The 57,671-nt window shown below is 42.3% G+C and carries 50 protein-coding genes (1 of these 50 running past the window's edge); 26 read left to right on the plus strand and 24 right to left on the minus strand.

The genetic code is table 11. From position 1 onward, the window contains the following. Positions 1-221 precede the first annotated feature (221 nt). Together HWQ42_RS23845 and HWQ42_RS23850 are read right to left on the minus strand one after the other, a co-directional pair. Complete coding sequence (locus HWQ42_RS23845; protein ID WP_292816662.1) at positions 222-575, minus strand: type II toxin-antitoxin system PemK/MazF family toxin; 354 nt, start codon at positions 573-575, stop codon at positions 222-224. Next, entirely contained in the window at positions 556-696 is a 141-nt protein-coding gene (locus HWQ42_RS23850) for a hypothetical protein (RefSeq protein ID WP_292816664.1), read from the minus strand. The genes HWQ42_RS23845 and HWQ42_RS23850 overlap by 20 nt, the downstream gene beginning before the upstream one ends. Here HWQ42_RS23850 and HWQ42_RS23855 point away from each other — a divergent pair. From HWQ42_RS23855 to HWQ42_RS23870, 4 genes are all read left to right on the plus strand, one after another. Further along, on the plus strand, positions 696-923 hold the full coding sequence (locus tag HWQ42_RS23855) for a hypothetical protein (RefSeq protein WP_292816666.1): 228 nt from the start codon (positions 696-698) through the stop codon (positions 921-923). The genes HWQ42_RS23850 and HWQ42_RS23855 overlap by 1 nt on opposite strands. A 437-nt stretch (positions 924-1,360) precedes the next feature. Continuing rightward, positions 1,361-2,290 carry a leucine-rich repeat domain-containing protein gene (locus HWQ42_RS23860; protein ID WP_292816668.1) on the plus strand — a complete coding sequence of 310 codons (930 nt, stop codon included), beginning with the start codon at positions 1,361-1,363 and terminating at the stop codon, positions 2,288-2,290. Positions 2,291-2,584: 294 nt separating this feature from the next. Continuing rightward, complete coding sequence (locus HWQ42_RS23865; RefSeq protein ID WP_292816670.1) at positions 2,585-3,463, plus strand: peptidoglycan recognition family protein; 879 nt, start codon at positions 2,585-2,587, stop codon at positions 3,461-3,463. A gap of 383 nt (positions 3,464-3,846) precedes the next feature. Next, the gene (locus tag HWQ42_RS23870; protein ID WP_292816672.1) at positions 3,847-5,103 is read left to right on the plus strand and encodes an FAD-dependent hydroxylase; all 1,257 of its coding nucleotides are present in this window, start codon (positions 3,847-3,849) and stop codon (positions 5,101-5,103) included. A 34-nt stretch (positions 5,104-5,137) separates the two neighbouring features. Here the strand turns inward: HWQ42_RS23870 and HWQ42_RS23875 are convergent, their stop codons facing one another. Further along, positions 5,138-6,667 carry a site-2 protease family protein gene (locus HWQ42_RS23875; RefSeq protein ID WP_292816866.1) on the minus strand — a complete coding sequence of 510 codons (1,530 nt, stop codon included), beginning with the start codon at positions 6,665-6,667 and terminating at the stop codon, positions 5,138-5,140. Positions 6,668-6,860: 193 nt separating this feature from the next. Between HWQ42_RS23875 and HWQ42_RS23880 the strand changes: the two genes are divergently transcribed. Next, positions 6,861-7,592 carry an MBL fold metallo-hydrolase gene (locus HWQ42_RS23880; RefSeq protein ID WP_292816673.1) on the plus strand — a complete coding sequence of 244 codons (732 nt, stop codon included), beginning with the start codon at positions 6,861-6,863 and terminating at the stop codon, positions 7,590-7,592. A 191-nt stretch (positions 7,593-7,783) separates the two neighbouring features. On the opposite strand, the gene dnaG is transcribed toward HWQ42_RS23880, so the two are convergent. Beyond that, positions 7,784-9,739 carry a DNA primase gene (dnaG, locus tag HWQ42_RS23885; protein ID WP_292816867.1) on the minus strand — a complete coding sequence of 652 codons (1,956 nt, stop codon included), beginning with the start codon at positions 9,737-9,739 and terminating at the stop codon, positions 7,784-7,786. Positions 9,740-9,904: 165 nt separating this feature from the next. On the opposite strand from dnaG, the gene HWQ42_RS23890 reads away from it, so the two are divergent. The 4 genes from HWQ42_RS23890 (at position 9,905) to HWQ42_RS23905 (ending at position 15,080) form a co-directional block, all read left to right on the plus strand. Beyond that, complete coding sequence (locus tag HWQ42_RS23890; RefSeq protein ID WP_292816675.1) at positions 9,905-11,257, plus strand: N-acetylmuramoyl-L-alanine amidase; 1,353 nt, start codon at positions 9,905-9,907, stop codon at positions 11,255-11,257. 241 nt (positions 11,258-11,498) lie between these two features. Next, positions 11,499-12,380 carry a TauD/TfdA family dioxygenase gene (locus HWQ42_RS23895; protein WP_292816677.1) on the plus strand — a complete coding sequence of 294 codons (882 nt, stop codon included), beginning with the start codon at positions 11,499-11,501 and terminating at the stop codon, positions 12,378-12,380. Between the two features lie 215 nt (positions 12,381-12,595). Next, positions 12,596-13,672, plus strand: coding sequence for an aliphatic sulfonate ABC transporter substrate-binding protein (locus HWQ42_RS23900; protein ID WP_292816679.1), 1,077 nt, complete (start codon positions 12,596-12,598; stop codon positions 13,670-13,672). 136 nt (positions 13,673-13,808) lie between these two features. Next, positions 13,809-15,080, plus strand: coding sequence for an MFS transporter (locus HWQ42_RS23905; RefSeq protein ID WP_292816681.1), 1,272 nt, complete (start codon positions 13,809-13,811; stop codon positions 15,078-15,080). Here HWQ42_RS23905 and HWQ42_RS23910 read toward each other — a convergent pair. The 6 genes from HWQ42_RS23910 to HWQ42_RS23935 form a co-directional block, all read right to left on the minus strand. Beyond that, on the minus strand, positions 15,077-16,177 hold the full coding sequence (locus HWQ42_RS23910; RefSeq protein WP_292816683.1) for an LLM class flavin-dependent oxidoreductase: 1,101 nt from the start codon (positions 16,175-16,177) through the stop codon (positions 15,077-15,079). The genes HWQ42_RS23905 and HWQ42_RS23910 overlap by 4 nt on opposite strands. A 127-nt stretch (positions 16,178-16,304) precedes the next feature. Beyond that, positions 16,305-17,084 (minus strand): class II aldolase/adducin family protein, encoded by a 780-nt coding sequence (locus tag HWQ42_RS23915; protein WP_292816684.1) that lies wholly within the window; start codon positions 17,082-17,084, stop codon positions 16,305-16,307. Positions 17,085-17,491: 407 nt separating this feature from the next. Next, positions 17,492-17,671 (minus strand): hypothetical protein, encoded by a 180-nt coding sequence (locus HWQ42_RS23920; protein WP_292816686.1) that lies wholly within the window; start codon positions 17,669-17,671, stop codon positions 17,492-17,494. Next, positions 17,668-19,512, minus strand: a complete 1,845-nt coding sequence (locus tag HWQ42_RS23925) for a tetratricopeptide repeat protein (protein WP_292816687.1) — start codon at positions 19,510-19,512, stop codon at positions 17,668-17,670. The genes HWQ42_RS23920 and HWQ42_RS23925 overlap by 4 nt, the downstream gene beginning before the upstream one ends. Before the next feature lie 124 nt (positions 19,513-19,636). Then, positions 19,637-20,407, minus strand: coding sequence for a WecB/TagA/CpsF family glycosyltransferase (locus tag HWQ42_RS23930; protein ID WP_292735618.1), 771 nt, complete (start codon positions 20,405-20,407; stop codon positions 19,637-19,639). A gap of 213 nt (positions 20,408-20,620) precedes the next feature. Next, positions 20,621-21,688: a glycosyltransferase family 4 protein gene (locus tag HWQ42_RS23935; RefSeq protein WP_292816689.1), complete on the minus strand. Its 1,068-nt coding sequence runs from the start codon at positions 21,686-21,688 to the stop codon at positions 20,621-20,623. A gap of 341 nt (positions 21,689-22,029) precedes the next feature. Here HWQ42_RS23935 and HWQ42_RS23940 point away from each other — a divergent pair, with 341 nt between their 5' ends. Genes HWQ42_RS23940 through HWQ42_RS23950 form a run of 3 tightly spaced genes read left to right on the plus strand, consistent with a single transcriptional unit; the run spans position 22,030 to position 24,150 of the window. Next, the gene (locus HWQ42_RS23940; RefSeq protein ID WP_292816691.1) at positions 22,030-23,532 is read left to right on the plus strand and encodes an acyl--CoA ligase; all 1,503 of its coding nucleotides are present in this window, start codon (positions 22,030-22,032) and stop codon (positions 23,530-23,532) included. A gap of 22 nt (positions 23,533-23,554) precedes the next feature. Next, positions 23,555-23,689, plus strand: a complete 135-nt coding sequence (locus HWQ42_RS23945) for a hypothetical protein (RefSeq protein WP_292816692.1) — start codon at positions 23,555-23,557, stop codon at positions 23,687-23,689. Then, a complete protein-coding gene (locus tag HWQ42_RS23950; RefSeq protein WP_292816694.1) occupies positions 23,656-24,150 on the plus strand; it encodes a hypothetical protein in 495 nt (164 codons plus the stop codon). The genes HWQ42_RS23945 and HWQ42_RS23950 overlap by 34 nt, the downstream gene beginning before the upstream one ends. On the opposite strand, the gene HWQ42_RS23955 is transcribed toward HWQ42_RS23950, so the two are convergent. Both HWQ42_RS23955 and HWQ42_RS23960 read right to left on the minus strand, forming a co-directional pair. Continuing rightward, complete coding sequence (locus HWQ42_RS23955; RefSeq protein ID WP_292816696.1) at positions 24,110-24,748, minus strand: ThiF family adenylyltransferase; 639 nt, start codon at positions 24,746-24,748, stop codon at positions 24,110-24,112. The two genes, HWQ42_RS23950 and HWQ42_RS23955, sit on opposite strands and share 41 nt — an antisense overlap. Before the next feature lie 25 nt (positions 24,749-24,773). Beyond that, on the minus strand, positions 24,774-25,607 hold the full coding sequence (locus HWQ42_RS23960) for a hypothetical protein (protein WP_292816698.1): 834 nt from the start codon (positions 25,605-25,607) through the stop codon (positions 24,774-24,776). A gap of 790 nt (positions 25,608-26,397) precedes the next feature. On the opposite strand from HWQ42_RS23960, the gene HWQ42_RS23965 reads away from it, so the two are divergent. Further along, a complete protein-coding gene (locus tag HWQ42_RS23965) occupies positions 26,398-27,474 on the plus strand; it encodes an alpha/beta hydrolase (protein ID WP_292816699.1) in 1,077 nt (358 codons plus the stop codon). Positions 27,475-27,690: 216 nt separating this feature from the next. Here the strand turns inward: HWQ42_RS23965 and HWQ42_RS23970 are convergent, their stop codons facing one another. From HWQ42_RS23970 to HWQ42_RS23985, 4 genes are all read right to left on the minus strand, one after another. Then, positions 27,691-29,124 carry a VWA domain-containing protein gene (locus HWQ42_RS23970; RefSeq protein ID WP_292816701.1) on the minus strand — a complete coding sequence of 478 codons (1,434 nt, stop codon included), beginning with the start codon at positions 29,122-29,124 and terminating at the stop codon, positions 27,691-27,693. A 477-nt stretch (positions 29,125-29,601) separates the two neighbouring features. Then, on the minus strand, positions 29,602-30,324 hold the full coding sequence (locus tag HWQ42_RS23975; RefSeq protein WP_292816703.1) for a hypothetical protein: 723 nt from the start codon (positions 30,322-30,324) through the stop codon (positions 29,602-29,604). 290 nt (positions 30,325-30,614) lie between these two features. Then, positions 30,615-30,815: a hypothetical protein gene (locus HWQ42_RS23980; RefSeq protein ID WP_292816704.1), complete on the minus strand. Its 201-nt coding sequence runs from the start codon at positions 30,813-30,815 to the stop codon at positions 30,615-30,617. 630 nt (positions 30,816-31,445) lie between these two features. Then, positions 31,446-36,140 (minus strand): GAF domain-containing protein, encoded by a 4,695-nt coding sequence (locus HWQ42_RS23985; protein ID WP_292816706.1) that lies wholly within the window; start codon positions 36,138-36,140, stop codon positions 31,446-31,448. 266 nt (positions 36,141-36,406) lie between these two features. On the opposite strand from HWQ42_RS23985, the gene HWQ42_RS23990 reads away from it, so the two are divergent. Both HWQ42_RS23990 and HWQ42_RS23995 read left to right on the plus strand, forming a co-directional pair. Further along, positions 36,407-36,730 carry a YnfA family protein gene (locus tag HWQ42_RS23990; protein ID WP_292816708.1) on the plus strand — a complete coding sequence of 108 codons (324 nt, stop codon included), beginning with the start codon at positions 36,407-36,409 and terminating at the stop codon, positions 36,728-36,730. A gap of 674 nt (positions 36,731-37,404) precedes the next feature. Beyond that, positions 37,405-38,820: an ammonium transporter gene (locus tag HWQ42_RS23995; RefSeq protein WP_292816709.1), complete on the plus strand. Its 1,416-nt coding sequence runs from the start codon at positions 37,405-37,407 to the stop codon at positions 38,818-38,820. Between the two features lie 42 nt (positions 38,821-38,862). Here HWQ42_RS23995 and HWQ42_RS24000 read toward each other — a convergent pair whose 3' ends face one another. Continuing rightward, positions 38,863-39,054, minus strand: a complete 192-nt coding sequence (locus HWQ42_RS24000; protein WP_292816869.1) for a hypothetical protein — start codon at positions 39,052-39,054, stop codon at positions 38,863-38,865. Between HWQ42_RS24000 and HWQ42_RS24005 the strand changes: the two genes are divergently transcribed. Beyond that, positions 38,975-39,841, plus strand: a complete 867-nt coding sequence (locus HWQ42_RS24005) for an SGNH/GDSL hydrolase family protein (protein ID WP_292816710.1) — start codon at positions 38,975-38,977, stop codon at positions 39,839-39,841. The two genes, HWQ42_RS24000 and HWQ42_RS24005, sit on opposite strands and share 80 nt — an antisense overlap. 117 nt (positions 39,842-39,958) lie before the next feature. Next, a complete protein-coding gene (locus HWQ42_RS24010) occupies positions 39,959-41,167 on the plus strand; it encodes a 4-hydroxy-3-methylbut-2-enyl diphosphate reductase (protein ID WP_292816711.1) in 1,209 nt (402 codons plus the stop codon). A 387-nt stretch (positions 41,168-41,554) separates the two neighbouring features. Here the strand turns inward: HWQ42_RS24010 and HWQ42_RS24015 are convergent, their stop codons facing one another. The 4 genes from HWQ42_RS24015 to HWQ42_RS24030 form a co-directional block, all read right to left on the minus strand. Beyond that, complete coding sequence (locus HWQ42_RS24015; RefSeq protein ID WP_292735705.1) at positions 41,555-41,707, minus strand: lmo0937 family membrane protein; 153 nt, start codon at positions 41,705-41,707, stop codon at positions 41,555-41,557. Positions 41,708-41,928: 221 nt separating this feature from the next. After that, the gene (locus HWQ42_RS24020) at positions 41,929-44,337 is read right to left on the minus strand and encodes a glycoside hydrolase family 15 protein (protein WP_292816712.1); all 2,409 of its coding nucleotides are present in this window, start codon (positions 44,335-44,337) and stop codon (positions 41,929-41,931) included. Positions 44,338-44,410: 73 nt separating this feature from the next. Continuing rightward, the gene (locus HWQ42_RS24025) at positions 44,411-44,782 is read right to left on the minus strand and encodes a hypothetical protein (RefSeq protein ID WP_292816713.1); all 372 of its coding nucleotides are present in this window, start codon (positions 44,780-44,782) and stop codon (positions 44,411-44,413) included. Positions 44,783-44,792: 10 nt separating this feature from the next. After that, positions 44,793-45,353 carry a cation diffusion facilitator family transporter gene (locus HWQ42_RS24030; RefSeq protein WP_292816714.1) on the minus strand — a complete coding sequence of 187 codons (561 nt, stop codon included), beginning with the start codon at positions 45,351-45,353 and terminating at the stop codon, positions 44,793-44,795. Positions 45,354-46,161: 808 nt separating this feature from the next. Here HWQ42_RS24030 and HWQ42_RS24035 point away from each other — a divergent pair. The 8 genes from HWQ42_RS24035 to HWQ42_RS24070 all read left to right on the plus strand — a co-directional run bounded on the left by HWQ42_RS24035 (position 46,162) and on the right by HWQ42_RS24070 (position 53,459). After that, a complete protein-coding gene (locus HWQ42_RS24035) occupies positions 46,162-46,656 on the plus strand; it encodes a DUF2231 domain-containing protein (RefSeq protein ID WP_292816715.1) in 495 nt (164 codons plus the stop codon). Next, positions 46,653-47,258: a DUF2231 domain-containing protein gene (locus HWQ42_RS24040; RefSeq protein WP_292816716.1), complete on the plus strand. Its 606-nt coding sequence runs from the start codon at positions 46,653-46,655 to the stop codon at positions 47,256-47,258. The genes HWQ42_RS24035 and HWQ42_RS24040 overlap by 4 nt, the downstream gene beginning before the upstream one ends. 32 nt (positions 47,259-47,290) lie before the next feature. Beyond that, positions 47,291-48,214, plus strand: a complete 924-nt coding sequence (locus tag HWQ42_RS24045; RefSeq protein WP_292816717.1) for a cytochrome c oxidase subunit II — start codon at positions 47,291-47,293, stop codon at positions 48,212-48,214. Beyond that, complete coding sequence (ctaD, locus tag HWQ42_RS24050) at positions 48,204-49,859, plus strand: cytochrome c oxidase subunit I (protein ID WP_292816718.1); 1,656 nt, start codon at positions 48,204-48,206, stop codon at positions 49,857-49,859. Before HWQ42_RS24045 ends, ctaD begins: the two co-directional genes overlap by 11 nt. Before the next feature lie 217 nt (positions 49,860-50,076). Continuing rightward, complete coding sequence (locus tag HWQ42_RS24055; protein WP_292816719.1) at positions 50,077-50,742, plus strand: heme-copper oxidase subunit III; 666 nt, start codon at positions 50,077-50,079, stop codon at positions 50,740-50,742. A 37-nt stretch (positions 50,743-50,779) separates the two neighbouring features. Then, the gene (locus tag HWQ42_RS24060; protein ID WP_292816720.1) at positions 50,780-51,025 is read left to right on the plus strand and encodes a hypothetical protein; all 246 of its coding nucleotides are present in this window, start codon (positions 50,780-50,782) and stop codon (positions 51,023-51,025) included. A 144-nt stretch (positions 51,026-51,169) separates the two neighbouring features. Further along, positions 51,170-52,537, plus strand: a complete 1,368-nt coding sequence (locus HWQ42_RS24065) for an NAD(P)/FAD-dependent oxidoreductase (RefSeq protein ID WP_292816722.1) — start codon at positions 51,170-51,172, stop codon at positions 52,535-52,537. Between the two features lie 511 nt (positions 52,538-53,048). Continuing rightward, positions 53,049-53,459, plus strand: a complete 411-nt coding sequence (locus tag HWQ42_RS24070) for a peptidoglycan-binding domain-containing protein (protein WP_292735732.1) — start codon at positions 53,049-53,051, stop codon at positions 53,457-53,459. Positions 53,460-53,621: 162 nt separating this feature from the next. On the opposite strand, the gene HWQ42_RS24075 is transcribed toward HWQ42_RS24070, so the two are convergent. From HWQ42_RS24075 to HWQ42_RS24085, 3 genes are all read right to left on the minus strand, one after another. Next, a complete protein-coding gene (locus HWQ42_RS24075; RefSeq protein ID WP_292816724.1) occupies positions 53,622-54,257 on the minus strand; it encodes a nucleotidyltransferase family protein in 636 nt (211 codons plus the stop codon). Positions 54,258-54,262: 5 nt separating this feature from the next. Next, complete coding sequence (locus tag HWQ42_RS24080) at positions 54,263-55,420, minus strand: XdhC/CoxI family protein (RefSeq protein WP_292816725.1); 1,158 nt, start codon at positions 55,418-55,420, stop codon at positions 54,263-54,265. A 504-nt stretch (positions 55,421-55,924) separates the two neighbouring features. Next, the gene (locus HWQ42_RS24085) at positions 55,925-56,281 is read right to left on the minus strand and encodes a YciI family protein (protein WP_292816727.1); all 357 of its coding nucleotides are present in this window, start codon (positions 56,279-56,281) and stop codon (positions 55,925-55,927) included. A gap of 163 nt (positions 56,282-56,444) precedes the next feature. On the opposite strand from HWQ42_RS24085, the gene ffh reads away from it, so the two are divergent. Further along, positions 56,445-57,671: the 5' portion of a signal recognition particle protein gene (gene ffh, locus HWQ42_RS24090; protein WP_292816729.1), read on the plus strand. Its footprint extends 237 nt past the window's final position; the window shows 1,227 of its 1,464 coding nt (coding positions 1-1,227); the start codon lies at positions 56,445-56,447; its stop codon lies beyond the right edge, outside the window.

Here is a 57,671-nt window from a genome sequence, read left to right on the forward strand (position 1 = left end):
TCATACGTATTTACTTATCTTTACATAGTTTGGTTTTTTCACCTCGTCTTACTTAGCTATTCAAAGAATTTGGAATTTCTTCTTGAGTAAACCATCTTCTCAAACTCACGAAACCGTTTCTCCATCAAGATAATTGGGATAAGTAGTTATGGATTGGTTTTATAACTGCGACACCGAATAGCCCGTCGTAGACATCGCAATTATAAAGCGATCGCAGTAATTTATAATTCCAAAGCCGCTATTAGACAAAAATTCACCTGATTAATTATCTCAGAGGAAAGAGAACCTAGCTTTCTGAGAATCATAGATTTATTTAATGTAAAAATTGATTCACAGCGAACTACAGACTCAACTCTAATACCTGCACTGGCAATTTCATCGCCCGTTATCAAGTATTGCGTCACAGTTAAAGGGCGATTAGTGTTAGAAGTACAAGGCACAACCATCAAATCATCAAGAATTTGATTCAATTGATTTGCCGAAATTACAACAGCAGGGCGAATTTTAAACTGTGCCAATCCGGTTGAAGGCATGGGGACTCGACACAAGACAACATCACCGCGCTGTAAGTTCATCAGCAAATACTTCGTCGTAAATATCATTTTCAGGGCTTACCCAATCCTGATAAGCCTGAGACTCAACAGCAGGGTTAACAGATTTTTCGCCATTCTTGAAAGAAAGAGCTAAATCAAGCAATGCTGATAACTGCTCATCATTCAGTTGTTCAATCAGACTTAGAAGTTCTTGACGAATATTCATGGAATTGCCGACTGCTAACTACATTCAATGTATGTCATAAAGCGATCGCCTGTAGCGTTGGTGATGCCGCAGCTACGCCCGTCGTAGATATCGCAATTATAAAGCGATCGCAATCCTGGGGTGTGTTAGCGCAAAAGCGTAACGCACCCTTTGAACTCCGTTAACGAGTCTTTTATACTCGCTGATGAGTCTTTGAACTCCGTTAACGAGTCTTTTATACTCGCCGACGAGTCTTTGAACTCCGTTAACGAGTCTTTTATACTCGCTGATGAGTCTTTGAACTCCGTTAACGAGTCTTTTATACTCGCCGACGAGTCTTTGAACTCCGTTAACGAGTCTTTTATACTCGCCGACGAGTCTTTGAACTCCGTTAACGAGTCTTTTATACTCGCCGACGAGTCTTTGAACTCCGTTAACGAGTGAATGTTATTGCTAGGTTAGCGATGTCTACAACGGGCTACACCTACGCATCCTGTTAATTTAAATATTACAGCCGTTTCTACGCAGATAGAACACATAAATTTAGCCCCACTCCCTACTCCCCATAACCTGCGATACACTATTTTTGTAAATATCGCTACAGAGTTGGTGAGGTTTGCTGATGACAAACGAAGAACTGTTGCAAATTATTGAAAAAGCTGCCAGAGAAAAGGAAACGGTGCTAAACATCAATCACACTCAACTCAGCAATCTGCCACCAGAAATCAGCCAACTCTCCAACTTGACTGAGCTATCCCTCTGTGGTAATGAACTCAGCAGTCTGCCACCAGAAATCAGCCAACTCTCCAACTTGACTCACCTATACCTCGATAAAAATCAACTCAGCAGCCTGCCGCCAGAAATCAGCCAACTCTCCAACTTGACTGAGCTATCCCTTGAGAACAATCAATTCAGCAGCCTGTCGCCAGAAATCAGCCAACTCTCCAACTTGACTGAGCTATCCCTCTCTGGTAATCAATTCAGCAGCCTGCCGCCAGGAATCAGCCAACTCTACAACTTGACATGGCTAAACCTCAATCAAAATCAACTCAGCAGCCTGTCGCCAGAAATCAGCCAACTTTCCAACTTGACTGAGCTATTCCTCAATGAAAATCAACTCAGCAACCTACCGCCAGAAATCAACCAACTTTCCAACTTAACTGAGCTATTTCTCTCTGGTAATCAATTCAGCAGCCTACCGCCAGAAATCTGCCAACTCTCAAACTTAATATGGCTAGACCTCTCTTGTAATCAACTTAGCATTCTACCACCAGAAATCAGCCAACTCTCAAACTTGGAATGGCTAGACCTCCCTGGCAATCAACTCAGCAACCTGCCGCCAGAAATCAGCCAACTCTCAAACTTAATATGGCTAGACCTCTCTTACAATCAACTCAGCAGCCTGCCGCCAGAAATCAGCCAACTCTCAAACTTGACAAGCCTATCCTTCAAGAACAATCCACAATTAAGCTCGCCACCGCCTGAAATTGTTGAGCAGGGAACGGAGGCAATTTTGACCTATCTTCGAGCCAGGTTAGAAGCTAAAGGATAATATCTTTCTAAGCTGCTAGTAGTTGGTGAAGAGGATGCGGGTAAAACATCATTAACAGCGCTACACGATGAAGACTTTCACACCCACAAATCCACTACCCACGGCATTGAAATTAAATAGCTTTTAACAGCACTATTGCAGGGATTATCAAGGTATATTTGACTAGAATTAAGGTATTATAGCGATTATTATTTGGATACCATAAGCGGTAGGGGTTTACAGAAGTGCGCCTCTACGACTGACACGCCAGTTTAGCTATAAATTAATATCTACCGTTTTACGGGTATTAGAAAAATGAAGTTTACAGACTGGGTGACTAGGGTGCTACTAATCTGGCTGATGTTCGCCACTTTAATTGTAGTGCTGCTAATTGGACGAGCAACAAAATTACACAACAATCCGACAATATCCCGTGCATCCAATCCACCGGTTACAGCTTTCAGTAAATATCCCCAGGCGCAATTTCAATCAGCGAAAGAGCCAGAGAAGAAATTTCAAAATGTTATCAAGTCCCCAGTCAAGACTAACCAGCCTGTAGCAAGGTATATAACCACTCAAGCTTTTGCCCAGTACAGACCTAATTATCAAGTTGTCTCAGTCGATCCAAGTAACTATGGTGAACGTTACACCCAAGATGTTAATGGCATTCCTCTCAGCAACCAACCAATTATCGTCATCCATGAAACTGGTTATTCAGCTTCTAGCGCCATCAATTTCTTTCAAGTAGCCCATAACGATGAAAGTGTGCAAGCAAGTTACCACGCTTTAATCAAGTTAGACGGAACGGTGGTTTATCTAGTACCGCCAGACAAGCGGGCTTTTGGTGCAGCTAACTCTGTGTTTGATGGTTCGCTGGGAGTGGAAACTGTGCAGACTAATCCGACTTTACCCGCGTCTGTGAATAATTTTGCTTATCACGTCTCTTTGGAAACACCGCCAGATAGTTATGACAGTGGCAGTCAACAAACCCATAGCGGCTACACGGAGGCTCAATATAATTCTCTTGCTTGGTTAATTGCTCAAAGTCAAGTTCCAGACGATCGCATCACTACGCACCATTTAGTAGACCGTTCTGGTAAAAAAGTTGACCCGATAAATTTTGATGGGAATAAATTTCTCAGCTTGCTTAATACTTATCGTCAGGTTAGACCAATTTATCGAGTCAGCAAATAAATTATTCAATCTTGTGGGGTGGGCTGCCATATTTTGCCCTCACCCCCAGCCCCTCTCCCAAGTGCTACGGTGTATACACAACTCGAATTACCCCCCTTAATCCCCCCTTATAAAGGGGGGAAACCGGAAATCCAGTTCCCTCCCCTTTATAAGGGGAGGGTTAGGGTGGGGTAAAACCCAGATTCATCAGGTATTTCAGACTTGTGTATACACCGTAGCTCCCAAGTGTGGGAGAGGGGAGCAAATTCTCTAGTTCCTCTTCTCCCACATTTGGGAGAAGGGGTTAGGGGATGAGGACCGTCTTTAATTTTGAAGTGTTAACTTGCTCAAGAAGGCGCGATCGCGTCAAAATAAGAGTTAAGACGCTGTAATCTAACTTAACAATGACCATAACGCAGCTTGAGCAAATTTCCCCTCAACTAACACCGCCAAATGAGCGGGGATATGAATATGATTTGGTAATTGTCGGCGGTGGGATTATTGGGTTAACTCTAGCCTCTGCTTTAAAAGATTCTGGTTTGAGTGTCTTGCTTATTGAGGCAAAAGTGGCATCAGCGGCGGTAGCAAAGGGACAAGCTTATGCAGTTCACAAACTTTCGTCGCTGATTTATGAAGGTATTGGTGTTTGGGACAAAATGTTGCCGCAAATCGCCAAGTATTGCCAAGTCCGTCTTTCGGATGCCGATCATCCCAATGTGGTGGAATTTAGTACAGACGATATAAATACCCCAGAGTTGGGTTATGTGGCGGAACACCAAGCCTTGTTGCAGCCGTTGCAAGATTTTGTCCAAGATTGCCCAAATGTGACTTATCTGTGTCCGGCGGAAGTGGTAAATACGCAATACCAGCAAAATATAGTCGCCATAGATATTAAAGTTGCCGATCAACTAAGAACAGTTCGCAGCAAATTAGTTGTAGCAGCAGATGGATCGCGATCGCCAATTCGGCAAGCTGCTGGAATCAAAACCTCTGGCTGGAAATATTGGCAATCTTGCATTGTGGCATTTGTCAAACCAGAAAAACCCCACAATAACACCGCTTACGAAAGATTTTGGTCTAGCGGCCCCTTTGCGATTTTACCTTTGCCGGGGAACCGTTGCCGCATCGTCTGGACAGCGCCCCATGAAGAAGCAAAAGCTTTATGTGCTTTAAATGATGAGCAATTTTTGGCAGAACTAACCCGCCGCTATGGCGATCAGATGGGGAAACTGGAATTACTAGGCGATCGCTTTGTTTTTCAGGTACAACTCATGCAAAGCGATCGCTACGTTCTCCCGCGACTAGCGTTAATTGGTGATGCGGCGCACAATTGCCATCCCGTCGGCGGACAAGGTTTAAATTTGGGTATTCGGGATGCAGCAGCTTTGGCGCAAGTAATTCAAGCAGCGCACAAGGCGGGTAAAGATATTGGTGACATTCAGATTCTCAAAAGTTATGAACGCTGGCGCAAGCTAGAGAATCTGACAATTTTAGGTTTCACCGATTTGTTAGATCGGATGTTCTCTAATAATTTCTTCCCTGTGGTGGTGGTTCGTCGCTTGGGTTTATGGTTCTTGCAGCGAGTACCTATATTAAAAGTATTTATGCTGAAATTAATGATTGGCTTAAAGGGGCGGACTCCAGAATTAGCAAAACGATAAAGCTTGAGAACGCGATCGCTGATATGTTTACTTTTTAAATTTGCAAAAAGTTAGCGATCGCCTGTGGTAATGGCAGAATAATTACAATCAACAAAGCCATTGCCAGTAACCCCCAAACGTCACGTTTGTTATCCAATTCAGTGACATCATTCAGTGCAGGTTCATCAATCAACGGCATAAATAATAAGATAATCGCCCACACCAAAAATTCTTCCCTAACTAAAGAAAGTAATAGCAACAACACGCGAGCAATTTGACCAATTACGATCGCAGTTCGTTGTCCAAACATCGCATGGACAATGTGACCTCCATCTAATTGTCCCACAGGCATTAAATTTAACGCTGTGACAATTAGTCCTAAGAAACCTGCTACTGCAACTGGATGCAAATCGAGGGCTGATTTTGCTGTTAACTGACTTCCTAAAGCTAACTTCGAGAGTATAGCCAGTAAAATTGAATACTTGGGATTGAGGGCATCAGGATTTAAAAGTCGGGTTTTTTCACTCAGGGAAACCACATCAGAATGAGCCAAACCCCATATTAGTAATGGCAAGGTAATAACAAAACCTGCAATTGGCCCAGCAATACTAATATCAAATAAAGCTTTGCGGTTAGGAATGGGACTACGCATCTGAATAAATGCGCCAAATGTTCCCAAAAAGAAAGGCACGGGAATAAAGTAAGGCAACGTCGAGCGAATCTTGTAAAATTTAGCTGTCAAATAATGCCCAAGTTCGTGAGTGCCCAAAATAGCCATCAGTCCTAAAGCATAAGGCAATCCCTTAAATAGGACATCTGGGTTAGATAAAAGCTTGAACAAAGATCCAATATCCCAGATAGGCGGCAGAGTAACACCAGCATTTTCCAGTCCCACCAAGGTAGTAGTGATCAAAGTAGCTACTAGCAGCATCAGCGCTAATCCTGGACGAGTTAATCGTTCCTGCTTACGTCGTGGTGTATCTGTCTGTTTAGCAGCAGCTTGAGTGTTGGGAACCAGGACAAAGAAAGGTTTGCCATTGAAGCCTTCTTGAAAAATCAGCAAGAAGCGATCGCCAAATTGTGCTTCAATATTAGTCTTAATCTGCTGGTAAGCGTTGCTGGCTTTAGTTCGCAACTGACCCCGGCAAATCACAGATTGTGGACGATACTCAATATTTTGAACGTAGTATACAGACCAAGGAAAACAATTTCGCAGTTGAGTTTCTTCGGCTAGTTCAATGGGACGCACTATTGGTTCTGGGGTAGGCTGGATAGTTGGTTGTGATTCTGAAGCTGGGGTTTGGGCTTCGTCTATCTGTGTTGTATCTCTTGGTAGTTGACGCCCCCATTGAAACAACATCCAGTACAAGACTGTGCAGACAAATACCGACCAGAGGATCAGCCCTGGTGGTGGAGGTTGTTTCGCCCCGTAGATTAGCGTCCATCCACTCAACAGAAATGCTGGTGTCATTAAAACCAGCCACAACAACCATACTGGTGTGCGGGTGATGTGAGCAACGCTGCGCTGCACCATTAGATAAGTAGCTAGCCCCAGCAGGAGGATAAACAGAAACCAAAATGCCATGTTCTCTTCAGTAATTTTGACAAAACGCCCCACCAGTAGCTTCAGCACCATAGCATTAACTACAAGGCAGACCTCAAATCCCAATTTTCTTCACAATGGTTAACAGTGCTGGTTAACGCTCAAGTTTCAATTCTTGAGAATTTCCGCACTGTAATCAAATTGTCCACAACTCCTCAGTTTCGGTTCTTTGATTATGTGTCCTTTACCTCAACAGCCAAGTCATACAACTAAGCCACCACGGGCTGTCTTCTCTGACGAAGTACTCAGCGGAGGTTCTCTGCAATCGGACTTCGCACAAGAGAGCATTTTTGCCTTTCCACCCAATCGGGACACATTAGGGGGAACCTCTTATTTTATTGTAAGAAATGAAGGCAATATCCTAATAGATTGCCCTGCACTAGAAAAAACAAATCAAGATTTTTTGCGATCGCATGGAGGCGTGCGTTGGTTATTTCTCACCCATCGCGGTGCTATTGGCAAGACTGCTGAATTTCAGCAAGCCTTTGGCTGCGAGGTGCTGATTCAAGAGCAAGAAGCGTATTTATTACCAGGCTTAACCGTAACTACCTTTAGACAAGAATTTACTCTTGATGCTGAAACACAAGTAATTTGGACATCAGGGCATTCTCCCGGCTCATCTTGTTTCTACTACAGTGAACTTGGAGGTATATTATTTTCTGGTCGCCATTTACTCCCTAACCAGTACGGTCAAGCAGTACCATTACGGACAGCTAAAACCTTTCACTGGCCAAGGCAAATTCAGAGCATTCGATTATTGTTAGAACGTTTTACACCAGAAACTCTTCAGTATATTTGTCCTGGAGCTAATACAGGCTTTCTTAGAGGTAGGCGGGTTATAAATCGAGCTTATCAACACCTCGCCTCTCTGGATTTACCAGATTTGCTGGGGATACAACCACTTTAGAAGTCGCATGGCTGTTGAAAACCGCAAGGATGAAATTTTTAGGACTTACGCAAAATATCTCTCAAACTCTGATTTCTCTGCGCCCTCTGTGCCTCTGCGGTTCGTTATTCCGTAACTCATGCGTAAGTCCTAATTTTGTCAAGACAGCAGTTTTCATGTATTTGAACCATATCTGTCGTAGGGGTGCAAGGCTACAATAACTCCGTGATGGAAAATAAGCGTTGTCGGTCTATTTGTTGAAGCTTGATTTTTTCAGTGTAGAAAGCCTGATAATAATATTGATACCGCTCTGGTTCAGCTTCTGGATCGGTTTGTTGCCATAGTTCCAAAAAGTGACGATAGCGTTTTTCAAGCATCACTAAATCCATACAAGCGATCGCAGCTTGAACTACTTGCGGAGTCCGCAGTATTTCTTTTTGGTTTTTTTCATCCACATGAAATAAATGGGAAATTAACCCGATCTCGCTGTCAAATTCTAAGAACCGATCTTGGAGACGGGAAATTAAATTTGGTAGAGATGCAAAGTTTTGCGTCTCTCCATCACCGGATGAAATTTCTAAAATCTGTTGCCATAAAAATCGATGGTGGGAAAGGCTAAATTGCAAATCTCGCTCCTCTAGTTCGTCAACAATCATTTGACGCTGTTCGGGACAATGCAAGTAAATTCGTAGTAATAATGCCTCTGCGTGTTCTAAAAGGCTGCGTTCCGTCGGGAGTGGGGAGTTGGAAATGGAGAGTGGGGATTTGCCACCTCCCCATGCTTTCTTCGCTGATACGGGCTTAGAATATGTAGCCGCAGCCGGAGCAATTTGAGTTAACAGATTTTCGACTCTTAGGGGTATAAGTCTGGTATCTCCTAAACTGAGTATTTCTGCACAGTAGGAAACGTAATAGTTGCGTGTATCGCTGTTAGCTATATTTTTAAGTAATTTGACTATTTGCTGAGTTACTTGTTGAAAATCAGTAGCCTGTTTCAAATCTCGGTCTTGAATAATTTGCTGAATCTGCCAGTCTAGCCAAAGTGGCGCATTTTTTAGCAGTTCTCCATAATCTTCTGGAGTGTGACTATGCAAGTATTCATCAGCATCTTTGCCATCAGGTAAATTGAGAATTTTTAGCTGAACTTCGCCCTTGTATGCTAATTCGGCAATTTCACCAATCGCCCGTTCGGTTGCATTGGTTCCAGCTTTATCAGCATCAAAGTTGAGTACTAATTGTTTCGATTCGGTGTAGCGTAATATTAACCGGACTTGTTCTAAGCTTAAGGCTGTACCAAGTGAGGCGACGGCGTTATTAATACCAGCAGCGTGGAGAGCGATCGCATCAAAATATCCCTCTACCACCACGGCTTGATTGAGTTGGGAAATCCCACCTTTGGCTTGATCGAGGGCAAATAAGGTTTTACCTTTACTAAAAAGTTCGGTTTCGGGTGAATTCAGATATTTAGGCTGTTCATCAGTCAGAGTTCTACCACCAAAGGCAATGACGCGTCCTTGGACATCGCGGATGGGAATCATCAAGCGATCGCGAAATACATCATAATACCCACCCCCTTCTCGGCGTGGCTTAATCAATCCCGCTTTTTCCAGTATTTGCACTGGGTAATGTTTATCTTCCACTAGATAACGATAGAGAGTTTCCCAACCTGCGGGAGCATAACCTAAACCAAATTGCTGTATAGTTTCTTCTTTAAGTTGACGGTTAGATTGCAAATATTGAAGTGCCTTTTGTCCTTGGGATTGTCTCAAGGCGTGTTGATAAAACTGTGCTGAAGAAGCCAGAACTTCATATAACTGCTCGCGCAAAGATAGCTGACGCTGTAATTCTTGGCGTTGTTCGGGTTCGAGAGTTTGCACAGGTACTTGGTAACGCCGTGCTAAATCCAGTACCACATCAGCAAAAGAACGCTTTCCCAATTCCATGACAAACTTAATGGCATTTCCTCCGGCTTGACAGCCAAAGCAATAGTACATTTGCTTGGTTTGACTAACAGTGAAACTGGGAGATTTCTCATCATGGAAGGGGCACAAACCGACAAAATCCTTTCCTCGTTTGCGTAAAACTACGTATTCCGAGACGACATCTACAATATCAGCCCGTAGTTTAACTTCCTCAATTGTGTCTGGGTGCAAGCGGGGGATTTGCATGGCTTTGTTATTAGTCATTGGTCATTGGTCATTGGTCATGAACTTTGGAGAAATACCAAAGGACAAATGACTTTAGACTTCTGATAGCTATTATATTCTTGTTGCCAAACCAAGAATGATGTATACAATTGCTTAGACTTAATTTTATCAGAGGAAATACTGAAAATGGGGCGTATTTTTATATCAGCAGCTCATGGAGGCAAAGAAGCGGGAGGAATAGATCAAGGTGCGATCGCAGGTGGTACGAGTGAAGCAAAAGAAATGATTCTGCTGCGGGATTTGATTGTCACGGAACTAAGGGCGCGGAGTTTGGAAATTTTAGCGGTTCCTGATGACTTGAGTGCCGCCCAAACTATCTCCTGGATCAATTCTCGCGGCCGCCGGGGTGATGTCGCCCTAGAAATTGCAGCTAATGCGGCTAACAGCCCTTCTGTGCGTGGGGCTAGCGTTTTCTACATTGCTAATAATAGCGATCGCAAGAGCAATGCTGAACAGCTACTAGTGGGATTGTTGCGCCGCGTACCCCAATTACCGAATCGGGGAGTCAAACCAGATACAGATAGTGGATTGGGTAGTTTAGCATTCTGTCGTCAGACAACGCTGCCAGCTTTGGTAATGCAAGTGGGGTTTCTCAGCAATCCAGAAGATCGGGCTTTGCTACAAACTCGTCGCCGCGATTTTGCTTTGGGAATTGTTGATGGATTGGTAACTTGGAGTCGTGTAATTGACCCCACTCCTGGAACTCCTGTAGAAGCAAATTATCCACCTATTAATATTAATATTAATGGACAAAGTTACACAGAACAAGGAGTTTTAGTTAATGGTAATGCTTACATCCCCATTGATTTAGTAGACCTTCTACGAATTGACCTTTCAAAAGCAGCTAATGTCAATAAAATTACCTATCACAAAATAGTTTATGTCAAAGCGATCGAACTACGAGATTTTAATGTTGCGGTCAGTTGGGATGCTGCAACGCGTACTGTTAGCTTACGCTCGAATTTGGTGGTTTGCCCTGGTCAATTTTCACGGGTAATGTCAAACGGTAATACTTCCGAAGTACAGTTACAATTATTCCTCAGAAACAATAATGAAAATGCCTTAACAAAGTTTCCTGACATCCCCAAACTTTATCGGGAAGAAGCAGGTATAGAAGGAGTGAACTATGATATTGCCTTTTGCCAAATGTGTGTAGAAACTGGATTTTTACGGTTTGGTGGCGATATTAGACCTGAGCAAAATAACTTTGCAGGCTTAGGTGCGATCGGTGGCGGTTCGGAGGCTGCATCTTTTCCAAGTGCCAGGATTGGAGTCAGGGCGCACATCCAACATTTGAAAGCTTACGCCAGTTTAGAACCTTTGGTACAAGAAGTCGTAGATCCAAGGTTTCGTTTTGTCACACGCGGGATTGCGCCATTAATCGATCAGCTATCAGGGCGGTGGTCAGCAGATTTGGATTATGGTACGAAGATTTCAGCAATGCTCAAACGATTATATGAATCAGCAGGACTTCTTTGAGTAAGGAAAGGAAAATTACTCAGGTTCTGCAATGTGCGATCGCCTATGGTGGGCGGAACGCAATCGCGTAATTTAACCGAATCATCCTACTATACATTTATTTTACTGAGTATTTCTGCTTTGATTCCAGCAGTCTAAAAATATAGTCATTGCATACTACTGTAAATCTATCGGTTTAGTGTATTATATTGAAAACTACCATCGCTTCCTTACCAACTACAAAGTACAAGGAGAAATTTTTATGACATTTACTGCAACACGAATTGAGATTACGCCTACTGGAGCAGCTTTAGGAGCAGTTGTTACTGGTGTTGACGCCAGTATTGCAGCAGAACCAGAAGTAATCTTGCAACTCAAGCAGGCGTGGCGCGATCGTCACATCCTCATCTTCAAAAATCAACAATTGACTGACGACCAATTATTAGCGTTTGCGAATTACTTTGGCGACATTCTCCAACAGCCTGCCTATATCCGCAAAGGAGAAACCGAGCCGTACCTGCCGCCTCTTGTTCTTACCCTTGCAAATGCTGCCTCTGAAGAAAGTTCCGTCAATATTGCACCCAACTATCGTAAACTTTTACCCCATATCGATCATGACTGGTTGCCTACACCATCTAGCGGTTCATTTTTATATGGGGTAGAACTGCCTGAAAATGGCCCTGATACCTATTGGGTGAATTTGATTCAAGCTTACGAAGAACTAGATGATGCTACTAAAAAGCAGATTGCTGGTTTGCAGTTGCGCCATTTTAATTTCTATGGCAAGTATCGGGATGAGTATCCTGAGCCTAGCTATGCAGCCGGTCGTTCCGTTGAACCCGGTGAACGAGTTGCAACCCATCCTTTGGTTCGCACTCACCCAGATACTGGCAAGAAAGTTCTCTTCCTAAATGCCGCTAGCGAGGTAGATATTGTTGATTACGACCCAGTGGAAGGGGCAAAGCTAATTGAGCGGTTGCGGGAACACATTAAGCAACCCCACTTTGTTTATCAACACCACTGGAGCAAGGGCGACCTGCTTTATTGGGACAACCAGGCTACGGCTCACTATCGCCCCGAATTTAATTCCAACGCAACCCGTGTTTTGAAGCGGGTTAGCATTCGAGGCAGCCGTCCTTTCTAAAGTTCAGCTAGCTAAAAGTTGTGAATTCTTTCAGATACAAAAATTTAATCCCCCTTTCCTTCTCCACTTTAGAGAGCTGAGGGGGAGTAAAGTTTTGACACCACTAGATGCGATTGGATCTAGCCTTCTTAGCAGGGATAGAAGCTCTAATCGATTCGGTCAGCTTGCAGAGATTTTGCTCCCACGGTATCAGCGTCAAGATGAGATAGAAAGCTATGGTCAGACTGCAAATTGGAAAGCACTCAATATCCAGGCGTGATTTACTTTACACTTTTTATGGATTAATGTCTTTTACTGCCTTAGTCAGTTGTGGAACAAACAACGGCAGCACAGGCAATAACAACAACACAACCTTGAGTGCTAATGCCACTAGTAACAATAAAGCCAGTACCAAGTTGGTTCGACTTGGCTACCAAGTTTCAGGGGATCTAACACACGAAAAAGGCGCGATCGAAAAACGCTTGGCTCCTCAAGGCATAGGTGTTACTTGGTCGCAATTTGTGTCTGGGCCTCCATTATTGGAAGCCTTAAATGTGGGTAGCATTGACCTTGGGCCTGCTGGCGAAACGCCACCCATTTTTGCTCAGGCAGCTGGTACTAATCTGATTTATGTAGTTAATACGCCGCCAGGTACTGGAGAAGGTTCCGCAATTGTTGTGCTAAAGGATTCTCCAATCCAAACATTGGCAGGTCTTAAAGGTAAAAAAGTTGCTTATTCTAGAGGGACGGCTCAGACGTTTTTTGTGGTGAAAGCGTTTGAAGAGGTAGGGCTAAAAATCAGTGATATTGATTCAGTGAATCTACCCATTGCAGATGGAAGAGCAGCATTTTTGAATAACACGGTTGATGCCTTTGTAGAAAGCGATCCTAGTCTGATCAAGCTGCAACGGGAAGGCACGATTCGGGTCTTACGAGACGCCCAAGGAATTAAGACGCCAGGAGCTTATTACCTAGCTTCACGAGATTTTGCAATTAATAATAGTGAACTCTTGAAAGCAATTTTGTCAGAGTACTACCAAGTTGGGCAGTGGGCAAACAAAAACAGGCGGGCTGCTGCCGAAATCCTCGCGCCGAAGGTCAACACTGATGTCGATACTATGGAATTGGCGCTGACGAGAAGAAAATATGACATGAGACCAATTACTGAGGAAGTAATTAGCGCTCAACAAAAGGTTGCGGATCTTTTGTATGAACTGAAAGTTGTGCCAAAACAAGTTGATGTTAAAGGAGCAACCTTAACTGCCCAGCAGTATGCAGCGATTACACCAGATGCCGTTAGGAACAAGGCTTAACCTTTGAATCAGCAAGCTTGCTACAAAACCAGACGCGATGCCTGCGGCGATAAACTACGCAATTATCCTATATATTATTAGATAAGCTAAGTATTAGGTCAACTAATACTTAGTAAAACACAATAAAACTTTCCTGATGAAAATTTGGAATAGACAATTAGGCGATCGCGTAAGTAATATCATTTACCAGCATTTACCCGCCTTTCGCTGGCGTAACTTTCGGCTGTTTTTTGGGGGACAGTTACTATCAATGTCTGGGACATTTATGACCCAGCAGTTAACTATTCCTTGGCTGGTATACGAATTGACTCAATCGGCTTGGTTGTTGGGAATTTCAGGGTTTGTGCAATTTTTACCGACGTTATTAGTGATTCCCTTTTCGGGCGTATTGTCCGATCGCTGGAGTCGTCGTGACTTGTTAATGCTGGTGCAGATATTGGGAATTAGCGTTTCCCTGACTTTAACGATTCTTACCTTTACAAATTGGATTACGTTTCCCATCCTATTGGTACTGAGCGTTCTCAATGGTTTCCTCAAGGGATTAGATATGCCCGTGCGTCATACAATCGTCACCGAAACCGTAGACGATCGCGCCGATTGGAGTAATGCGATCGCCTTGAATTCAGTGATGTTAAGTTCCTCGCTGGTATTGGGACCGGCTATGGGCGGGATTTTGATTGCGACGCTAGGGGTGAAATATTGTTTTCTCTACGATACCCTCAGCTATATCCCTGCCATCTTTACCCTGCTAGCGATGCGGCTGAAAGTCAAACCCATGCAGACCCTGACGAGCCTTAGTGATACTTTGCAGAAATTGCGGGAGGGCTTTGAATATGTCTCCAAATTCCAGCCGATTAGAGCGATTTTATTAATACTGGCATTACAAGGTTTAGTCGGGATGTCTCATGTCGCGCTCATGCCCGTCTTTGCCGCGAAGATTTTAAATGGGGATGCAACTACGATGGCTCAACTCAGCACCTCAGCGCCCATTGGCTCATTGTTTGCTTGTTTGTATCTGAGTGTTAGGCGAGGGATTGCGGGCTTAGAACGTTTGATTGTAGTCGCTCAAGTCTTGATTGGGATAAGTCTGATTTCCTTCTCACTATCGCGTCAAGTTGGATTATCCATAATCATACTGGTGTTTACAGGCTGCTTTTCCATCCTCCTGATTACCAGTAGTAATATGATTATCCAAACCCTAGTTGCCGAAGATAAGCGCGGACGGGTGATGAGTTTTTATGCCCTAGCAATGGTGGGTATGATGCCCTTTGGGAATCTGTTGGCTGGAACTTTGGCACATAATTTTGGTGCGACTAATGCCTTGATTGTCTGTGGCAGTCTGAGTACCTTAGGTGCGCTATGGTTCTCTACGCAACTGCCAGCAGTGAGCCGTTGGATCGATCGCTAAACACCGACTCCAACTGTTTGCCGTTCTCGTCGTGCGACTTCTGCACGTACTAAAGGAATGACATTACGCCCATAAGCGATCGCATCCTCTAAAGGATCAAAACCCCGGATCAACAAGGTAGTCACACCTGCATCGTAATAATCAACCAAAGCCTCTGCTACTTGTTCTGGTGTACCCACTAGAGCAGTAGTGTTACCTGCCGCACCAGTAGCTGCGGCGATCGGTGTCCATAGACGCTTGTCATAAATATCATTTTTGGCGGCAAAATCCAGCAGACGTTGCGATCCTACGGCTTGGGGTCTAGCTGGGGCAGCTAATTTTGCGCCTCCTCGCAACTCTTGAATTCGCGCTAAAATGTTATGTGCTTTCTCCCAAGCCTCTTGTTCTGTAGCACCAAGAATCGGTCGCAGAGAGACGCTGAAACTAATGGAACGACCGGGTGGTAAGGCAGCACGCACCTCTGCAATTCGTTCTTTAACTGCGGCAATTGGCTCACCCCACAAGGCATAGACATTACTGTGTTTGGCTCCTACCTGTACGGCTGGCCCAGATGCACCACCAAAGTAAAGCGGGATGTGGGGCTTTTGCAGCGGCTTGAGCGCAGAGAAAGCAGCTTTGATGCGGTAAAATTCACCTTCGTAATCAAAGGGAGTGTCGCTTGTCCAGACGCGACGAACAATTTCTAAATATTCATCGGTGCGACGGTAACGGCTGTCATGATCTAGCCAGTCGCCATCTCTTTGTTGATCGGTATCACTGCCACCAGTAATGATATGTATTGCGATCCGACCGTTGGTAAAATGGTCAAGGGTAGCTGCTTTGCGAGCTGCCAGAGTCGGTGCGACAAAACCCGGACGATGAGCAATTAAAAAGCCCAATCGCTCGGTTGCGGAAGCAGCGAAACTAGCAACAGTCAAACCATCAGGGCTACTAGAACTATAGCCAATCAATACTTTGTCAAAGCCTCCTTCTTCATGGGCTTTGGCAAATTCACGTACATAAGCTGTATCAATGATGTCATCGCCCAGACCACCTGATGCACTATTTAATTCCGAAGTTGGTTTTGTCCGAATCAATCCAATAAATTCAATTGGCATAATTAATTCTCCTGAAAGTGTTGGGGAGTGGGAGTAGAGAGCAGGGGAGGCAGGGGAAGCAGGGGAAGAAGAACTATTGATTATTGACCAATGCCCAATGCCCAATGCCCAATGCCCCATTCCCTAATCAATCAAACAAATCTGGTTGCTCGTGGGTAATTTCGTCCCATAAATACTGGAATCCACCCCAGCCTGCTTGGTGAGTACCACCGCGTTGTTGGATCTTTAAGGCGATGTCGTGGTCAATCAGGATGGGTTTTCCTACGGCTTCTGCTAGTAATTGCGCCTTAGCCGTATCCTCTAACCTGATGTACCACCAAGCTGCTTCGTCCACACTGTGTCCCACGGTCAATATTCCGTGGTTGCGTAAAATCGCAGCTTTGCGATCGCCTAGTGCGTGAGCAATGCGTTTTCCTTCGCTTGTCTCTAAGACAATGCCTGTAAAATCATCAAATAGAGCATGATCTTGGTAAAAAGCGCAGGAATCTTGGGTAATCGGATCGAGCAATCGACCTAAAGATGACCAAGTTTTGCCATAGAAGGAATGGGCATGAGCCGCTGCAATGACATCAGGGCGGGCTTCGTGGATTTGAGAGTGAATGGCAAATGCTGCTTGACTAACTTTGCCTTCACCTTGGACTACCTGACCTTCACTATTCACTAGTATCAGGTCTGATACCCGAATGCGACTGAAATGTATCCCAAAGGGATTTACCCAAAAATGATCGGTAAGTTCGGGATCGCGGGCAGTGATATGTCCTGCCAATCCTTGAGCAAAACCCAAACGCGCAAATACCCGAAAGGCTGCTGCCAAGCGTTCTTGACGATGGCGACGCTCTGATTCAATGGAAACGAAGGTTGGTGGCTGAAAGGGATTGCTGGGGCGGACGAGAGAAGTTTGCACCATAATTTTCAACTCCTACGTATGGATTGGGTAGACCTACAGTGCTGCCTCACTGCTGCTAAAAGCCTCAAGGTTTATCGATAGACATCGCTTCACCATTAAACTAGCGAGACAACAAAGGATTTATGGTTATGGCTCTGTGAGCGATGTCTACGACGGGCTGCGCCTACGCAGCTTTTATCGCTGCAAATACGTATTGTTCAATCATGTCCAGTGGACAATGCTACAAATAACTTTTGGCTAATAACCGTAAATACGTTACTAATTACCTGATATCAGCTTTTAAACTACCTAGTGACAACAAATTTCTAACTAGAGTAGTGATACTATCAAATAAAATACGGTAAGTCAATCAAATTACAGTAGTTTTATCTACAACGAAACTACCACAATTCATTTAAATAAGCAAGCTAAATATGGAGTTCTGCTAGAAAATATACTTGAGGATACTGTTGCGATTTGTTAAGCTGTGGAGCGATCGCACGGTTTTTACCAGATAAAAACAAAGGACAGGAACCAGGACGAAGAAAATATATTTTTTGTATGGGGTTTACCTCCTGCCTCCTGGCTTCTGCCTCCTGCCTTCTCACATATCTCCCTTATATTCTTCTAACAATTGTGGAATGTGATCGTACCCATCCACACCAATAATCGCAATAATTTTCGGGCGATGTTGCTGTAAGAACTTTTGGAAAGCTTCTACTCCGATTTGTCCCTGCAAAATTGTCAGTAACCCTGCTGCTTGACGCCACTCATTAGAAGCAATTTGCTCTAAAAGATACATTCCCAAGCAGCCTGTATAAACAGTTTTTTCGGAATTTTGCAGATGATAATAGGCTTCTGCTAAATAAGCTAAGTTCCGCCCTTGGAGATACAAATCACCGGAAACTTGCGCTGTTTTAAAGCCATCTTCAAGATATTTAATTGCGGTTTGGTGTTCTCCAATTACTAGATAGGCAATTCCTAAGCTGCTGACACATAAGGCTTTACTTTGAAGATCGCCTAATTTTTCTGATAATTTTAAACCTTGTTCCAAATAATTAATTGCAGCTTCATAGGTTTCGGGTTCTAAGTTTTCCAATTCCTGAGCTTGCATGACTTCGCTGTAACCTAAATTTACTAGCGCATTTGCTTCTCCTGTCCTATCGCCTGCTTGCCGACTTAGTATTAATGCTCGTTGACTGTAGTTAATTGCCTCAGCATAATTTTGTTGTTGCACGTAGGTACGGCTGAGGTGATTGAGATTGGCAATTTCACAGGTGCGATCGCCTGCATTCCTGGCTATCTCTAACGCCTGCTGATGAAAATCAATTGAGCGCTGGTATTGTCCCAAAGCACGCTGAGAATAGCCTAAAAGTGTCAAAATCCGCGCTTTTTCCTGGGTTCCCTCGCCTCGTCGTAGCGGTTCATCTAAATAATCTAGGGCATCTCGTAAATAAGTGCCAGTAAAAGAGGCAAAAATCCCGCCATAAAAGGGAAAATACGGACGCTGGGCAAAGGTTCGCAAAATCTGAAGCATGATTTGAGAACAGGCATCGCTATATACTGTCCCAATGCTCCTAAAGCCACTTGCTAACTGACTCCAAATCACTGCAAAGGTCAAAAAAGTGGAAATGGACAACTTTGGCCCCGCTTTAACATCGTAAGCTTGTTGGTCAAACCAGTTAATTAGTCCCCGTTGTAAGAACTGTAAAATCAATGCCATTTCCACCCAATCTCTGAGGGTGATTCCCCGTTGTCGCTCGGTAAACTCTATTGCAGATTCTTCCCTAGCTAAGGTGCGAAGTAGTGTTTTGGGTAACTCACTATTGAGTTGTTTAGCCCAACTTGCCCAAGGACCACTTTCTCCCGGTACGCCGCCAAATCCCAAAGATTCTTTTTGCTCGTACATCCAACTGAGCAAGTTGTCTTGCAATCGCTGCCAAGAAGCTAAACCACGGGTAATCCCTTCGGAAAATTGTTCTAAATCAGAATCTGCCTGAGCAAATTGCTGCAATGCCTTTGATAACTGCTGTAACTGTTGTAAATTTAGCGGATACTTCTGATTTGGGTCAGTAACCCGGATAAATGTCGCTAGACGCTCGGCAGCAGTGGCTGTGGTGATTTCTGTAGCTGCGGAGGCGATCGCTTCTGTGGCTTTATTTTGCTCTTGCCAGCGTTGCCATTGACTTTGAATCGTCTTAATGGCTCTCAAACTGCGAGTCGCCTTGGCTTTCTTGAGTTCGTCTTTTTCGCTATCTACTTGGCTTTGGAGGGAATTCAGGCGATCGCTCAAAGCTAACTCAAATACTTCCCCTGTACCGGAAGTAATTCCTTTAAGAAGCATTTGATACACTTGTTCTACAGAGCTAATTTTGCCCTTGAGGGTGGTTTCGACAATTTCATCGATTAAGGCAAGATAGCGATCGCTTAATGGCAGAGAGTCTGGCACTTTGGCTACTAGGAGAATGTCACATCAATTCTAATTCTAGTCTTGACAGCAGAGGTAGGGGAAACAATTGGCCACTTTTTGACAGTCATGGTCATAACAAATGCGAAATTTAAAAAAAATTTATTTAGCGATTTGTTATCATTCCTTGAGTGATTCGCTGTTTAACTACACGATAAAAAAATAATGGAATGCCTACAATATAACGGTCTGCTAGACGAGTAGGTTCAGTAATTAAGCGTGTTAACCACTCCAGACCATTATCAGTCAGCCAACGTGGCCCGCGATATATAGAGTCAGTATAAAAATCTAGACAAGCACCTAAAGGTAAAAATACAGTAGTTTCAATTTTATTGAAGTTATCTAAAATCCAGCGTTCCTGCAATGGCATACCAAAACCAATATATAAAATATCTGGTTGAAATTTATTAATTTTTTTTATTACCAAATCATTCTCTTTTCCTGATTTATCAAAATAACCATGATGTCCCTGTACGCGTAAATTAGGCGCAATTGATCCTAACTTAGTAATTGCCTTATCTACTACGCCAGGTTTTCCAGCTAACAAAAATAAAGAAAGGTTTTCTTTCTCACACTTTAATGCTAAATCTTCGATGTAATCTGGTGCTGTCATTCGATGTGCAGATTGCATTGAATAACCGTTGAATCTAGCTCCTACTACTACACCAAATCCGTCACAAAATACTAAATCCGCCTTATTCAAAAAATCTCGATACCAAGACTTTTCATAAGCGAAATTCATTGCTCTGATGTTCACATGCCCTACAACTGTCTTTCTTTGGCTTTTTGCTGCTTCTACTAAATAATCAACTAATTCTTGTACTTTAACTTTATGGAATCTTGTATCAAACAATTTCACTTCCGGAAAAGTTTTCATTTCTGCTCCTCCCTCACTTATTAGACAGTATACCAACTTTAGAATAATCTGAACAAGAAAAGAATAATACCTTTACCGTTTCCTTGATTTTTCCTAATATTAAATCAATACTTTTTAAACTCCTATTATCCTTATACAGAATGAATTGTGTCGTTTTGAAGCTTGGTACTTAATACATAATGTAAGCTACTTAAACCTATTTTAAGATGGCTCTCAATTGATAACTGCTGTATAAATGCATCTTAAAGATGTAAGATAATTGTTTATGTCCAAGTGTTGAACTCTGACTCGTGCATTATTTCCCAAAGATATTCTCAGATTTTCGTCTGCAATTAAGGATTGCATTGCCTCTGACAATTGTTGAATATTCCCCGGATTAACTAATAAACCATTTTGGTTTTGAGTAACTATTTCGGGTATTCCTCCCACTGCGGTAGTGATAACTGCTAAACCCCAACTCATTGCCTCTAGTAGTGCCATAGGCAGACCTTCGTTGTAGGAAGGTAACACAAAGACATCCGCTTTAGTTAAAAGGTGGTCGCGTTTTTCTTGATCTACCCAATCAAGAATAGTGATGTAGTCAATAAGATTTAGAGTTGGGAGCAAACTACGAGCTTGTTCTACATCTCCATCCCCCGCTATAACTAACTTGGCTTGACTTTGTTGAGCAACAGGCATAGAAGCAAATGCTTTAATTAAATCAAAAGCACCTTTGCGCTCACCAATGCGCCCTAAAAATAAGAAAAATATCTGTTTAGAATCTATCCGCTGTGGAATTTGTGCAGGAATTTTGACTGGGTTAGGGAGAACAATAACTTGCTCTGGCTTCAAACCAAGATTCTCAATGTAAAAATTTTTCCAGCTATCTGATAAAACAATAAAACGGGTACATTTACAAAACGACCAACTTAGCCACTGCTGAAGAAATTGAGGTAGTTTAGAGTAAAACAAATGAAAATCAGCACTATGAGTATGAATAATTACTGGTTTTTGAAATAGCCAACCAATCAGAGTAGTGATTGAATGACGGAAAGCGCTACCTCTATCTGAAACATGGATGTGTATTAGGTCAGCTCTTTGGTTTAATAAATTCCAAAACAACTCACCTATTGCTTGCAAAAACACTAACACTTTATGGATAGTAGAACCATTCGGTAAAGTCGTAATGTGTTTAATTTGAATATCAGAGGTAGTTTCTTCAAGAATGAGCTTTTCCACAGAAACTATTCCACCTTGGCGCTCTAAGCTTTCGCCCAACATAGTAATTTTTATGGGACTCATAATTGCTATTAATATGTTTTGGGAATTTAGTACAAGGCTATTTTATATAAACTATTGAACGAATTTCTTCTAGTTTATATCCAAATGCCTACTCCAAGAGCATTTTGAGAATTAATTCTAATAACTCTATTTATTTGAGCGCAGATCCACAAATTTATTCAATGTACACTTTTATGATTTTACAGGATGATCTCCATAACAAAATTCTGCCATAGGGATTGTTATGAGAATATTTAAAACATTGTTGTTAATAACAGCATTCTAGCATTCTCTCATAACTCAAAGCTAAGTAACAATTTTTTGTTTAAGCTAAATCATGTATTTACAGGTAAGAAAAACTAATGAATTTATTTGAGCTTTTAGTAGGGGAAGACAATCATCCAGCCTTAGTTGCACCTGAAGGGCGATCGCTAACCTATAAGCAATTACGCGAGAATGTTATTGGACTGGTATCTCAACTCAACAGCTTTGGATTGAAACGGGGAGAACGCATTGCCATTGCCATGACTAATGGTTCACCAATGGCGATTACCTTTTTGGCTGCTGCCTTATGTGGCACTGCTGCACCCTTAAATCCCAAATACAAACAAGAAGAATTTGCCTTTTACTACCAAGATACTCAAGCAAAAGCACTGATTACGTTATCTGAGGAACCAGAAGCAGCCATTGCTAGTGTCACACCCGATATGATGCTGATTAATGCCAAGATAAATACTGATGGTACATTAAGCTTTGAATTAGTCAAAACAGGCTCAGAACCAGCAGAATCCGCGAATCCCACAGCCCCCAACCCTGATGATATAGCGATGATTCTTCACACTAGCGGTACCACCAGTCGTCCCAAGCGTGTGCCGATTCGTCATCGCAACTTAATCGCTTCATCTGGCAACCTGATTAATGCTTACTCACTCACAGCAGCTGATACTACACTTTGCCTAATGCCCCTATTCCATGTTCACGGATTAGTAGGCTGTTTACTGGCAACTCTGGCTTCGGGTGGTACATTAGTTTGTCCTAATGGTTTTAATGCCTTGGAGTTTTGGAAACTGGTAGATACCTACAAACCCACCTGGTACTCCGCAGCGCCAACCATGCACCAGACAATTTTGGCACGCGCTAGCCGCAACCCAGAAATTGTCAAAGCTAACCGCTTTCGTTTTATTCGCTCTAGTAGTGCTTCTTTGCCGCCAATTATCATTGAACAGTTAGAGGCAACTCTGAATGCTCCTGTGGTGGAATCTTACAGCATGACTGAAGCATCTCACTTAATGACCACCAATCCCATACCGCCAAAAGTCAGGAAACCAGGTACTGTAGGTTATGGCTTCGGTGTGGAAGTGGGCATTATGGACTCTGAAGGCAACCTATTATCTCAGGGAAGCTTGGGCGAGGTGGTGATAAAAGCACCCAATGTTATAGATGGCTACGAAAACAATCCAGAAGCTAACGCCACTGCTTTTGTGAAGAGTTGGTTCCGCACGGGAGATCAGGGTGCAGTGGATGCAGAGGGCTACCTCCGCTTGACTGGACGAATTAAAGAATTGATTAACCGGGGTGGGGAAAAAATTTCTCCTTTAGAAGTGGATAATGTCTTGCTGCGCCATCCTGCCGTCGCCGAAGCCTTAGCCTTTGCCGTTCCCCACAAATCTTTAGGAGAAGATATCCACGCGGCTGTGGTTCTGAAAGCGGAAGCTGGCGAAAAAGAACTTTTAGCTCACTGTGCAACTATGCTGGCAGACTTCAAAGTTCCCAAACAAGTTCACATTTTAGATCAACTACCTCGTGGTGCTACCGGTAAACTGCAACGGTTGGCGATGGCGAAATTGCTCAATATAGGGGAGTAGGGAGATAACGGAAGTTTACTAAATGATCTGGCACACTCACAGCGAACACGCTGGCACTTTTACTTCGGCAGCTGTCAGCAACTGGGAGATGGCGATCGCTACCTTCCTTTCAGTTCAGGCCTTGTGGCGCTCGTCTATGAACCGGATCAGCAAATAATCACCGCCATACGGACAAAAAATATTGGTAGAAACAGCGCAGTGTTAGAAGTAGGAACGAGTTTGAGAGCGATCGCTACTTATACCAATTCAATTAATGATTGCAACACATCCTTGGGTAAAGACGCGATGAATCGCGTCTCTACAAATGGTCTATTTGTCGCATTCTTTTTTCAAATTGGTATTATTTCACTTCACCAGCACCCTTCTCCACCTGAAACTAAATTTTCAACCATCAACGTTCGCGCAGCGTCTCCAAGAGTTGCGGCATTACTTTGTTCTACAAGTTGCAGATTGACTCGGTGCAACATCCACGATCGCCAGCGTTGTGCAGTTTATCAGGTAACTCAACTTCATTCTCTGACACGCTCTCGACAGATTGATGGTCAATTGCTCGTCAAAATCACAAGGTCTACGCAATCTACAAAAACAGAGATTGAACAGTCAGATCCTTCTGGGTGATACTGAAGTTACGCTGTTCTGCTATGGCAACGAATGAAACGATCGCTTCACACGCCACAGCCACAGTTAACATCACCAGATTTCGCGCCAACGGATAATCACAGACATCATCATTAACCTCGGAAGGAACGCGATAAACGTCATTCCAAATCACTTCTGCATAATCTGCTGATAGTCCAGCATGAAGACAGGGTACGCTTAATTTTTCAGCATAATCTTTCACTGCTTGACGTGCCACGCTATTGTCAAAGACATCGATAATTAGCTGGCTGTCTTGAAGTAATTGATTTGTATTTGCTGGTGTCAATTCCTTTGTTTTGGCATCAACTTTAGTACCAATTGCTCGATATAAATTGTTCGCCAAAATCTTCGCCTTGAACGCTCCCACATCAGAACGGTAGTAAGGCTGAGTCGAAAGGTTACGCTCCTCAATGCGATCGCGATCTATCACTGTAAGTTTATCAAAACCAGACCGAGCTAAGTTTTCAGCTATGTTAGCTCCTAATGCTCCAGCCCCACAAATTGTTACAGAATAGTTCTTCAACTTTGTCATCACAGCATTGGTGCGGTAAAGCTGTTCATGAAAAAAGATACTCATAATAATTCGTAATTCTAATTCGTAATTAATACTCTTGGTGTTCCATTACACCTACTAAGGATTGCAAGTCAAAATCGCGATCGCGTCCACTCAGACAAATGCCAGAACTGACAACTGTCAAGTCAGTTTTAGCGATCGCACTACTATGGCGAACACCATCAGCTGTTGTCCAATCGACTGTCCAGTAATCGCTGCGATCGTGGAATTGATTTAATTCACCGCCACCCATTTGCAAAGCCTTTCTCAATCGCTTTTCATCCTGTTGGGGTTGAGTAAATCCCTCAATGCGCCGAGTTGCTAATTCATACACTGTGCGGATTTCTGGAGTAATGCCTTTAAACTGTAATTCTTCAGCAGGAATGAGTTGCTTGACGGCAGATTGCAGAGTTTCAGAAATTGCCGGATCGGTACGACGATCTACTTCCTCGAACCAGCAAGAATGCCCATTCCATCGGGCAATGATTTGCTCAAAGGCTATACCCTCAGTTACTAGATGCACTGCGATCGGCTTAACTACCTTTAACCGTTGACGCATATCTACTTCATTTACAGGGTATGCTAACCAAGTGTGTTTTTGCAGTTGGTATGCTAACCGCAGCCGTATTTGGGGAAAGTGTTGCAGATATTCTGCAATTTGGGGTAAGTCTGCTTCTTCTATAACCGTTGCTGTTTTCTCATTCACAGGCTGAAAGATGCCCCAACCTTGAAATTTACTAGGCTTTGGCGTGAAGGTGTAAACCATCGTAGCTACCCTTGTGCGAACTCGTCCACCTTTGACACAGGGTGCAAGGAATTGGGTGGTATGTAACTGTGCTTCTGCAATCGCAATTTGGTTGATTAGCTTAAATATTTTAGTCATAACTAATATCAATTTTCAAAAATAAGGCTACCAATGCAACCCTATAAAATCTGATTTTCTTAATTACGAATTACGAATTACGAATTACGTTAGCGTAGCGGGGCGTAGCCCATTACGAATTAATCAAATTCTGCGTGCAAGTTGGTGGAGCATTACGTGTTCTCAGTTACTAGAGGGACTCCGCTGGTGAGTTGTTACACACTCTTTCAAGGATGGCTACTTTTAAGCCTACCTCCCAGGTTCTTCGTACTCCCCGTTCACACACGCCCACTGTATTTGACAGTGTTACTTTTCCTCTCGTACTAGTATGTAGGCTCCAAGAGTTGGGGCACGCAAGATATTACTATAATACAATATACTACAACGAATCGCTACTTTCCCGATTACAAGACAAGAGGTAAAGCTAGATGAAGATGATTGAATTATCTACTGCGTTAGCGATCGCTCTTTTGCACCTGCTATACGTAAGGGCAATGGTAGGGAAGCATCCTTCATATAGGCGATCGCACTCGGTATGCATAACTAAATACAACTATTCTCACTGTAACTAATCGATACATAATAGTACAGGTTGCCTTACTAAAAATCTACAGCGATCGCAGTGCAGTAATGGCATGAACGTTATTTTAATGATTGCTAAAGGAAAGGTTTGAGTTTCCAAAACCTCTTGGTTTACACCTAGCATTAGCATCCACCTACAGGAAAAAAACTAAGGTTACAAATACTATGGTAGTTTAAATAGAAGTATTAGAATAAATACATTTTGTTGCTTATAAATGGAGTAGCTATTTTGTTGAATATCAAAGCTTTGTCAGTATTTTGTACAAGCACATCGTTACTTGTATTGGGTATTAATGAAATAGTGTCTGCTTCTTCTTTTAATCCGACACCTGTGTTTGACAACGTTGCTAGCTACACTACTACTATTACGGGAGATAATAATCTAGCTGATATTTATTATCCTAATCCAACAGACTTAAAAACCAGTAATTATTCCTTTCCAGTAGCACTATTACTACAAGGCGCACTAGTTGACAAATCAAATTACTCTAATTATGCTCAACAAGTTGCACGCTATGGATTTGTAGTAGTGGTGCCAAACAGTAAGCGTATAGCTCCAATATTTGGCGAAGCACTATTAACCCAAACTAGCCAAATTGATACAGCTTTACAACAAATTGTAATTGAAAATAAGAATGTTAGTTCACCTATTGTAGGCTTGCTGGATACAGAGAAAGTAGGATTATTGGGTCATTCGTTAGGCAGCGCCGTAGGATTATCTGCAATTGGAAATTTATGCGTAACACCAATACTTTGTCCGGGTTCTTTCTCACGACCTAAACAAATTGTAGCAGGAGCATTCTATGGTGGTGGTCTTCGCAATGAGAATGATGTTTATCTTCCTATTAACAATGATGGAATACCAGTTGCACTCCTGCAAGGGGATCGTGATGGCAGAGCGCTGCCTTTCCGGGCTAGTTTAACTTATGACAAAATTAAAAACCCACCCGCTGCACTGATTAATATCAAAGGTGCCAATCATTTTAGTATCACAAATACAAATAATCCTGCTGGTGCAATTCCTGACCCGATAAATTCTACACTTAATCAAGATGTAGCTATTGAAACAATTGCCCGGTGGAGTGGTTTGTTTTTACGTGCAAGTATTCTTAATGATAAAGACGCTTTTAATTACGTTTATTACACAGGTGATGCTGCTGACTCCAATGTGACAGTAGAGAGTAAACGTGTTCCTGAATCGGCATCGACTGTTGCACCTTTAGGGATATTGTTTAGTTATTTTACGATTACTCAACTACGAAAAAGAATAAACGAATCAAAACGTCATTTTAAAATCAATCCCTAAAACAGTCCTCTTTACTGGAACATCCAATGGTATTGGTAAACTGGCTACTATTTACTTTGCCAAGCACAGATGGAACGTTGCTGCAACAATGTGAAACTCTAGTAGCAACCTTTATTTTGAGAAAAACTTTTTGATGTACTGACAGTCTGATTAAAATTTACAAATAGTAAGCATTGCTTACTATTTGTAATAATAAACATTGCTATACTTTAAAACTCACTTATCCGATCGCACAGGCAACGGCATATCCAAAATCTCCATCAGCAAATCCAGACGAGAGGGGCGCGTCAGGAGTGGGACGATGTTCGGCAAACTGTAGTAGTCACCCGCGAAAGTGAACGTATCTACAGGTGCTTGCTGCTGCTTCAGTTGACTCTCCACCCAGTTGTAATGAGTACCCACACGGACAATCACCACATTGGGCATTATCGCCAACTCCCGGCAGTAGTTCTTGTAGACTTCACCGAAGTAAGGAGCAGCATTTTCGCCCTCGTCCGTCACCAGAATTATCTGGTCAACTACCTGCTTCTTCTTCCGCATTGCTTCCAATGCACAGCCGATGCTAGTACCACCGCCTGCATTAATGTGCTGGAAGGCACGCTCCCAGTCGGTCAACTCTTTGCCCTTTGCTGTAACAGCGTAAGGAATGGTGTCAAAGGCATAGACAAACAGTTCTGCCTTAGTGATACCAGAGATTAGGGCAGCGAGTTGCAAACCCGTCGCGATCGCATTTTCCATTGAACCAGACTTGTCCACTAATAAAGCAGTTGGACGAGCGATCGCACCACGCCGTTTCACCTGCTCATTTGTCACCTTTTCCAGTTGGGCAATGGTGTCTGCGTCAAAATCTCCTGCGTCTGTGGCAATCTGTGCTTTGAATGCTGAAACACGCCCACTCTTAGAAGCTTCTTCCAGCTTGGAATCAATCAGCTTCTTCACTTGTGGGTGATCCATTGCACCTCTAGTCTGGAGAGACTTGAGGTTGTTGATCGCTTCTTGAGGAGACATGCTGTTGATTAACGCCACTAAGACAACTGGTGTAAGTTGCTTGATCGCACCAATTGCGATCGTGTAGGGAATTTTGAACTCCACAATCAGCCGTGCCTGTTCTGCGGCATTTTCTGCCTTAGCAAGCTGCTTCAGCACATTTGCTAAGGAACCCTCTGGAGGACTATCGCGGAATAGAATCGCATTTGCCCGCTCATTTGGCTTGATGTGCAGCGAAGCATATAAGTGCTTCATTGCTTTACGACCTCGCAGAGCAGCGCGATCAAAAAGAGCCGAATTGCTCTCTCGTGTTTTCAAGTAACGTCGTACCGCAGTCCGAGCGGAACGAGGTAGTTTATTCTGCTGCTGCTTCATAAAGTCCACCACACGAGCTACCTGATAGGGTGGAAACTCTTGCAGCATCATAAATCCAGCATCTCGGTGTTCAGTCAAATTGCTGGTTAACAAATGAGCAACAAACACCTCTTTGTGATCGCGGACATCACCATGACACTGATACCAAACTGCCAGGTGTCCGTAGAAGATGGGATCGAGTTCAATAATTAACTGATGAATTTCTGCGACTTGCTCAAGTTTGCGGTGAGGAGTTGTGAGCAAACTGTTGAGCATTTCCAAACGCAGGTCACGTTCTGCGGTTTTCATTATGAACCTCCTCTAGTTGTGATGGATGAGGAGGCAGATGTTGCACGCGGGGCGATCGAGTCACCGCGCAAGTTGTAGAAGCATTGTGTATAACTTGTGCAGAGTTATGTAAGCTTCTGCGATCGGGGCGCGGCAACAACTGCCGATAAATTTGAATTTCTATGTAACAGTCCTGATTAGTATGTGAAATTCTCTGTCTTTTTCTTCAACTTCGCGTCCTTTTCTAACGAGACGCTGCGCGAATGCGTCCTTGGCGGTTCGTTTAAAAAAAGTAATTTTTGCAACTCAACAAAGACACGAAAAAAAGAGCGAAAGAGAAGTTGTCATCAATCATTAATAAAATAAAATCACCTCGTGCAAGTCGAAAAAGCTGTTGATTCACACACGGGATTTGAACCCGTAGTTGCTTGATCTCTCAAGTGCCTTACCATTCGGCTAGTATGTAAGCTTTTTCAGTTAGGGCACGAAGTGAAAATTTTAGGTTTTAGAAAGTTGATTTAAAATAAATCGAATTTCTTTCTTATTACACTGCTGTTTCTTAACAGCGTAAATCATTCGACCTGTATATGCCACAGAACGATGAATTATACCTTTGACAGCATCCGTCACATAATGAGTGGGTGGCGATGGCAAATCTTCAAAGGTAATTAAATACCAAATTTCGTTTAGCTTCTGGTATTGATGATAATTATCAATGATGACAATATCAGTTTGTTCCTGCTTTTGCTTCTGCTTTCGAGGTATTTTCTCAGATGCACAAAGAATTCCAGTTTCAGGATGGATATAGAAGCGATCGCGATAGTTTGTATCTAGCTGAATTCGATACCCTCGATAAGGCTTGCTATAGAAACCACCATCAATTATTTCTACATACCGTTCAACATAGTCCCACACATGATCGATAACATGCTTTCCTGCCATTGTACTGGGATCTAGTCGTTGACACAGTTGACTGTAAACGTCATTCCAAGGCTGTCCGACTTTTGAGCGCAAAAACCGACGCAGGGGGCCAAGATGGTCTGAAAGATACTTAGATTTATTTATTGGTTTAATCAGGTAGGGATTCAACAATCCATCCTGAATTGCATCCTCGGTGATTTTGTATAATTGCTTCTTAAAGCCAGTCACCTTTTTGAGGCTAATTCTTCTCCCACCGCGAGGACGCTCAATCACAATCTCGCTCAAACGATGTTCGCTCATATCTCACGTTGTTCAAATGCAGTTGTACTAATTGAGTTGTCATTAAACATGAGTTAGCTAACATCATTGAACTCACCTCCGTATTGAGTAAAGGTTATAGATAAATCCGATTTAAATAATTGAAATTCCGCACAAGTTAGCAAAGCAGTTTTCACAATTGCCTATACCAATTTGGCTACGCTCCCATTAAAGGGAGCGACAGGAATCGTTCGCGTAGCGTTCCCGCAGGGTACCTGCGATCCGTTGCCGGATAGTGTGTAGGCTTCACAAGTTAGGGCGCGGAATAAAATTTAACCATAGACCGCTTCAGGGCGGACGATCAAATCGCCACTAGGACGGCGATCGATTACGTAAGCAGAAAGGCGATCGCTATTCACATCTAAATGCCGAGCGATGCGCTTTTTTACTGCCACATCATTCATCCCTGCTGCAATTCCAAATTGGGTTTTTGGGACATCAACAGAACGTCCTTCAAATCGAATATGAACCATTCCAATCACCTCCTGTTGTAATTACGAATTACGAATTACGAATTCGTATTAATGGATCTGATCGGGATTGAACTGATACCCTCCCTGTGAGAGTTACACTCACACCTCGTGCGAGTTGAAAAAGCTGTGGTTACACCGCAGGAATCGCACCTGCAACTTATCGTTTTAGAGACGATCGCTCTACTATTGAGCTAGTATGTAAGCTTTTTCTGTTAGGGCACAAGTGACATCTGGGAACTCTACCGTTAGAGCTACAGACCCAAGGAAAGCATTATTGCAATGCTTTTGAGGAGCCTTTTCTCTTATACTACAAATGTAGTACATAATTTACATAATGTCAAGTGTCGGGATGGAAAAAAATACTCAAAAAACTGACGAAAAAACTCTCTTCTCTCATTCCTCTGTGTTCTCTGTGTCTCTGTGGTAGCCTGCGGCAAGCCGCTTCTCTACGAGACGCTCCGCGAATGCGTCTACGTTTATTTAGGTAATTTATTTCTTGGAAATCCCTAAGTAAGCGTACAGAATTAATTACAGTCATTTCGCAACTCTTGGAGACGCTACCGCGTAGCTTGCTTCCCCGCAGGGGTACGCTGCATTCGCAATGACATTGTGTAATTCAATTTTGTTTATCTACTTAAGTCGCTCTGTAACTTCCTGCCTCCTGCCTCCTGCCTCCTTCACGACTTTGTTTTTAATTAAAAAGTATTGAATGCAGTTGACAAATTCTTCTAATTCTAAAATTAAATTAGTAGTACCTTTAAGGTCTTGATCGCTAGCTAGTTGTTCTAGTTTGTCAGTTGCTAAGTACATAGCTGTGGCTCCAATGTTGGCACTAGCACCTTTAAGGTGATGAGTTTCTCGCACTATTTGCCCAAAGTCATCAGTTGCGATCGCTGCTTTAATTATCTCTAAACGGGGTTTAATATCTTCAACGCATATTTGCAATAAATTTAATTCAAATTCTTTATCATTTCCCGACATCTGATGCAAGTGTTCCCAATCAATTGCTAAGTCAGTGGAAACTGTCTGTTCATATACACCTGCCTCTTGTTGGGAAGCGATCACACCTGTCCAATGCTCTAAAGTTTCAGCCAATTTTTCTTTAAATACTGGCTTACTCAAATAGTCGTCCATTCCGGCATTTAGACACGTTTGTTCGTCTTCTCTCATCACATTAGCTGTCATCGCAATCACCACAGGACGATGACCCAATGCAAAAGCATCTTCTTGCCAACGATGAATTTCTTTTGTGGTTTCCAAACCGTCGAGAATTGGCATTTGACAATCCATTAAAATCAAATCGTAAGGAATTTTTTCTAATAGCTGCAAAACTTCCTTTCCATTGGCAACGACATCGGCTTTATAACCCAAACTCTGGAGTTGCTTTATTGCTACTTTTTGATTCACCAAATTATCTTCGGCTAACAGAATTCTTAACTTGGATTTAGTAGAGAGGTTAGAAGAAGAAGTAAGAATACTTGAAGTTTCTGTACTCGAAATTTCTTCTGTAGCCTCTAGCTTCCTTCTTCTAAATCCTTGTTCTGATTCCGGCTGAGTTTCTAAAATATTTATGATGGCATCAAGGAGTCGTGATGGCTTAATGGGTTTGAATAAATAAGTAGCAAATCCAATTTTGAGCGCCTGTTGCACTTCATCCCGTTGATTAGTAGAGGCGAGCATAATCAAAGGGATCTTAGCAATTGCAGAATTGGCTTGAATTTGTTCTTTTATTGTCATGCCATTTGTCTGGGGTATTTGCATATCAACCAAGGCAATATGATATGATTTTCCCTGCTCGCTAGCTTGCTGAATAACTTTAAAGGCCGCAGCAAGATTATCAGCTCGATCTACTTCCATTCCCCAATGAGTAGCTTGATGAGAGATGATTTTATAATTAGTAGCGTTGTTATCCACCACCAATAAGCGACGATTTTGCAAAAGTCCGCGTTCGCATTTTGGCTCAACAGGCTCAACTTGTTTGGTAAAAAGCACCTCAAACCAAAACTTAGATCCTTTGTCCATCTGACTTTCTACCCCAATCACTCCTCCCATCAAAGTTACAAGTTGTTTACAGATGGCTAATCCCAAACCGGTACCACCATACTTGCGAGTGGTCGAAGCATCCACTTGGGTAAATGGCGTAAAGAGTTTGCGTTGGTCTTCAGGGCTAATGCCAAGACCTGTATCTGTAATGGCAAAATGAATGGTGGCTGTAGTCGGAGAAAGCGAACGCAATTCGGCTTGCACTAATACCTCGCCAGTGCTGGTAAACTTGATGGCGTTGCTGATTAAGTTCATCAAAATTTGCCGCAGCCTACCAGTATCTCCTTTGAGTTGGGTGGGAACGTTGCGATCAATCAGTGCGGCAATTTCTAATCCTTTGTTATGGGCTGAGGGAGCCAATAATTCCACCACTTCTTCCACACAAGTGGATAGGTCAAAATCTAAAGTTTCGAGAGCCATCTCTCCAGCCTCAAGTTTGGAAAGATCCAAAATTTCGTTGATTAAACTTAAAAGAGCGTCTCCACTACTGCGAATTATTTCAATAAAATCTCGCTGTTCTGCGTCTAAGGGAGTATCTAAGACCAAACTGGTCATTCCCAATACAGCATTCATCGGAGTGCGAATCTCATGACTGATATTTGCCAAAAAGGCACTTTTCGTCTGAGAAGCTAATTCGGCTTGGCGACGGGCAATTTCAAGTTCTCGTCGCTGACGAGTTTCGGCTGCTAATAGTTGGGCTTGGGTTAAAGCAATACCTACTTGGTCGGCTATTTGCCGCAAAAGATCGGTTTCAAAGCTAGACCAGTGGTGGGAATCGTCACACTGATGAACTATGAGCAAACCGCGAAGTTCTTCTTTAACAAGAATGGGTACAACCAAATTGACTTTGACCCCAAACTGTTGCATTAATTCCAGATGGCTTTGTTCAACTTCCAGGAGATCCAAGTTATCCAGTCCGAAAATCTTGCCTTGACGGTACTGCTGTAGATAGTACTGTTGGAGATATTCTGCTTCAAAGTAGGGGGCGGCGTTGTTTTGCTCTTTGATTGCTGGTAAGCCAGAAACTACTGCTTCAACAACGGTATTTGCAGACTCTGGCATCAGCTGATAGATTAAAACCCGGTCAGTCTGGAGAATTTTTTGTACCTCTTCGACAGTAATTTGGAGAATTTCTTCGATGTCCAAAGACTGACGAATCTTCAGGGTGATTTCGGTAAATAGTTGCGATCGCAAATTTTGGCGTTGTATTTCTTCTTCAGCCTGTTTACGCTGGATAAATTGCCCCACTTGCTCACCGATAGAATTCATCGTTTTTACTAAATCCTGGTCAGGCGGATGGATTTCCCGGCTGAAGCAGGTAATAACACCGAGGATTTTGTTACCGCTGCGGATCGGAAAACCAAAGGCTGCATGTAGTCCTACTTGAGCAGCTATTTTAAAGTTAGGGAAATTAATATCTTTAGTGATATCAGCGATCCAAACAGATTCAGAACTAGCCCAAACCCTTCCAGGTAGTCCAATTCCGGGTGCAAAGGTGGTTTGTCGCTTCAGTATTTCAAACTCTTGCATTTCAAGGGCTGCTTTATGCCAGATATCAAGAAAATGCAGCACATTTGCTTGCTCATCTACCATCCAAATTTCACCCAAATCCCATGCCAAACTCTCACAGATTCCTTGCAATATTTGGCGAGTAGCTTCGCTAATTGTGGCGGACTCTGCTAAGACGCGGGTTGCAGCATATTGTGCAGTTAGATGCTGTTGTGTCCGTTTGTTATCGGTAATGTCGATGCCGGTGCCGACAATGTATTCAACACAGCCCTCATAGTCTTTTAAAATGGTATTTGACCAAGCAATCAGCCGCCGACTACCATCTTTCATTACCCAATAATTTTCATAATCATGGGAAAGTTTGCCAGTTAATATCTGGTCAAAAACTGCTTTGACTGGCTCCACTTCTTCAGGAGGTAGAAACAAATTCCAGCTATACCGACCCCTCACCTCATCAAAGGAGTAACCACTTATTTGCTCACAGGCTTGATTGAAACGAACGATTTGCCCTTGAGAATCGAAAACTATTACCAACGCACCGACTGTATCAAGGACTGCTGAGATAAAGTTGCGTTCTTGATTTAAGGTTTCTTCTGTCCTATTCCGCTCAATAACCTCACGATAGATTAAGTAGTAGACTACAGCAAGAACAATAAAACTTAGGCAAATAGCGATCGCAAGTGTCAGAATTCTGTAACCAGTCTGAGTCTTTGCTGCTTGTGACTGCTGTTGGATTATTCCCCTGTCCTCGTTTTCCATCTCATTGATCGCCTTGCGGATATCATCCATGAGATTTTGTCGATCGTTTCTCAGCAGTACTTGCAACGCCGCCTCTAATCCCTTGTTCTGGCGCAAGTCGATAGTCTGTTTTAGTTCAGTAAGTTTAGCCGTTATCAGAAATTCAAGCGTTGCAATCTGCTTTTGTTGATTTGGTTGAACTGCTGTTAAATTCTTCAGCTCGGCAATTTCTCGATCGACATTACTAAGTGCTGTTTGATACGATTTTAGATAAAGTTTTTCTCCAGTAAAGATGTAACTACGTTGTCCAATCTCAGCATCCTTTACCTGGGATAGTATTTTCTCTAGGCTGTTAATTTTTTTATAAGTATGTTTTACTATACTGCGATTAGAATTAGTAAATACTCTTGTATTTTGATAAGAAACCACCCCAATTAGAACTAAAATTACCGACGACAAACCAAAACTTGCTGCAATCTTTTTAAAAAATTGCTTGCGTACCCTCTGTGCCTGGTTGCTTTTCTTGGTAACAAGTACCAAACTTGCTAAATTTCGGCGCAATTCCAGTTGCTTGATGACTTGACGACCTAAAGTTCGTAATGCCTCTATTTGTTCTGGATTAAGTTGTCGTGGTACGTAGTCAATTACACATAGAGTGCCGATTGCGTATCCTTCAGGGTTAGTCAGAGGTACACCAGCATAAAACCGAATATTTGGGTCAGATGTCACCAGTGGGTTTGTCGCGAACCGTTCGTCATCTCTTGTATCAGGCACGACAAAAATATCAGGCTGGAGAATGGCATGGGCACAGAATGCGAAATCTCGGTGTGTTTCTGGGGTATCCAAACCGACTTTTGACTTGAACCACTGGCGATTTGTATCAATTAGGCTAATTAAGGCAATAGGAGTCTGACAAATATACGAGGCTAAACGAGTCAGATCGTCAAAGGTGGCTTCCGATGGCGTATCAAGAATCTTATACTGCAAAATTGCCTCGATTCTCTGGGCTTCGTTATCAGGTAATGGTGCTTTCATCCGTAAGCCTTATCTACATTCTGGGGAATGGTGAGTGGTGAGTGGAGGGATAAGGGAGCAGGGGAGAATACTTGACTGTGCTCAGTAACAGGGGGGTAGAGAAGTAAAAGGAGAAGTCGTAGTTTTCCCCTCTGCCCCTTTGCACCTCTGCCTCTTGTGCTCCATGCCCAATTTGGTCAACAAACTTACTTTAATTAATGACAACAGTTTACTTAAAAGCGTTAGCGTAATTTTACTGACTTATATGTTATTAAATAATCGTTTAAATGATTAAGTCCCTGCTGTATTTTTTGTGGACTGGTTTATTGGAAATTGGGGGCGGCTACTTGATCTGGTTGTGGTTGCGCGAGGGTAAGCCGTCCTGGTTGGGCATATTGGGGGGAATTGCTTTAGCTTTCTATGGCGTTATTGCAACTCTACAACCAACAAATTTTGGCAGAGTGTATGCTGCTTATGGCGGCGTGTTTATCGCAATGGCAATGCTTTGGGGTTGGAAGGTAGACGGGGTAACTCCAGACCGCTACGACTTAATCGGAGTATGTTTAGCTTTAATGAGTGTTTTAATTATCATGTTTGCTCCCAGAACTTAAGTAAAAGTTCTATATTATTTTGCACCAATAACTTTTATAGTGTTCTCTTTTAAACAGATAATAATCCCACCCAAAATTGCAAAAGTTTTTTCGCAACCAACCTGTCAGAGGCAGGCATCTGAATATCTACGTATTTATACTGGATAAAAAGAGAACTCATGCTCCAGCATTTTGCAATTAGATAAAGTGTACTCCTCCCCAAGTTTCACGCTACTTGGTTCTCCCTTTTCTATCAGATGCTCCGCGATCGCAAGCACGGGTGGGAGGTATTTTTATCTTACATTGTTGTATCCTTTATCTCCGACACCTATTCGCGTTCGGAGATAAGTTTAAATCTGCTGTATAGTTATGTAAATTATCGGAAAATACTAACGATAATTTACACTTTTTGTCAAGTATGACAATTATTTTGGTTTGTAACAGTAGGTAACTAAAAGTTTGGAATTTTGTCAGGCTTGAATAAAATACTATTCTTCTCTTGAAAAAAAAAGATGCAATGTAATGATTGCGTGTTTATACGCTGATTTAAATCTTGGTAACTACAATCAGGATTATATTATTGTTAACATTTCAAGAAAATTCAGGTTAAGTAACTTTCAAGACAAAAATGTGTCCAAAAAAGTAATCAAATGTAGTTAAGTATACAAATCGTTGGTGCTTAGGAAGAAAAAGAAGTGTTGAAGAAAGTTGTGATGATTGGAGCTATTACCCTACTATTTTTAGGAGGGCCGTTGATGGGCAATGCTTTTGCCCAAACCCCAGCTGCTACTGTGCCTGCTGCTGATACTGGAGATACAGCATTTATGTTGATTTCAGCAGCACTTGTGCTACTAATGACACCAGGATTGGCGTTTTTCTATGGTGGATTTGTGCGATCGCGCAACGTTCTAAACACATTGATGATGAGCTTTGTGTTAATGGCGATCGTCGGAGTTACCTGGATTCTGTGGGGCTATAGTCTTTCATTTGCGCCAGGTTTACCGTTTATCGGTGGATTGCAATGGCTGGGTTTGAATGGTGTTGGATTAGAGATAACCGATTATCTCAAAGGGTCAAACCCGCCGGAAGTCGTCTCTTATGCCGGAACAATACCCCATCAGGCATTCACGATCTACCAAGCCATGTTTGCCATTATCACCCCAGCCTTAATTTCTGGAGCGATCGTTGAGCGGATGAGTTTCCGTGCCTATTCGCTGTTTGTCCTACTGTGGTCAACCTTTGTTTACGCTCCTCTAGCCCACATGGTCTGGGCGAAAGGTGGATTTTTAGGTTTGTATGGTGGATTGGGTGCCCTAGACTTTGCAGGTGGCACAGTAGTTCATATTAGTTCTGGTGTTTCAGCCTTAGTAGCAGCGATCGTTCTTGGCCCTCGCAAAACCCATCCCGATCGCCTTAGCCCGCCGCACAACGTTCCGTTTATTTTGCTGGGTGCTGGCTTGCTGTGGTTTGGTTGGTTCGGTTTTAACGCTGGGAGTGCCCTATCTGTTGCTAGTGGAACCTCTGGTAACTTAGTTACGAATGTGGCAACAACAGCCTTTGTCGCCACCAATACAGCGGCAGCAGCAGCAGCTTTAATGTGGCTAATTTTAGAAGCAGCTTTACGAGGTAAACCAACCGCCGTGGGAGCAGCTACAGGAGCTGTTGCTGGTTTGGTGGGCATTACTCCCGCCGCCGGATTTGTCACACCGCTATCAGCAATTTTAATTGGTTTCATCACCGCCTTTGTTTGCTTCTATGCTGTGAGTTTCAAGCACAAGCTAGAAGTTGACGATGCTTTAGATACCTTTCCCGTGCATGGGGTTGGTGGTACAGTAGGGGCGATTTTAACGGCTATCTTTGCCACTACTCAAGTCAACGGAGGAGGTAAAGATGGAGTACTGCGTGGTAATTTTGGTGAATTGGGAGTTGAACTAGTAGCAATTGCCGTTGCCTATGTAATCGCAGGTGTTGGTACGTGGATTATTCTCAAAGTTATCGATGCTACAGTCGGACTGCGAGTCAAAGAGGAAGCTGAATTGCAAGGTATGGATATCAACGAACACGGCGAAGAAGGTTACAACTCCGAGTTTGGCGATCGTCCTACTCAGTAATGAGTGCTGTTAGCGGTAGCGGGGCGTTTAGCCCGTGCTGAGTTAGGAGTTAGGAGTTTGCTTCGCCTTCTCCCCACTTTCCACTTGAAGATTAGGTAATTTGCGATCGCTAGCGTTAAAATTTGATTCAAATAATTGGTAAATTTCGCTAGTCGTGTCTACATCTGCAAAAACCTTTCCTATCTGGGCATTTTTATCGCTGTTAACCAACGGCATCCTAATGTTGGCGGTCATCCTGCTAATTTGGCAACAGCAGAGATTGGCCGCTTTTTTTGGGATAATCGCATCCCCACAGCCAATCAACCTGAACAACTCACCGCAAACTGCTACACCTGATTTAGGTCGCCGTCACCAACTCAGTTATCAAGAGTGGGTAAATATCCTCAACCAAGAAGCCAAGGTCGCCGCTGACCAACGTCCTCCGCATTTAACCATCCTGGTGGGAGATTCCCTGAGTTTGTGGTTTCCCCCTGAGTTATTACCTGAAGGTAAAAATTGGCTTAATCAAGGAATTTCTGGCGAAACCAGCAATGGACTTTTAAAAAGATTAAAAATATTTGACCGCACCCAGCCAGAGGTGATTTTTGTGATGATTGGCATTAATGACCTAATTCGGGGGATGAGCAATGGGGAAATTTTAGATAATCAGCGACAAATTATCAATTATCTACGAAAGACGCATCCCACAGCGCAAATTGTTGTCCAATCGATTTTGCCACATGGGGCAGAAGAAGCAACTTGGAAAGGACGAGATAAACTATTGGCTGTTGCCAATAGTCGCATTCGCGAGTTGAATCAGCAACTACAAAGCATATCTACCAAAAAAGGTGTTAAATATCTCGATTTACATCCCTTGTTTACCAATAAGCAAGGAAATCTCCGCCGCGAATTTACTACTGATGGCTTGCACTTAAGTCCTGAAGGCTATATGGTTTGGCGTTCTGCATTGCAGATTTATAGCGAGATTGAATTAAAACCCCAGCAAGAAAAAGAGGGGAAAAGGTTAAAGGGTAAAGGGTAAAGGCATTAAATCCTTTTCCCTTTGCCCCTCTCTGATAATATCTTTGAATACAACTCTGTATAAATCTCGTCTAGGCGCGAGAAAATAAGAAATAGTGAGTTTAAGTAGACAAATCTAATGGATACAAAAGCTTTTAAGCGCAGCCTCCAACATTCAGAAAATTACAATCGCAAGGGCTTTGGTCATCAAGCAGAAGTTGCCACCCAGTTGCAATCTGAGTATCAGAGTAACTTGATTCAGGAAATTCGCGATCGCAATTACACTCTGCAACGGGGTGATGTGACAATCCGACTAGCACAAGCCTTTGGCTTTTGTTGGGGTGTAGAACGGGCTGTAGCAATGGCTTACGAAACTCGTCAGCACTTCCCCACAGAACACATCTGGATTACTAACGAGATTATCCACAACCCTTCTGTAAATCAGCGGATGCAGGAGATGGAAGTAGAATTCATCCCCATTGAAGGAAAGAATAAAGACTTTTCTGTTGTTGGAATTGGTGATGTAGTCATACTACCCGCTTTTGGGGCTAGCGTTCAAGAAATGCAGATACTTCACGATAAAGGCTGCAAAATTGTTGATACAACTTGTCCTTGGGTATCTAAAGTTTGGAATACAGTAGAAAAGCACAAAAAAATTGATTATACATCAATAATTCACGGTAAATATAAGCACGAAGAAACAGTTGCAACTAGTTCCTTCGCTGGCAAGTATTTAATTGTGTTGAATTTGCAAGAAGCAGAATATATTGCTGACTATATGATCAATGGTGGCAACCGTGAAGAATTTCTAACAAAATTTGCGAAAGCTTGTTCAGCAGGATTTGACCCCGATCGCGATTTAGAAAGAGTTGGCATTGCTAACCAAACTACAATGCTTAAAGGCGAAACTGAGCAAATAGGCAAGCTTTTTGAGCGGACTATGTTACAGAAGTATGGCCCCACTGAGTTAAATCAGCATTTCCAAAGCTTCAATACCATTTGTGATGCCACTCAAGAACGGCAAGATGCCATGCTGGAATTAGTGGAACATAATTTAGATTTGATGGTAGTAATTGGTGGGTTTAATTCTTCGAATACTACTCAGTTGCAACAAATTGCCTTTGAGCGAGGAATTCCTTCTTACCATATTGATACTGTTGAACGCCTGAAATCAGCATATTCTATTGAACATCGGCAATTAAATGGGCAGTTAATAACTACAGAAAATTGGTTGCCTGATGGAGAAATTGTTGTAGGCATTACTTCTGGTGCTTCTACGCCCGATAAGGTGGTAGAAGATGTAATTGAGAAGATTTTTACATTAAAAACAACAGGTGCGTTGGTTTAACTGTTCTCAGAGGGACTTCCAAATAAAAAATATCCAATTACTTCTTGTGGGGTAGGCAGGGTTCGACTGAGGGTAGCCGAAGTCTTGTCTGCCTTACAAGATTGGATAATTTATTTGTTATAAATTCCTCAGTTACCGATTTCATTTTTGGCGAAACACCACACCAATATTAGTTATCGGTAACTAGTGTTCACTGTTTGAATAATTTGTAAAAAACTAAAACAAATGGCTATCTATGAAGCAAATTGGCAAAGGGTATGATTTGACTTGTCGCGCTAACCCTGACATTGCTGCTCGATTAGCTGCTCACCTGCGACTTCATTTCTCTTGGCAAGCAAATAAGGGACTATCATGTACCTTACCACGATCGGGAAAAGCTATATTTATTTACACATCCCGCGCTTTGAAAAAATTATAGATAGCAAGACCAATGGCTAAAAGCAACACTGCATGAATTAGATTTCCGGCAATATGAAGTGCCAGTCCTAATGCCCAAAAAGCAACCAGTATAACAACAATACCCCAAAGTATACTCAACATATATTTGCTCTGAATTAAATCAGTTTTAATTTGTTCAAATATTTTACTCCCTAGCTTCACTTTTATTCTATTTGCCCTAAGAAAGATTATTTTGCAGCATTACTCAAAGTGACTTGGTATGCTTAATATTTCGTTACTATTTAATTTAGATAAAGATAACGGCTGTGGGCTATCAGCTAACTGCCCCCATGATTACCGCAAACGACAGGATTGCTCTATACTCAGAGTCTCTTCGAGTCAACCGCAACCGTATAATTGCGTTGTTCCCATTTACTGCTTTCAATCCAGAAAAAGGTAAAGCTAATTGGCTGGTACTGGTTATCACAAACAGAAATATCTACAAAATTCACTCCTAAGTTTGTGGAAGTAGAAGGCGTATCTTGTGTAGTTTGCCAATCATTATCTGACCAGTGCAATTGAAAAGATGCTAAAGCGTGAATTCGCAATATTTGACCTTTTTTTACTTGGCTGATTTGTCGGTTAAACTTCCAAATTTCCAATGATTTACACTGCTTTCTTTCACCTAGATAGCGATTTGCCACTTCTGGAATAAAATCAAACACTTGTCCGTCATGATTTGACCGTAGCAGCTTGATATACTCTGCGTGCGCCCACATTAAAGGCATGGCTGAACCTGTTGGTTTTCCTAAATACATATAGATATCAGGTATATCTCCCTCATCCCAAACCTGTTCTGGTAGCAAACAAGTGTCTGAAGCAAATCCTTCCATCGCCTTGATATATGTTTTGACATCGCCGCCAGCAGCTAGTTCATAATGTCCTCGTTCTCCTGTCAAGAGAGGCCAAGCGCGTCCCTTACCCCAACCAATATAAGGACTTCCGTCTTTTTGCTGCCCGTAACCGTCGTGGTTGTAACGATGCCAACAAGGCCCAACGGGTGTATCTACTTTTAAAACTGCATCTATTACTTTGACAGAATCAACAATAATCGGGTCATCTGGTTTACGAATTCCATAACGTACTAATTGGAGAAATCCGCCATCGACAATTTCCTTGGCTGGAAATTCTGCTGGTTCACCAGCTGGCTGACTGCTGATTAAAAGAGTTCCTTGGTTAGGATTTTCGTTGGGGTGAGGATTATTAATATCTGAAGGAGTAATTCGGATATAGTGCCGTTCGATCCCAGGAACCAAAGTTCCTTCAGTAGTTACTGTCCAAGCTTCGATGTGAGATTCTAAAAAATCAGCGTATTCTTCTATAAATTTTGCTGTTGCTTCATCCCCACGTTCACGAACAAATTGAGCAGCACAGATTAAGGCAGCAATATTGGATGCTAGTGTTGATGGTGAATAACCACTGTTTTCTTCCCAGCGTTCTTGTTGGGTAGCTGGACCGTGACGAATTAAATAACCCGCCGCCCGCAGAACCATCGGATAGATATCGAAGTTTAAGCAAGTTTTCTGTTGGTGCAGTAGCCATGCTAGAAGAATCGGAAACGCCACCTCATCTAGTTGAATCCCTTTCCAATAAGGTTTACCATCAACCCAGAAATTTTGGGCAAAACCGCCATCTTCCTGCTGGCTGGTTGCAAGATAAATTAGCGATCGCACTGCTGTTTCTGTTTCCCCAGCAGCCACTAAACCTGCTACACTACTGACCAGATCCCGCGTCCAGACAAGGTGATATCCTCCTTGTTCTTGGTCGTTTTTGGCTTCACCCCAAGGAATCGCCAGGGATGCAATCAATGCACCGGGATAAGTTTTGTCTTCATGTGCTAACAACAAACTAATGCTGTTGTGATATAATTTACCATCGTTATATGAAACATATTCTAGCGGTCTAATATTGCGGCGCGATCGCTTCCACTGTTCGTTGTATTGCTGCTTTTGCTGTTCAAAAGGAATATTAAGCGACTGAAATAGCGTGGAAATTGCATTATGCAAGTTTGTACCAAACGCCAGTCCTAAAGTAAACTCTTTAGTGCTATCTAGATTTAGTTTTCCAGTCAAAGCAAGATTGCCATCTACAGCACTATCAAACTCCCAATCCATTTGGAAATTATCAGCTAAATCTGTCCAGCCATCACTTTTACCGACGTAACCACAGGAAAGGCGGGTAAAGGGAACTGTTGCACCCAGTGCCAGCCATGTTCCTTGTTTCTCGGCTATCAAAATCCGATGCCCAGCAACCTCTACAGCGTAACCATTATTACCCATACCTTCAACTTCCAGATGCGGCGCACACAAAGCATATAAATGGAGTTGGGAGATAAAATCGCTCTCTCCGGTTAATTTTGTGTGCTGTAAGATACAGGGGAAATGTGGATCGGCAATCACTTCTTTGATGACGGCATAATGTCCTTGTGGATCGGAATTAGTAATATGGAATCCTAAACCATGAGTCCACATCGGTTCCACTTTGGATTCGAGATGGCGTTTCTCTTCGTGGAAAAAGCTTTTCCCATCAGAAATTAGATACTGCAAATCCCGAACTTGGGGTCTGTCTACTGTGGGATGGTAAATTTCAGTGACAATACCGTTCCAAAGAGTAAACCAAATGTTACTAGAGGTAGAGTAAGCTGTTCCGACTCCATCTTTATTAGCATGAGTCCATCGAGGCTCAATACCCGGTGAGCCAAAAGCTTCTGCTTGACCAATAATCTTTACCATACTGCATTGTTGTGCCGATAAACTTTGAGTGCATTTGGAAAATACTGTGTTTGATATTTATGTAATTAAAAATTTATTGAGAAGTTGGCGAAAATTTACGAGCGGCAGTTAAGGATTTTGCTTCAATAAAAATTTGTTTGATTTCAGGATGTTTTTGGCGAATTTTTACTTCTAAACTTTCTACAGTTAAGGCTATTTCCTCACCTGTAAGATTTTTAGAAAATTGAATTTCTAAGTTAAGCAATACTTCCTGTGGAGCAAGCTGCATTGTTAGTACACGTACAACTTCTTGCACTCCTGGTTCTGTTTTGCACAAAGACCGGATATTGATTATAGTTTGAGGATTAGCACTTTCACCAAGTAACAATCCTTTACTTTCTCTTGCTAGTACCACTGCTACTATAGCCAAGATAATGCCAATAATAATCGAGGCAATGCCATCCAAATAAACATTATTAAATAAATGTCCTAAGAAAGAAGATTCCGATTAAGGCAACGAATAAACCTAAAATTGCAGCAGTATCCTCAAATAATATTGTAAATACTGTGGGATCTTTACTGTTTTTGATTGCTTGCCAGAAATTTTGTTTACCCTTGGTCGGCAAAAACTCTTTTAAAGCTACAGTCCAAGAAAAACCCTCCAATAATATTGCCATACCTAACACAATATAATTCCACATTGGGTTTTCTAAAGGGCTAGGTTTAATTAAATGAGTTATTCCTTCATAAATTGACATCCCGCCGCCAAGGGCAAAGATGAGGATCGCAACGATGAAAGTCCAGAAATAAAGTTCTTGACCATAACCAAAGGGATGGCTATCGTCTGCTGGCTTTTGGCTTCTCCGAATTCCCAGCAAAAGTACTAGTTGATCGCCAGTATCTACCACCGAATGAATCCCTTCAGATATCATGGCGGAACTGCCAGTAATGGAGGCGGCGATAAATTTAGTAATAGCGATCGCTAAGTTAGCGCCCATCGCTGCAAATATAGTTTTATGAGATGAATCAGACCCCATGAGAGTAAATCACAATTATGCAGTAACTTCTAATTCACCATCCAGATGGGTAACTTCCCATTGGGTTGGTTCGACATTGTACCAACCAAACGTTATTTTAAAAATTTCTAGTATTCTTCTAATCTATCCAGAGAAAGATAAATAGCATATTTTAGAATTAAAAATATTTAAATCATTTGTCATTTATGTGACAATAGTATGTTTTTGCTTTTAAGATTTGTAAAAATGTAATTTTAAAAATTATATCAATTTCAAGAAAGATTTATGGTATATTCAAAGCAAGTTGGGCTATTGGTTAAAGTAAATTTTTTAGTTAATTAATCTCAAATCTAAAATAAACTAAAAAAGAGAACCATATTAAGATGTTAAAGAGTTTTTAGCCGACTCTAAAACGTCTTGTTAGCTTGGGTATTATCAATTTTATCTAATCAAAAATAAGCACTTTTTAGTTCTTGTAAATGCCAATTAAGATTTGATATTAAGCAAAAATGTAATTATTTTAGTGAATTTTGACATTTATAGGACTTACGCAATAACTCTCTGAAACTCTTATTTCTCCGTGTCCTCTGCGCCCTCTGTGGTTCGTTTTTTCATGATTTTGCGTAAGTCCTGATTAGAAAAAATAATTACTGAAAAACAGTAAATATATTTTGTTTTAAAAATTACTTGAAAAACTTCAGTACATCATATTTTTAATTAGTAGTTCTGTGGCATTAAAACAGTATTCTTGAAAATATGAATGGTACGTTAAGCGGATGGCAATTCCATACAACGCATCTACATATTTAGATCCATAAAGGAGAAAGCGATGCCTGCTCTGTCTCTAAATAACCAAAATTTACCATACCCTGACCCTCTACACCCCATCATTGTCCACTTCGTAATCGCGATGGTGCTTTTTTCTTTCGTGTGCGATGTGCTGGGCTATTTCACCCGCAATGTGCGGTTGTTTGAGGTGAGTTCCTGGAATATGTTTGTGGCCTCAGCAGCCATCTTTTTAGCGGTGATTCTTGGTCAGTTTGAAGCAGGTCTAGCAAACATCTATCCAGCAGTCCAACCAACCTTAAATTTTCATACGGTGATGGGTTGGTCGCTGGCGGCTATTGTTGTTGGCATTACAGCTTGGCGTTTCGTGATTCGCAAACGCACTCCACGGAAAGTTCCGCCTGCTTACCTTGGTGCTGCAACGTTTCTAGTCTGCTTAGTCTGCTTGCAAGTCTATCTAGGAAGCAAGCTAGTTTGGGTATATGGGTTACACATCGAGCCAGTTGTGCAAGCGATGAAGCAGGGAGTTTCGCCATGAACTGGCAACTGATTGACCAGTTGAGATTGAGGCTGAATGCTAACGGATTACCTTATGAAATTCCAATACATCCCCAACTGGTGCATCTAACATTGGGCTTGTTCATTCTTGCCATCATTTTTGATATTGCCGGAGCGCTTTTTGCTTTAGAAAAACCAATCTTCAAATTTTTAGGTCTGCCTGCCCTTCGTTCTGGTTTCTTTGATGTCGGCTGGTATAACCTCATAGGAGCCGCTTTTATCACCTTTTTCACCGTTGCAGCTGGTTTTTTCGAGCTATTGCTAGCAAATCCACCAATCAATCAAAAGAGCGTTTGGGGGTTAACTGCTGGTTGGACAATGCTTTTGCATGGTTTGGGTGGTATTTCGTTGTTGGGAGCGATCGCAGCCATGACAGTATGGAGAGGTTTACAACGTTATCGCTGGCGCAAGGATGCTTCTAGGCAGGTGCAGTGGAGTTACTTATTAGTAGGTATTGCAATATTGGGCATCTTGTTTGTCCACGGAACTTTGGGGGCGCAATTGGGAGAAGAGTTTGGAATTCACGTTACTGCTGCGAAGTTACTCCAAGAAGGTAAAAATCCAAATTTACTACTCAAATAATCAAGCGAGAAGTACTCTTAGATGAAATTATTATGTTTAGTTTTTGGGAATATGTACTAATAGCGTTTTATGTCGCAGGGCTGCTAATTGTCAGTCGGTGGATTGGACAACAGGCGTTTTCTTGGATGCCTCCCCAGGCGACAGCAGAAGCACAACGGGTAGATGATTTATTTAGCTTTTTAGTCTCAATTGGAGCATTCATCTTGCTTGGGCTGGTTGGTGTTATTGTGTATGCGATCGCTTTCCATCGCGCCCGCTCGGAAGACTACAGCGAGGGACACCCTTCTAGAGGTAATGGGAAGTTAGAAATATTGTGGACAGCGACCCCAACTTTGTTAGTAATATGGATTGCCTTTCAAAGCTTCAATATTTATCAGCAATTAAATATTCTCGGTCTAAACCAAATTGTGCATTTGCACGCGCCCCTAGAATCTGCACCCGCCTACGCCACAACCGTTAGCGATATTCCCAAACCTGCATCTGAAACAATTAATGTTTTCGTTAGGCAGTGGGATTGGTCTTTCCACTATCCAAATAATCTTACCAGTAAGGAATTGCACTTGCCGATTAATCGCAGCACTCGCTTAAATATGCAAGCAGAGAAAGTAATCCACGGCTTCTATGTTCCTGAGTTTCGCTTAAAACAGGATATTGTTCCAGGGCGGAACATCGACATTGTGCTAACACCCATTCGCCCAGGTAAATATCGACTGAAAGATTCTCAATTCAGTGGTGCTTATTTTGCCTTGATGGAGGCAGATGTATATGTTGAATCCCTTGAGAAGTATAATCAGTGGCTCGCGCAAACAGTCTCTAGCGAAACTACAAACACTAAAAATCAGGCAGTTGCCGAAAATATTCAACCACCAAAGACATTATTCAAAAGCGGCTGGTACACCGTCGCACCTGCTCAACCTGCTGTAGCCAATCAAAGGAAGATAAATAATGACACATGATTTGAGTGAAGCTATAGCCAAAGATAGAGAACCTCAGAATAACTGGCGGGAATATTTCAGCTTCAGCACCGACCATAAGGTGATCGGTGTTCAGTACATGGTGATGACCTTCATTTTCTTTCTTCTCGGCGGGCTGTTGGCGATGATTATCCGGGCTGAATTGCTCACCCCGGAAGCAAATCTAGTTGACCGCCCCCTCTACAATGGTTTATTCACCATGCACGGGACAATCATGATTTTCCTGTGGATTATTCCCTTCAATGCAGGTCTTTCTAACTACCTAGTGCCATTGATGATTGGAGCGCGGGATATGGCTTTTCCCCTACTCAACGCTATCTCTTTTTGGATTTTGCCACCAGCCGGTCTTCTACTACTGTCTAGTTTCTTACTACCAAATGGGACTGCACAAGCTGGTTGGTGGTCTTATCCACCAGTTAGTCTGCAAGTTCCAGCCGGTCAGTTGATTAACGGTCAATTTATTTGGATAGTTAGCCTAGTATTAATCGGCATCTCTTCAATTATGGGGGCTGTCAACTTTGTTACCACTATCTTTTGGATGCGATCGCCAGGGATGACATTTTTCAGAATGCCGGTCTTTGTGTGGTCGGTTCTTAGTGCCCAGTTGTTGCAGCTAATTAATTTGCCTTCCTTGACGGCGGCATTGATACTACTGTTACTTGACCTCTCCTTCGGGACACAATTTTTTAAACCTGAAGGGAGTGGCGATCCGATCATTTACCAGCATTTATTCTGGTTTTATTCACACCCAGCAGTTTATATCATGGCACTACCAGCCTTCGGTATTATTGCGGAAGTTCTGCCAGCCTTTTCTCGCAATCCCCTATTTGGCTATCGGTCAGTTGCTCTTGCTTCTTTAGGTATTGCTGTAGTCAGCATCTTCGTTTGGGTGCATCACATGTTCACCAGTGCAACCCCCGGCTGGATGCGGATGACCTTCATGGCCACCTCGATGTTAGTTGCCATACCCACTGGTGTTAAAGCATTCGCTTGGACTGCCACAATCTGGAGAAGCAAGTTGCACCTAGAGACACCAATGTTATTTGCAATGGGAGGTGCAGCGATGTTTATTTTTGGCGGTGTCACTGGTGTAATGCTTGCCGCCACGCCATTTGATATCCATGTCAATAATACTTATTTTGTCGTGGGTCACTTCCACTACATCGTTTTCAATACTATTACAATGGCAATCTTTGCCGGAATTTACTTCTGGTTTCCCAAAATAACTGGCAGGATGTACGCCGAGGGTTGGGGTAAGTTGCATTTTTGGTTGACCTTTATTCCTGCCAATATCACCTTTTTCTCCATGCACCCATTAGGTTTGCAAGGGATGTTACGCCGAATTTCCTCCTACGATCCCCAGTATCAGGGATGGAACGTGATCGCTAGCCTGGGATCGTTCTTACTGGGAGCATCTACGCTGCCCTTTATTGCTAACATTGTCGGTTCCTGGCTATATGGAGCGAAGGCAGTTGATAATCCCTGGCACGCTACAGGATTGGAATGGACAACTTCTTCACCACCTCCGCGAAATAACTTTGAAGAGATTCCTGTTGTCAACAGACCTCCTTACGATTATGGCGATCCAAAATATTCATTCGTGGAAAATTCTGATGATGGTGAGTAATTTCGTTTTTTTATAAAGCTGCGCTAAATTTTAGCTTTTTTTTTAACGCATAGGCGCTTCGCCTTCCCGCAGGGTAGGTACGCAAAGGTTAGCGCAAAGGGACGCGGAGGTTTTTTAAAGATAATTCGCTATGTCCGAAAAATCAGATGGAACCTGAATTTATTAATTACGAATTACGAATTACGTTAGCGAAGCGGGGCGTAGCCCATTACGAATCATGCAACATCGCAGCATCCATATAGATGAAAGTCCGATCCGTTTCGATCGGTGGCGGCGACGCTTACCGAATTGGTTACAGCGCTTTCTGCCAAGTGGTGGCGGAAGTCATGAAGATCATCATGGCAAAGGAATGTTTGGGTTTACTGTATTCCTATTGTCCGAAAGTATCATTTTTTTGAGTTTTATCTTTACTTATGTTGCTCTGCGACTTAATACTACTAACTGGCTACCACCCGGTATTTCTGGGCCAGAATTGTCTAAGCTCGTGATTATTAATACGGTAGTTTTACTTTCTAGTAGCTTTGTTATTCAACCAGCAGAAAATGCCCTCAAACGAAATCAATTGAGTAAATTTCGCGGGATATGGTTGATAACGATCGCAATGGGAATCTACTTTTTAATTGGTCTATTAATTGAGTGGAAAAATCTCGATTTTAAGCTCACTACGGGATTAGTTGGTTCCACATTCTATTTACTAACAGGTTTCCACGGTTTACACGTTCTGGCGGGTGTTGTGCTTCAGATAATTATGCTGATTCGCTCATTCATTCCAGGCAATTATAATAAAACTCACTTCGGTACAAGTGCGACTACTCTATTTTGGCACTTTGTTGATGTAGTTTGGGTCTTCCTTTTCTCGCTTCTCTACCTTTGGCAAGCATAAAAAGTTCAGTTCACTAAGTATTTTCAGGAGTAACTTTATGAATTTATTCATCCAAGAATTACCAGCCTCAGAACTAGCGCCAAAAGCAGTTCAAGAAACTCCCGCACCAGGTAAAGATCCACTCATTGCACAAGGTTTACAAAAAGAGCAATATATTGGCATTATTGGGTTAGCGATCGCTCTAATTGCTGCTGTAGGATTTTTTAGTCGCAGAGTCGAATACGCTATTGCGTTTGCTGTTATCTTTAGCGTCGGTTTAATAGCTTTGTTTTTATTCTTATAGCAAATTCGTCATTTGTCATTTGTATTTTCGCAAAAATCTTAATTTTGACTCTTTATTTGCACCTCTGCGTGAGACAAAAAATCTGATTTAAATGCGTAAAATCCTGGCAAATTCATTTATTTTACAATACTTGGGAGATATTTTATGAACAGCCCAGTTTACCAAACTGTGATTGTCGGTGGTGGCTTCACCGGCTTATTTACAGCCTTACACTTAGCTCACGAACATTATCCTCGCTCTGTAATTTTGATCGATCAAAATGAAAGTTTTTGCTTTAAGCCATTACTCTACGAATATTTCAGTGGCGAGATGGATGCTTTTCAAGTAGTACCCCGTTTTGTAGAATTGCTTAAAGGCAGTGGTGTAATTTTTGTTCAAGATGCAGTGGAATCGATAGACTTGCATCAACAACAAGTCAAATTAGCTTCGGGAAACTCCTACAACTACAGTAACCTAGTCTTAGCTTTGGGTAGTGTTACTAGTTATCATCATCTTGAAGGTGCTAAAGAGTATGCTTTCCCTTTTTGGACAGAAGCAGATGCGATCGCTCTCGATCGGCATTTAGGTGATTGTTTGCAAAAAGCAATCAAAACTGAAGATCCAGAACAACGTCGCCAACTGCTAACAGTAGTTGTAGTTGGTGGTGGTGCAAGTGGTGTAGAAATGGCAGCTACCTTAGCTGATTTACTCCCGCATTGGTATAGCGCTATGGGAGGAAATTCTAGTGAAATCCGTGTGGTATTACTCAATCACGGTAAAGAAATCCTCAATGGTGATATTAACAATCCTCTGCGCCCAATTGCTGAGAAAGAATTACAAAAACGCACGATTCCAATTGAAATACTTACGGGAGCAGAAGCCACTACTATTCATGCCAACGCCATTGAATATAAGCGCAATGAGCAAATTGAAACATTGCCAACATACACTACAATCTGGACAGCTGGCACTTCTATTCACCCACTAATTAAAGATTTACCAATTTCTCAAGAACATCGCGATCGTCATAACCGCCTCCTAGTTACTCCGACAATGCAACTACTCGACTTTCCAGAAGTATTTGCAGGCGGAGATTGTGTAGCAGTTCAAAATAATTCACTACCGCCAACAGCCCAAGTTGCTTATCAGCAAGGAGCCAATATTGCCCAAAATTTGAAAGCATTTGCTTTAGGCGAAGACCTCAAACCAGCAAAGGTAAATCTACGCGGAACTCTCTTAAAATTAGGGTTAAATGATGCAGCCGCTAACCTTTTCAATGTTTTGGAAGTTGCAGGCGAATCCGGGCATTTAATTCGTCAAGGTACTTATTTAACGCTACTGCCAACACCAATTCATGACTTTAAAGCAACAACTGAATGGGTGGATGAAGAGATTTTTCATCACCACCTTGACCCTCATGATGTGGGTAAAAAAGTTGTTCAAGCAGTGGAAGTGGTTGGTGCAGGAGTTATGGGTATTTTAGCTGCCAGAAAATTATTGAAAATGTTGGGTTCGGAGGATAAAAGAGACTAGTAGTGTATCGCATTAAATTTGAGAGATAAGAGAAAGAACCGCAAAGGAAGAAGGGAAGAAGGAAAGAAGAGAAATTGAAATTTGATTCACCTATCAGAATTAATGCGATAGACCACTACACTAGTACAGTACGGCGTAAAGAAACCACCCATTCAAAACCAATGAAATTCTTACGCTGTATTAATTTTGAATTTTGTTAGCGCCGACGGCAAGCGAGGGTACGTTCGTTTTTAGCGTCTCGTAGAGAGCGTCATTTTGAATTCCGCCTTGCGGTACTAGCGCAATTTTGTGCGACATAAATTTTAATACATTTAGTCATGGTTTTGTCACAATTTCGCAATAGCTTTGTCAATACGACGTGTGATGCTATAGCTCTGGCTTCGGAAATAGTCTCAGACTAAACCCACACACCAGAATCTACAGAAGAGAATCACTTAAGGCACAGTACCTTATGAAGATGACTCTTCAAATAGAAATTGCAAAATCTCATACAGTTGTAAGGAACAAGAAAATGAATTGGAAAGTACTTGCTTTGCTCCCTGCTTTGACTCTAGCTACTGCTGTGCCTGCTTACTCTTTAACTAATAATAAAAGCCAAAATTCGGCTACTGCTACCCACATTGCCCAAAGTACTCAGCAAGGCAACACTATGAAAAAAGCTAATGCTGTACCAAAGCTTAGTGCCAAGCACAAGTCTAATCATCTGGCAAAGCGTAGTACTGGTACTGTACTGACAGTAGGCAGCAAAGGAGAGACAGTGAAAACTGTTCAGAATTCTTTAAAGCAACAAGGATTCTATACAGGAAGTGTGAATGGTGTGTTTGATAACAAGACTCGTGCAGCTGCGATCAAATTTCAGAAATCTAAAGGATTAAGAGCAGACGGAATAATTGGACATCGGACTTTAGCCGCTCTTAAATAAAATTGTTTACTAATATCCTCATTGCTAAAATGCTTTAAAGACAAAAGGCTAGGAAATAAATTCTAGCCTTCAAATACTAACCCAACTTTTTCTATTTTTCTATCTGTGTAGGTCAAGGAGCCAGCGCGGTCTTCTCTACTTGTTCGCTTTTAGCGATCTTGTTCAAGATACTTCAAAAATCCCTTTAGTAATTGATAGCAATTGTTCGTAATCCTTTGGTGTATCAATATCTATATCCCCTAGTGGAAACGGAATAGAGAACACTTCATTAAGGTTATTATTAATAACTTTTTTCGCTCCTGAAGTTTCTTTTAAAGCGGCAAGTTCTGAAAAAAATGTCTGACTAAATAGAGCAGGTACACCTAATGTGTCTCCATATTCACAAGCAATAATTGGTTTTTTTGTCGAATAATATGTATCAACAAGTTGATTGATAATTTGGGGAGAAACAAATGGCTGGTCGCAAAGTGTAATAACTACTGCTTCTATTTTTTGCGGAAGATTATTTAATAATTCAATACCACTCTTGATTGAAGTACTCATTCCACAAGCCCAATCCGAGTTCTTAACTACTCTAACGGGAAGTTGTTTAATTTGGGGATGAATCTGTTCTGCGTTGGCTCCAAGTACTACTACCACAGGTTGACAAACTGAAGCGATCGCTATTTCTGTAATATATTTTAAAAAACTACGCCCTTGGTAAAGCAATAGTTGTTTCGGTGTACCCATCCGTGTGGATGCACCAGCAGCAAGAATCATAATGGCTATGGTTGATTTCTCGTTGTCTATAGCAGTCATAAAAACTATGTGGTAGGTAGCAAGTTTGAATTGCTTTCATAACATTGGTGAATCGGTTGATTGCGATTTCTTAAGAAATTACCATTGCGGTTTGTTAGCACTGCTTGAATTTCTGCAATAATAGCGATCGCTATTTCTTCTGGTGTATCTGCTCCGATATCAATTCCAATTGGGCCATGCAATCTGGTTAATTGTTCGGTAGTATAAACTATTCCTTGCGAACCTAAATCTTCAAGCAATCTTTCAGTACGCGCCTTTGGGCCTAAAACCCCTATGTAACGTGCAGGAGATGGCAGCAAAGTTTTCAAAATTTCCAGATCATCAAGATAATTATGTGTCATCACTACAGCAACTGTGTTGACATCTATAAATACCTGTTTTTGTACAATTTCTCGCCGAGTCAGAATCACGTCACAAGCTATTGGAAATCGCGCTTTAGTTGCCTGATTAGCTCGACAATCGACTACAGTAACCTCCCAACCTAATGCTTGAGCAAACTGTGCTACTGGTATAGCGTCATAACCTGCACCAAATATTACTAAAGGCGTGGGTGGTTGGATGACTTCAATAAAAACTTCTACACTGCCTAAAGGTAACTGATAGTTGTTTACCCTTGACTTTTGATTAGCAAAGGCTGCTTGACTATCTGCAAGCAGAGACTGAATTAAATTTGCATCTTTGATGTCAGTGATAATTTTACCATCAGGATACAGCAGGAGGCGCGACCCAAGTTTGACTTTGACTGCGCCTTCAAAGGCAAAAACTGTAGCAATAATACCCAAATGTTTTTTATGAAAACATTCCTGTATAAAAGCGATCGCATTTGGTGTGCTTTTTCTTTCAAGACGTTCGATGAGAACTTGCACTATCCCATTGCACCCCAAACCAAAGCCCCAAAGAATATCTTCAGAGGCGGTGCTATCGTAAGTAACAACAATTGGTTCACCGTCTGACATTCGTTGTTGAGTATGCTCAAATACATCTTTCTCCAAGCAACCAGCACTGATTGTTCCGATTGTCCGACCTGCATTTGTCATCAGCATTTTAGCACCCGATCGGCGATAGGTTGAACCTTGAGTCTTAACTACAGTCGCAAGAAAAGTCATTTCACCACTTTTTTTACTTGACTCGAAGCCTTCTAAAATTGCTTGTAATTCGTTCATTTGATTGCTTATTTTTCTGTTTTTAGCAGTTTGTCAGCTTGAGCAAGCAGTGCGAATAAAAACAATGTGATAACTGTGCTACCCTGTGCGATTGTGCATCGCTGCTAGTGTTAAACACAAGTCTTTTTGCCGCCCATTAACGATAATGATTGTAGTATATGGATTAGAGTAAGGGGTGTTGTACTACTTAAGATAAGCGAAAATTCCGCTGAAATCATGCCCCACAAGATAGTTGTCAAATTGAGTCATTTATTTATTATTAGAATTAGCACGGAATACTGATTTTTCGTAACTACAGTAAATACTCTCAACCACCCGCAAGATTAGATAATTTTACGTTGTGTGGTAGATGAAACACTATGTGTTTTTTTAGACAAAGAATGCAATCACCATTTAGATGAATACTGAGACGCAGCTGCTTGGGCAAGTTAACTCAAGTTCAAGATCCCCCAACTGATTCTTTGTTCTTCCAAGAATCTAGATTTGCCATTGTTGAAAATAAGCCTATTGGTTTTCAAGCCAATCTAGACATTCAAATTGTTTAAAATCCGGTAACAATAATCTAAAACCGAGTATTTGTTTGATCGACGAGGCTTTTGACTGGTAGATTGACGGAAAGTTAGCGATCGCTGCATCGATATCTTGGGCATCGATCAAGAAGAAACCGCCCAATTGTTCGTGCGTTTCTGCAAACGGCCCTTCGGTAACAAGCGGTTTGACATTGCGACGAAGACCTGATGCAGCGTTGTATGCTCGATTTACTTGTTGGACTGACGCAAGTAGGCAAATTCGCCAGTTATTAAGAGGCAGAGAGGCAGAAGGGAAAAATTTACTGCAACTGCTCCCCTGCTTCTTCCCCAACCCCCAATCCGTATCTGGTTGCTACAGTCGCGGTGAAAAATACTAAGCTGGTAGATAGCACGTTAAAACTTTAGCGGAAATTCGCGATGCCTGCGGCGGGCTATGCCAACGCATTCATCAGCAGTTTAGAATTCCCCATCGGCGAACTACCTGTAATTACATTATGTTTGATGCATTATCTGACCGTTTAGAATCCGCCTGGAAAAAACTACGGGGACAGGACAAAATTTCTCAATCCAACATTCAAGATGCATTGCGCGAAGTGCGCCGCGCCCTGTTGGAAGCAGATGTCAATCTCCAGGTAGTCAAAGATTTTATTAGCGAAGTCGAAGCCAAGGCACAGGGAGCCGAGGTGATTGCCGGCGTGCGACCTGACCAACAGTTCATCAAAATTGTTCACGATGAACTGGTGCAGGTGATGGGAGAAGAAAATGTTCCCATCGCAGAAGCCCAGGAACAGCCTACTATTATTCTGATGGCTGGGTTGCAAGGTACTGGTAAAACCACAGCTACGGCTAAGTTAGCCTTACATTTGAGAAAATTAGAGCGTAGCTGCTTGTTGGTGGCGACAGACGTATATCGCCCAGCAGCGATCGATCAGTTGCTAACGTTGGGTAAGCAAATTGACGTACCAGTATTTGAACTAGGAAGCGACGCCGATCCCGTAGAAATTGCCCGACAAGGTGTAGAACGCGCTAGGGCAGAAGGTGTCAACACAGTAATTATTGATACTGCCGGACGCCTGCAAATTGACGAAGATATGATGGCGGAATTAGCCCGCATCAAAGCAACCGTCCAACCCCATGAAACTCTGTTGGTGGTGGACGCGATGACTGGTCAAGAGGCCGCAAATCTTACCCGCACCTTTCATGAACAGATCGGAATTACTGGGGCAATTCTCACCAAAATGGATGGTGATAGCCGTGGTGGTGCAGCGCTTTCGGTGCGAAAGATTTCGGGAGCGCCAATTAAATTTGTGGGCGTCGGCGAGAAAGTCGAGGCACTGCAACCGTTTTATCCCGATCGCATGGCATCGCGGATTTTGGGAATGGGCGATGTGCTAACTCTGGTAGAAAAAGCCCAAGAAGAGTTTGACTTAGCAGACGCTGAGAAAATGCAGGAGAAAATTCTGTCAGCAAAGTTTGACTTTACTGACTTTCTTAAGCAGTTGCGGATGCTGAAGAACATGGGTTCTCTGGGAGGCTTGATCAAGATGATTCCAGGGATGAACAAGCTTTCAGACGATCAACTCAAGCAAGGAGAAACCCAGTTAAAGCGCTGTGAGGCGATGATTAACTCCATGACTCGCCAAGAACGTCACGACCCTGATTTATTAGCCAGTTCTCCCAGTCGGCGGCGGCGGATTGCTGCTGGCTCCGGCTATAGAGAG

Origin of the sequence: Nostoc sp. JL23 (assembly GCF_017115065.1) — a bacterium.
GTDB lineage: Bacteria > Cyanobacteriota > Cyanobacteriia > Cyanobacteriales > Nostocaceae > Nostoc > Nostoc punctiforme_A.

Excerpts from the sequence above, each read along its gene's own strand:
- HWQ42_RS24035 (WP_292816715.1), top strand. The coding sequence starts at position 46,162 with ATGCCTGCTCTGTCTCTAAATAACCAAAATTTACCATACCCTGACCCT.
- HWQ42_RS24030 (WP_292816714.1), bottom strand. The coding sequence starts at position 45,353 with ATGGGGTCTGATTCATCTCATAAAACTATATTTGCAGCGATGGGCGCT.
- HWQ42_RS23990 (WP_292816708.1), top strand. The coding sequence starts at position 36,407 with ATGATTAAGTCCCTGCTGTATTTTTTGTGGACTGGTTTATTGGAAATT.
- HWQ42_RS24010 (WP_292816711.1), top strand. The coding sequence starts at position 39,959 with ATGGATACAAAAGCTTTTAAGCGCAGCCTCCAACATTCAGAAAATTAC.
- HWQ42_RS23960 (WP_292816698.1), bottom strand. The coding sequence starts at position 25,607 with ATGACTAAAATATTTAAGCTAATCAACCAAATTGCGATTGCAGAAGCA.
- HWQ42_RS24000 (WP_292816869.1), bottom strand. The coding sequence starts at position 39,054 with ATGACCGCCAACATTAGGATGCCGTTGGTTAACAGCGATAAAAATGCC.
- HWQ42_RS23855 (WP_292816666.1), top strand. The coding sequence starts at position 696 with ATGCTGATAACTGCTCATCATTCAGTTGTTCAATCAGACTTAGAAGTT.
- HWQ42_RS24020 (WP_292816712.1), bottom strand. The coding sequence starts at position 44,337 with ATGGTAAAGATTATTGGTCAAGCAGAAGCTTTTGGCTCACCGGGTATT.
- HWQ42_RS24040 (WP_292816716.1), top strand. The coding sequence starts at position 46,653 with ATGAACTGGCAACTGATTGACCAGTTGAGATTGAGGCTGAATGCTAAC.
- HWQ42_RS24080 (WP_292816725.1), bottom strand. The coding sequence starts at position 55,420 with ATGAACGAATTACAAGCAATTTTAGAAGGCTTCGAGTCAAGTAAAAAA.
- HWQ42_RS23905 (WP_292816681.1), top strand. The coding sequence starts at position 13,809 with ATGAAAATTTGGAATAGACAATTAGGCGATCGCGTAAGTAATATCATT.
- HWQ42_RS23910 (WP_292816683.1), bottom strand. The coding sequence starts at position 16,177 with ATGCCAATTGAATTTATTGGATTGATTCGGACAAAACCAACTTCGGAA.
- HWQ42_RS24045 (WP_292816717.1), top strand. The coding sequence starts at position 47,291 with ATGTTTAGTTTTTGGGAATATGTACTAATAGCGTTTTATGTCGCAGGG.
- HWQ42_RS24055 (WP_292816719.1), top strand. The coding sequence starts at position 50,077 with ATGCAACATCGCAGCATCCATATAGATGAAAGTCCGATCCGTTTCGAT.
- HWQ42_RS23955 (WP_292816696.1), bottom strand. The coding sequence starts at position 24,748 with ATGAGTATCTTTTTTCATGAACAGCTTTACCGCACCAATGCTGTGATG.
- HWQ42_RS23875 (WP_292816866.1), bottom strand. The coding sequence starts at position 6,667 with ATGGCATTTTGGTTTCTGTTTATCCTCCTGCTGGGGCTAGCTACTTAT.
- HWQ42_RS23895 (WP_292816677.1), top strand. The coding sequence starts at position 11,499 with ATGACATTTACTGCAACACGAATTGAGATTACGCCTACTGGAGCAGCT.
- HWQ42_RS23975 (WP_292816703.1), bottom strand. The coding sequence starts at position 30,324 with ATGAGCGAACATCGTTTGAGCGAGATTGTGATTGAGCGTCCTCGCGGT.
- HWQ42_RS24065 (WP_292816722.1), top strand. The coding sequence starts at position 51,170 with ATGAACAGCCCAGTTTACCAAACTGTGATTGTCGGTGGTGGCTTCACC.
- HWQ42_RS23940 (WP_292816691.1), top strand. The coding sequence starts at position 22,030 with ATGAATTTATTTGAGCTTTTAGTAGGGGAAGACAATCATCCAGCCTTA.
- HWQ42_RS23915 (WP_292816684.1), bottom strand. The coding sequence starts at position 17,084 with ATGGTGCAAACTTCTCTCGTCCGCCCCAGCAATCCCTTTCAGCCACCA.
- HWQ42_RS23900 (WP_292816679.1), top strand. The coding sequence starts at position 12,596 with ATGGTCAGACTGCAAATTGGAAAGCACTCAATATCCAGGCGTGATTTA.
- HWQ42_RS23860 (WP_292816668.1), top strand. The coding sequence starts at position 1,361 with ATGACAAACGAAGAACTGTTGCAAATTATTGAAAAAGCTGCCAGAGAA.
- HWQ42_RS23845 (WP_292816662.1), bottom strand. The coding sequence starts at position 575 with ATGAACTTACAGCGCGGTGATGTTGTCTTGTGTCGAGTCCCCATGCCT.
- HWQ42_RS23870 (WP_292816672.1), top strand. The coding sequence starts at position 3,847 with ATGACCATAACGCAGCTTGAGCAAATTTCCCCTCAACTAACACCGCCA.
- HWQ42_RS23935 (WP_292816689.1), bottom strand. The coding sequence starts at position 21,688 with ATGAGTCCCATAAAAATTACTATGTTGGGCGAAAGCTTAGAGCGCCAA.
- HWQ42_RS23980 (WP_292816704.1), bottom strand. The coding sequence starts at position 30,815 with ATGGTTCATATTCGATTTGAAGGACGTTCTGTTGATGTCCCAAAAACC.
- HWQ42_RS23945 (WP_292816692.1), top strand. The coding sequence starts at position 23,555 with ATGATCTGGCACACTCACAGCGAACACGCTGGCACTTTTACTTCGGCA.
- HWQ42_RS24060 (WP_292816720.1), top strand. The coding sequence starts at position 50,780 with ATGAATTTATTCATCCAAGAATTACCAGCCTCAGAACTAGCGCCAAAA.
- HWQ42_RS24015 (WP_292735705.1), bottom strand. The coding sequence starts at position 41,707 with ATGTTGAGTATACTTTGGGGTATTGTTGTTATACTGGTTGCTTTTTGG.
- ctaD (WP_292816718.1), top strand. The coding sequence starts at position 48,204 with ATGACACATGATTTGAGTGAAGCTATAGCCAAAGATAGAGAACCTCAG.
- HWQ42_RS23880 (WP_292816673.1), top strand. The coding sequence starts at position 6,861 with ATGTGTCCTTTACCTCAACAGCCAAGTCATACAACTAAGCCACCACGG.
- HWQ42_RS24070 (WP_292735732.1), top strand. The coding sequence starts at position 53,049 with ATGAATTGGAAAGTACTTGCTTTGCTCCCTGCTTTGACTCTAGCTACT.
- HWQ42_RS24075 (WP_292816724.1), bottom strand. The coding sequence starts at position 54,257 with ATGACTGCTATAGACAACGAGAAATCAACCATAGCCATTATGATTCTT.
- dnaG (WP_292816867.1), bottom strand. The coding sequence starts at position 9,739 with ATGCAAATCCCCCGCTTGCACCCAGACACAATTGAGGAAGTTAAACTA.
- HWQ42_RS23970 (WP_292816701.1), bottom strand. The coding sequence starts at position 29,124 with ATGAAAACCGCAGAACGTGACCTGCGTTTGGAAATGCTCAACAGTTTG.
- HWQ42_RS23930 (WP_292735618.1), bottom strand. The coding sequence starts at position 20,407 with ATGAAAACTTTTCCGGAAGTGAAATTGTTTGATACAAGATTCCATAAA.
- HWQ42_RS23985 (WP_292816706.1), bottom strand. The coding sequence starts at position 36,140 with ATGAAAGCACCATTACCTGATAACGAAGCCCAGAGAATCGAGGCAATT.
- HWQ42_RS23865 (WP_292816670.1), top strand. The coding sequence starts at position 2,585 with ATGAAGTTTACAGACTGGGTGACTAGGGTGCTACTAATCTGGCTGATG.
- HWQ42_RS23890 (WP_292816675.1), top strand. The coding sequence starts at position 9,905 with ATGGGGCGTATTTTTATATCAGCAGCTCATGGAGGCAAAGAAGCGGGA.